General features: G+C 71.7%; 43 protein-coding genes. 18 read left to right on the forward strand and 25 right to left on the reverse strand.

The window, feature by feature from the left end; translation table 11 throughout:
* Positions 1-502: 502 nt before the first annotated feature.
* Complete coding sequence (locus N4P33_RS05905) at positions 503-814, reverse strand: hypothetical protein (protein ID WP_260825203.1); 312 nt, start codon at positions 812-814, stop codon at positions 503-505.
* A 62-nt stretch (positions 815-876) separates the two neighbouring features.
* Positions 877-2,166, reverse strand: coding sequence for an ROK family transcriptional regulator (locus N4P33_RS05910; protein ID WP_260825204.1), 1,290 nt, complete (start codon positions 2,164-2,166; stop codon positions 877-879).
* Positions 2,167-2,375: 209 nt separating this feature from the next.
* Here N4P33_RS05910 and N4P33_RS05915 point away from each other — a divergent pair, with 209 nt between their 5' ends.
* From N4P33_RS05915 to N4P33_RS05925, 3 genes are all read left to right on the forward strand, one after another.
* Positions 2,376-2,864 (forward strand): FBP domain-containing protein, encoded by a 489-nt coding sequence (locus tag N4P33_RS05915; protein WP_260825206.1) that lies wholly within the window; start codon positions 2,376-2,378, stop codon positions 2,862-2,864.
* A gap of 102 nt (positions 2,865-2,966) precedes the next feature.
* Complete coding sequence (locus tag N4P33_RS05920) at positions 2,967-4,214, forward strand: aromatic acid exporter family protein (protein ID WP_260825207.1); 1,248 nt, start codon at positions 2,967-2,969, stop codon at positions 4,212-4,214.
* A gap of 292 nt (positions 4,215-4,506) precedes the next feature.
* Positions 4,507-5,706, forward strand: a complete 1,200-nt coding sequence (locus N4P33_RS05925) for a lactonase family protein (protein ID WP_260825208.1) — start codon at positions 4,507-4,509, stop codon at positions 5,704-5,706.
* Here N4P33_RS05925 and N4P33_RS05930 read toward each other — a convergent pair.
* Positions 5,674-6,402, reverse strand: a complete 729-nt coding sequence (locus N4P33_RS05930; RefSeq protein WP_260825209.1) for a DUF2470 domain-containing protein — start codon at positions 6,400-6,402, stop codon at positions 5,674-5,676. The genes N4P33_RS05925 and N4P33_RS05930 overlap by 33 nt on opposite strands.
* Positions 6,403-6,490: 88 nt before the next feature.
* Entirely contained in the window at positions 6,491-7,099 is a 609-nt protein-coding gene (locus N4P33_RS05935; RefSeq protein ID WP_260825210.1) for a TetR/AcrR family transcriptional regulator, read from the reverse strand.
* 110 nt (positions 7,100-7,209) lie between these two features.
* Here N4P33_RS05935 and N4P33_RS05940 point away from each other — a divergent pair, with 110 nt between their 5' ends.
* Positions 7,210-8,691, forward strand: coding sequence for a cytochrome P450 (locus N4P33_RS05940; protein WP_260825212.1), 1,482 nt, complete (start codon positions 7,210-7,212; stop codon positions 8,689-8,691).
* An 88-nt stretch (positions 8,692-8,779) separates the two neighbouring features.
* Here the strand turns inward: N4P33_RS05940 and N4P33_RS05945 are convergent, their stop codons facing one another.
* From N4P33_RS05945 to N4P33_RS05990, 10 genes are all read right to left on the reverse strand, one after another.
* A complete protein-coding gene (locus N4P33_RS05945) occupies positions 8,780-9,604 on the reverse strand; it encodes a pentapeptide repeat-containing protein (protein WP_260825213.1) in 825 nt (274 codons plus the stop codon).
* Between the two features lie 49 nt (positions 9,605-9,653).
* Complete coding sequence (gene sigJ, locus N4P33_RS05950) at positions 9,654-10,547, reverse strand: RNA polymerase sigma factor SigJ (protein WP_260825215.1); 894 nt, start codon at positions 10,545-10,547, stop codon at positions 9,654-9,656.
* Complete coding sequence (locus N4P33_RS05955; RefSeq protein WP_260825216.1) at positions 10,544-11,296, reverse strand: PIG-L deacetylase family protein; 753 nt, start codon at positions 11,294-11,296, stop codon at positions 10,544-10,546. Before N4P33_RS05955 ends, sigJ begins: the two co-directional genes overlap by 4 nt.
* A gap of 47 nt (positions 11,297-11,343) precedes the next feature.
* Positions 11,344-12,645, reverse strand: coding sequence for an alpha/beta hydrolase (locus tag N4P33_RS05960; RefSeq protein WP_260825217.1), 1,302 nt, complete (start codon positions 12,643-12,645; stop codon positions 11,344-11,346).
* Positions 12,646-12,746: 101 nt separating this feature from the next.
* Positions 12,747-13,772: a LacI family DNA-binding transcriptional regulator gene (locus N4P33_RS05965; protein ID WP_260825218.1), complete on the reverse strand. Its 1,026-nt coding sequence runs from the start codon at positions 13,770-13,772 to the stop codon at positions 12,747-12,749.
* A 96-nt stretch (positions 13,773-13,868) separates the two neighbouring features.
* Positions 13,869-14,189 (reverse strand): L-rhamnose mutarotase, encoded by a 321-nt coding sequence (locus N4P33_RS05970; RefSeq protein WP_260825219.1) that lies wholly within the window; start codon positions 14,187-14,189, stop codon positions 13,869-13,871.
* Between the two features lie 39 nt (positions 14,190-14,228).
* A complete protein-coding gene (rhaS, locus tag N4P33_RS05975; protein ID WP_260825220.1) occupies positions 14,229-15,302 on the reverse strand; it encodes a rhamnose ABC transporter substrate-binding protein in 1,074 nt (357 codons plus the stop codon).
* A gap of 81 nt (positions 15,303-15,383) precedes the next feature.
* On the reverse strand, positions 15,384-16,355 hold the full coding sequence (locus N4P33_RS05980; RefSeq protein WP_260825221.1) for an ABC transporter permease: 972 nt from the start codon (positions 16,353-16,355) through the stop codon (positions 15,384-15,386).
* Positions 16,348-17,388, reverse strand: a complete 1,041-nt coding sequence (locus N4P33_RS05985) for an ABC transporter permease (protein WP_260825222.1) — start codon at positions 17,386-17,388, stop codon at positions 16,348-16,350. Before N4P33_RS05985 ends, N4P33_RS05980 begins: the two co-directional genes overlap by 8 nt.
* Entirely contained in the window at positions 17,385-18,902 is a 1,518-nt protein-coding gene (locus N4P33_RS05990) for a sugar ABC transporter ATP-binding protein (protein ID WP_260825223.1), read from the reverse strand. Before N4P33_RS05990 ends, N4P33_RS05985 begins: the two co-directional genes overlap by 4 nt.
* Before the next feature lie 261 nt (positions 18,903-19,163).
* Between N4P33_RS05990 and rhaI the strand changes: the two genes are divergently transcribed.
* From rhaI to N4P33_RS06020, 6 genes are all read left to right on the forward strand, one after another.
* A complete protein-coding gene (rhaI, locus tag N4P33_RS05995) occupies positions 19,164-20,324 on the forward strand; it encodes an L-rhamnose isomerase (RefSeq protein WP_260825225.1) in 1,161 nt (386 codons plus the stop codon).
* Between the two features lie 116 nt (positions 20,325-20,440).
* Positions 20,441-22,480 carry a bifunctional aldolase/short-chain dehydrogenase gene (locus N4P33_RS06000; RefSeq protein ID WP_260825226.1) on the forward strand — a complete coding sequence of 680 codons (2,040 nt, stop codon included), beginning with the start codon at positions 20,441-20,443 and terminating at the stop codon, positions 22,478-22,480.
* Positions 22,477-23,925: a rhamnulokinase family protein gene (locus tag N4P33_RS06005; protein WP_260825227.1), complete on the forward strand. Its 1,449-nt coding sequence runs from the start codon at positions 22,477-22,479 to the stop codon at positions 23,923-23,925. The genes N4P33_RS06000 and N4P33_RS06005 overlap by 4 nt, the downstream gene beginning before the upstream one ends.
* A gap of 73 nt (positions 23,926-23,998) precedes the next feature.
* Positions 23,999-24,754, forward strand: coding sequence for a (Fe-S)-binding protein (locus tag N4P33_RS06010; protein ID WP_260825229.1), 756 nt, complete (start codon positions 23,999-24,001; stop codon positions 24,752-24,754).
* Positions 24,751-26,238 (forward strand): LutB/LldF family L-lactate oxidation iron-sulfur protein, encoded by a 1,488-nt coding sequence (locus N4P33_RS06015; protein WP_260825230.1) that lies wholly within the window; start codon positions 24,751-24,753, stop codon positions 26,236-26,238. Before N4P33_RS06010 ends, N4P33_RS06015 begins: the two co-directional genes overlap by 4 nt.
* Positions 26,235-26,903 (forward strand): LUD domain-containing protein, encoded by a 669-nt coding sequence (locus N4P33_RS06020; RefSeq protein WP_260825231.1) that lies wholly within the window; start codon positions 26,235-26,237, stop codon positions 26,901-26,903. Before N4P33_RS06015 ends, N4P33_RS06020 begins: the two co-directional genes overlap by 4 nt.
* Here N4P33_RS06020 and N4P33_RS06025 read toward each other — a convergent pair.
* A complete protein-coding gene (locus N4P33_RS06025) occupies positions 26,876-29,896 on the reverse strand; it encodes an alpha-L-rhamnosidase (RefSeq protein ID WP_260825253.1) in 3,021 nt (1,006 codons plus the stop codon). The two genes, N4P33_RS06020 and N4P33_RS06025, sit on opposite strands and share 28 nt — an antisense overlap.
* 267 nt (positions 29,897-30,163) lie before the next feature.
* Here N4P33_RS06025 and N4P33_RS06030 point away from each other — a divergent pair, with 267 nt between their 5' ends.
* Positions 30,164-31,021, forward strand: a complete 858-nt coding sequence (locus N4P33_RS06030; protein WP_260825232.1) for a MoxR family ATPase — start codon at positions 30,164-30,166, stop codon at positions 31,019-31,021.
* Positions 31,018-32,379 (forward strand): VWA domain-containing protein, encoded by a 1,362-nt coding sequence (locus N4P33_RS06035; protein WP_260825233.1) that lies wholly within the window; start codon positions 31,018-31,020, stop codon positions 32,377-32,379. The genes N4P33_RS06030 and N4P33_RS06035 overlap by 4 nt, the downstream gene beginning before the upstream one ends.
* Positions 32,380-32,391: 12 nt before the next feature.
* Here the strand turns inward: N4P33_RS06035 and N4P33_RS06040 are convergent, their stop codons facing one another.
* The 4 genes from N4P33_RS06040 to N4P33_RS06055 all read right to left on the reverse strand — a co-directional run bounded on the left by N4P33_RS06040 (position 32,392) and on the right by N4P33_RS06055 (position 35,526).
* Positions 32,392-33,237, reverse strand: a complete 846-nt coding sequence (locus N4P33_RS06040) for a class I SAM-dependent methyltransferase (protein ID WP_260825234.1) — start codon at positions 33,235-33,237, stop codon at positions 32,392-32,394.
* 90 nt (positions 33,238-33,327) lie between these two features.
* Positions 33,328-33,687 carry a cupin domain-containing protein gene (locus N4P33_RS06045; RefSeq protein WP_260825235.1) on the reverse strand — a complete coding sequence of 120 codons (360 nt, stop codon included), beginning with the start codon at positions 33,685-33,687 and terminating at the stop codon, positions 33,328-33,330.
* Between the two features lie 132 nt (positions 33,688-33,819).
* Entirely contained in the window at positions 33,820-34,797 is a 978-nt protein-coding gene (locus tag N4P33_RS06050) for a threonine/serine dehydratase (protein WP_260825236.1), read from the reverse strand.
* 48 nt (positions 34,798-34,845) lie between these two features.
* Positions 34,846-35,526, reverse strand: a complete 681-nt coding sequence (locus tag N4P33_RS06055) for a transcriptional regulator (RefSeq protein WP_260825237.1) — start codon at positions 35,524-35,526, stop codon at positions 34,846-34,848.
* Positions 35,527-35,719: 193 nt separating this feature from the next.
* Here N4P33_RS06055 and N4P33_RS06060 point away from each other — a divergent pair, with 193 nt between their 5' ends.
* Both N4P33_RS06060 and N4P33_RS06065 read left to right on the forward strand, forming a co-directional pair.
* Complete coding sequence (locus N4P33_RS06060) at positions 35,720-36,493, forward strand: sulfite exporter TauE/SafE family protein (RefSeq protein WP_260825238.1); 774 nt, start codon at positions 35,720-35,722, stop codon at positions 36,491-36,493.
* 43 nt (positions 36,494-36,536) lie between these two features.
* Entirely contained in the window at positions 36,537-37,436 is a 900-nt protein-coding gene (locus N4P33_RS06065) for an MBL fold metallo-hydrolase (protein WP_260825239.1), read from the forward strand.
* 375 nt (positions 37,437-37,811) lie between these two features.
* Here N4P33_RS06065 and N4P33_RS06075 read toward each other — a convergent pair whose 3' ends face one another.
* The gene (locus N4P33_RS06075; protein ID WP_260825240.1) at positions 37,812-38,720 is read right to left on the reverse strand and encodes a LysR substrate-binding domain-containing protein; all 909 of its coding nucleotides are present in this window, start codon (positions 38,718-38,720) and stop codon (positions 37,812-37,814) included.
* An 85-nt stretch (positions 38,721-38,805) separates the two neighbouring features.
* Here N4P33_RS06075 and N4P33_RS06080 point away from each other — a divergent pair, with 85 nt between their 5' ends.
* The 4 genes from N4P33_RS06080 to N4P33_RS06095 all read left to right on the forward strand — a co-directional run bounded on the left by N4P33_RS06080 (position 38,806) and on the right by N4P33_RS06095 (position 42,886).
* Complete coding sequence (locus N4P33_RS06080) at positions 38,806-40,017, forward strand: thiolase family protein (protein ID WP_260825242.1); 1,212 nt, start codon at positions 38,806-38,808, stop codon at positions 40,015-40,017.
* On the forward strand, positions 40,014-40,691 hold the full coding sequence (locus N4P33_RS06085) for a 3-oxoacid CoA-transferase subunit A (RefSeq protein ID WP_260825243.1): 678 nt from the start codon (positions 40,014-40,016) through the stop codon (positions 40,689-40,691). The genes N4P33_RS06080 and N4P33_RS06085 overlap by 4 nt, the downstream gene beginning before the upstream one ends.
* Complete coding sequence (locus N4P33_RS06090; protein WP_260825244.1) at positions 40,688-41,350, forward strand: 3-oxoacid CoA-transferase subunit B; 663 nt, start codon at positions 40,688-40,690, stop codon at positions 41,348-41,350. Before N4P33_RS06085 ends, N4P33_RS06090 begins: the two co-directional genes overlap by 4 nt.
* Before the next feature lie 90 nt (positions 41,351-41,440).
* Positions 41,441-42,886, forward strand: coding sequence for an erythromycin esterase family protein (locus tag N4P33_RS06095; RefSeq protein ID WP_260825246.1), 1,446 nt, complete (start codon positions 41,441-41,443; stop codon positions 42,884-42,886).
* On the opposite strand, the gene N4P33_RS06100 is transcribed toward N4P33_RS06095, so the two are convergent.
* The 5 genes from N4P33_RS06100 to N4P33_RS06120 all read right to left on the reverse strand — a co-directional run.
* Entirely contained in the window at positions 42,824-43,435 is a 612-nt protein-coding gene (locus tag N4P33_RS06100) for a TetR/AcrR family transcriptional regulator (protein WP_260825247.1), read from the reverse strand. The genes N4P33_RS06095 and N4P33_RS06100 overlap by 63 nt on opposite strands.
* Before the next feature lie 47 nt (positions 43,436-43,482).
* Entirely contained in the window at positions 43,483-44,385 is a 903-nt protein-coding gene (locus N4P33_RS06105) for a 3-hydroxybutyryl-CoA dehydrogenase (RefSeq protein ID WP_260825248.1), read from the reverse strand.
* A 46-nt stretch (positions 44,386-44,431) separates the two neighbouring features.
* Complete coding sequence (locus tag N4P33_RS06110) at positions 44,432-45,607, reverse strand: acyl-CoA dehydrogenase family protein (RefSeq protein ID WP_260825250.1); 1,176 nt, start codon at positions 45,605-45,607, stop codon at positions 44,432-44,434.
* 44 nt (positions 45,608-45,651) lie between these two features.
* Positions 45,652-46,824, reverse strand: coding sequence for an acyl-CoA dehydrogenase family protein (locus N4P33_RS06115; RefSeq protein ID WP_260825251.1), 1,173 nt, complete (start codon positions 46,822-46,824; stop codon positions 45,652-45,654).
* Between the two features lie 51 nt (positions 46,825-46,875).
* On the reverse strand, positions 46,876-48,039 hold a 1,164-nt coding region (locus N4P33_RS06120), incomplete at its 5' end, for an acetate--CoA ligase family protein (protein WP_260825252.1).

Here is a 48,039-nt window from a genome sequence, read left to right on the forward strand (position 1 = left end):
TCACTGCGCGGTCGGCCGCGCGCCGAGCCAGCTGAGGTGGGTGCGCCCGCCAGTCCCCCGGCCACCTCCCATCCGGAACAAGAGACCCCGCGCGAACAGGGCGCCTCACTGCGCGGTCGGCCGCGCGCCGAGCCAGCTGAGGTGGGTGCGCCCGCCAGTCCCCCGGCCACCTCCCATCCGGAACAAGAGACCCCGCGCGAACAGGGCGCCTCACTGCGCGGTCGGCCGCGCGGCGAGCCAGCTGAGGTGGGTGCGCCCGCCAGTCCCCCGGCCACCTCCCATCCGGAACAAGAGGCCCCGCGCGAACAGGGCGCCTCACTGCGCGGTCGGCCGCGCGGCGATCCGAGGCGGAGGGTCTGGCTGCGCCGCGTTCGGATCCCGGCATCCGCCGTGCGGCCGACCGGGTGCTGGGGTCCTGTTCTCGCCCCGGCCGGATGCCCGGCGTGGGGTTCACACGGGCACTCGGCGCGAGCGGGTTCCGCAACGGCCGGGTGCAGGTGCGTTACGCGGGTGGCTCGTCCGGGACCGGGTGTTCCGGGTTGGGGGAGGCGGCGTGGGGGGCGCCTCGGCGGCCCGTGCCTGCCTCGTCCGTGTCGGGGACGTCGGGGCCGGGCTCGTCGGTGTCGGACGGTTCCGTGGGTTCTGCCTCTTCCTTCGGGTCCGGTGACTGCTCCGACTCGCGTTCCGCCTTCTCCTGGGCCGCGCCGGGGGCCACCTCCCAGGGGTCCTCGCCGGCGCCGGCCTGCTGGTCGGGCAGGTCGCGGGGGACGGCCGCACCGTTCTCACCCGGTCCTTCGAGGCGGTGGTCGGTCACGGCTCTCTCCCTTCGTTCGTCGGACGGCCTGCGCGAGTACCTCCGCTCCGACCGGCGAAACCTCAGCGCGGCGCCCGTTCCTTCAGCGCCGTACGCCAGGCGGGCGGCGGGGACTCGGGGTCCGGCTCCGGGCGGCGTCCGCCGCGGGCGAAGAAGTCGGCGAGCGGCAGGATCGCCGCGCCGACCGTGACCGCGTCGGGCCCCAGGCTGCCCAGTTCGATCGTCACCTTCCCGGCCGGATGGCGCAGCGCGTACGACAGGGCGTGCTTCCGCACCGCGGGCAGGAAGCGGGTGCCGAGCTGGAGCCCGGCCCAGCCGCCCACGAGGATGCGCTCGGGCTGGAACAGGTTGATCAGGTCGGACAGCCCCGCGCCCAGGTACTCGGCGGTCTCCTCCAGCACGGCGAGCGCCGTCGCGTCGGCTCCGGTCCCGTCTGCCGGGTAGGCGGCGGCGAGCATCGCGGTGAGCGCCGTCTCCTCGTCGGTTCCCTCCGGTACCCGGCCGCCCTCCTCGCGCCACCGGGCGAGCAGCGACTCGGCACCGGCGTACGCCTCCAGGCAGCCGAGCGCACCGCACCGGCACCGGCGCCCCCTGACCCGTACCGTCAGATGGCCCCACTCCACCGCGCGGCCGACCTCCACCTCGGGCGTGACGAGGCAGGCGCCGACACCGGAGCCGAAGAGGACGACGACCGCGTTGCGGGCGCCGCGTCCGCCGCCGAACCACATCTCGGCCTGGCCGAGGGTCTTGGCGCCGTTGTCGATGAAGTACGGGACGGTCGCGGGCAGCGGGGAGCCGGTGCGCAGCAGCGACTCCAGCGGGATGGCGTCCCAGCCGATGGTCTGCCCGTGCACGACGGCGCCCCGGTCGGCGGTGCGTTCCACGATGCCCGGGACGCCGATGCCGACGCCGAGCAGCCGGTCGGGATGTAGGCCCGCCGCCGCCAGCACCTCGGCGATGCCGGAACGGATGTGGTCGACGATGACCTCGACCGCGTAGCGCTGCTGCTCCAGCGGGCGTTCGGCCCGGGCGAGCTCGGTGAGGGTGAGGTCGAACAGCTCGACGCGGACCCGGGTCTCGCCCACGTCGACGCCGATCATGTGGCCGCTGCCCGGCGCGACCCGCAGCAGGGTGCGGGGACGGCCGCCGTCGGAGTCGACGCTGCCGGCCTCCTCGACCAGGCCGTCGGCCACGAGATCGGCGACGACATTGCTCACCGAGCCGGAGCTCAGTCCGGTCGCCGGGCCCAGTTCGAAGCGGCTGAGGGGGCCGTCGAAGTAGAGCCGCTGCAGGACGGCCGTACGGTTGGCCCGCCTGAGATCGCGCACCGTGCGCCCGTTCCGCCCCGCCATGTGGCTCCCTCCGCCCCCCTGCCCGACCTGCAACATACCGCCGGGGACCGGTCCGGCGCGACTTCCCTCCCCACTTATTTCACGCTGTGAACCAACCAAGGACCGTCGAGACCCTGGGAAATTCATTGGCCCGCCCTCTCCCGGCCTCCTTACCCTGGCCCGGAAACCTAGACCCCCTAGGTTTGCTCGACCGCACCTGGAGACCCCTCATGCGACCGCTCACCGAGCAGGACATCCGCGACTCGTTCATCAACTGCTCGAAGGGCGAGGCCAAGCGGCTGTCCGTGCCGCGTGATCTCGGCGAACGCCCCTGGGACGACCTCGACTTCCTGGGCTGGCGGGATCCCGGCGCGCCCGACCGCAGCTATCTGGTCACCGAGCGCGGGGACCGCATGGTCGGGGTCGCTCTGCGCTTCCAGCCCGCCCAGCGCGGTTTTCTGCACCGCAGCATGTGCTCGCTGTGCCTGACCACGCATCCGCGCGGCGGTGTCTCGCTGATGACCGCCCGCAAGGCGGGCCCGGCCGGCCGCGAGGGCAACTCGGTCGGCGCCTACATGTGCACCGACCTCGCCTGCTCCCTCTACCTGCGCGGCAAGAAGGTCCCGGAGACCGGGGCCCGCTTCGAGGAGAGCCTCACCCTGGAGCAGCAGATCGCCCGCACCCTGGACCATCTGCACGCCTTCCTCGACAAGCTGTAGATCCGCCCCGCTTCCCGGTCGCGGAAGAACGCGGTGCGCCAGTGGGGTTTTCCTCAGGTGCGAACGTGTTCGAGGTGATCAGGGAAGGGGAACCGTCGCTAGATGCGAGTGGTACGTGAGTGGACGGCGCCGGCCAAGGAGTTCCTCAGGCGGCACCGGGACCCGGTGACCGTGCAGGCGGTGCGCTCGGCCGCCGCGGCGACGATCGCCTACGTCATCGCCCTGCGGCTGAGCCCCGAGGAGGCCCCGCTCACCGCGCCACTGACCGCGCTGCTCGTCGTGCAGGTCACCCTGTACTCCACGCTCACCACCGGCGTGCGCCGGGTGAACTCCGTGGTGGCGGGCGTGCTCGTCGCGATTCTCTTCAGTCTCCTGGTGGGTCTGACCTGGTGGAGTCTGTGCCTGCTGATCCTGGCGTCGCTGGTCGTCGGTCATCTGGTGCGCGTGGACGAGTTCGTGCCCGAGGTGGCGATCAGCGCGATGCTGGTGCTCGGGGTGACCACCCACGGGGAGTACGCCTGGGCCCGGGTCGTGGAGACGCTGATCGGCGCGGTCGTGGGGCTCGGTTTCAATCTGCTGCTGGCGCCTCCCGTGTGGGTGGAGGAGGCCGGTGAGTCGATCGAGGGGCTGGCGCGGCGGCTGCGGCAGCTGATGCTGAGCATCGGTGAGCAGGCGACCGGACCCACGCCGCCGCATGAGGCGGCGGACCGGCTGCACGAGGCCCGCCGGCTGGACCACGACATCGTGGAGGTGGACGCGGCGCTGCGGCAGGCCGAGGACAGTCTGCGGCTCAATCCGCGAGTCCGGGAGGGGCTGCTGCACCGGGTGGTGCTGCGGACGGGCCTGGACACGCTGGAGATCTGCACGGTGGTGCTGCGGGTGCTGGCGCGCACGCTGACCGACCTGGCGAAGGAGCGCGAGCCCGAGCGGCTGTTCGAGCCGGAGACCGGTTCGACGTTCGAGGAGCTGCTGTCCCAGATCGCCGACGCCGTGGTGAGTTTCGCCGTGCTGGTGACCACCAGTGTGAGCACGAGCGCGGAGTCGGCCGAGGACCGGCTCGCCTCCCAGCTGCGGCAGGCCGCGGCCACCCGGGACAAGCTGGCGCAGCTGCTGCTCGACGAGGTTCAGCGCGACCCGAGCCAGTGGGAGCTGCACGGCGCGGTGCTGACCGAGGTCAACCGCATCCTCGACGAGATGGACACCGAGCACCGCACCCGCCGCCTGTTCGAGGAACTGGACCGCCACACACGCGAGCAACGAGAACGCCTCCCCCGGCTGACCCGCCTACGCGAACGCGTCCCGGCCCGCCTCCGCCGCGAGCCGGGCGGCGCCACCCACCGCGTCAAGTGACACCCCGGCCCGGGAGGTCCGCTGGACCGGACGTGCTTGCCCTGACGGGAGATCAACGCCAGGGTGGCTGAACACCCGCCGCAGCACAGGGCCGGACCGGGCTGCTGTGGCGGGGCTTCCCGACCGACCGAGCCGGGCAGCAGGGGACACGGCCGGGCTGGTCTGGCCCACTTCCCGGCCGGCCGAGCCTGGCCGCACCGGGCGCGGCAAGGTGGTTGGGCCTGCTTCTCGACCTACCGAGTCGGGTGGTGGGTGGGCATGGGCAAGGCCGGCGATGACCGAGGGTGACTTGATGAGCGAGGGGCAGTGGAGCAGGCGGCGGTTCGTCGGTGCGCTTACGGGGGCCGCTGCGGGCCTGACCGTCGCGGGGTGCGATGGCGACGGGGCGCCCGCGGGGGACTCGGCGTCGTCGAAGGCACCCGCACCCACCAGCGGCTCTCCGAGCCAGAGCACCCCGCCCTCCGGCCCACGTCCGCTCTACCTCGGCACCTACACCTCCACCGACGGCGGCGGCAAGGGCATCGGACTCGCCACGTACGACCCGGCGACAGGCCGCATCACCGGCACCGGGACGATCACCGGCGTGGCGGATCCGTCGTATCTCGCCGTGCATCCGGACGGCGGCACCCTCTACACCGTGAACGAACGTGACCCCGGCACCGTGACCGCCGTACGCCTCTCCGACCGGAAGGTCCTCGGCAGCCGCAGCACCGGCGGCGCGGCCCCCTGCCATCTGTCGGTGCATCCGAGCGGACGCCGGCTGCTCAGCGCCAACTACGGTTCCGGCAGTGTCGCGGTGCACCCGATCGACGCCTCGGGGTCGCTCGGCGAGCGCAGCGCCCTGGTCACGCACTCCGCTCCCCCGCCGGGCCCGGGTCAGCGGGGCCCGCACGCGCACCAGTTCCTCACCAGCCCGGACGGAGGCCATGTCCTCGCCGTCGACCTGGGCACGGACACCGTGTACACCTACCGGCTCGACGAGAGCTCCGGCACCCTCACCGAGGCGGCCCGTGCGAGCACCCGGCCAGGCGCCGGTCCCCGGCATCTGACCTTCCACCCCGGGGGCCGGTACGCCTATCTCGCCCACGAGGTCGACAACACGGTGGCGGTGTGCGCGTACGATCCCGGCTCGGGCCGATTGCGGATCGGCGCGCCTCAGTCCACCGGAACGGGCCCCGGCACGAACTACCCGGCACAGATCGCGGTGACGGCGAACGGCGCCTTCGCCTATCTCGCCAACCGCGGCGACAACAGCCTCACGCGCTATGCGATCGAGGCGGACGGCGCCCGGCTGCGCCTGCTCGACACCGTGCCGGTCGGCGGTGACTTCCCCCGCCAGATCGCCCTCTCCCCCGACGGCACGCTGCTGTTCGCGGCGAACCAGAAGTCCGGCACCGTCACCGTCTTCCACGTGGACGAGGACAGCGGTGAGCTGCGCCCGGCGGGCGAGCCGTACACCTCACCCGTCGCCGTCTGTGCGCTGCCGCTGTAGCGCGCGGGGGCAGGACGCCGCGCTCGCCTGGGAGAGCAGGACGTGCATGCGTTCGGTGAGCTGGGCGACGTCGTCGGCGGGCGCGTGGAACGGCAGCCGTACGTCGCCGTCGGCGCGGACGCGTTCGATACGCAGGGTCAGCCCGTGCCGGTCGACGGCGAGCGGCTGGACACGCACCGCGCCGTGCAGGCTCTCGGTGTCGACGAGGCGGGTCAGGCGTTCGACCGCGTCGCCGTGGCAGTCGGCGAGATGGGTCAGCAGCCGGGCCTCGGCGAGGGCCAGCGGGTCGGGCGCGGCGGTGGCGAACTCGTCCAGGTCGACGACGACCGCGCCGGAGAGCCTGCGCAGGACGACGCGGGTGGGCTGGAAGGCGAGATGGCCGTCCTCGACGGAGAACCAGCCCGCGAGCCACAGCCGGGCACGAATCCTGCCGCGCACGGGGACGGGTGCGACATCGGCGAACTCCAGCACGGCGGACGGCTCGCCGCGCGGCGCGCAGATCGCGGCGGCGAGCAGCACACTGTCCTCGGGCACGTGCAGCAGGACACGTCCGTCGTCGGTCACGGTGTGCGCGCCGACGAGCTCCTCCCGGGTGCCCTCCGCGGTCACCGCGCAGGACCACGCGGCGGCCAGCACCGAGCGCGCCCGTTCCGCCGCGCTGGGAGCGGCCGTCCAGCCGTGCGTGTCGTCACCCATCCCCGAACCTCCTCTTAGGTAAGCCTTGCCTAACCTACCGAAGATCGGGGTGCGCGCCAACCAGGACGCGTGATCTTCAAGAGATCTTTCAGCCCGTGAGCACACCCAGCAGGGCGCGCGCGCACAGCTCGCGCACCTGCTCCCGGCTCAGCTCCGAGCCGCGCAGCCACTCCAGACAGACGGCGGTGGTGAAGGCCAGCCAGCCGCGCACGGCGAGACGGACGTCCGGCCGCTCCTCGAACGCCGTCCCGAACTCGGGATCCGCGGCGAGCGCCGCCAGGATCTGTTCCTCCTGCGCCGCGAGGGCCCGCTGATACACCCGGCGCACCGCCTGGTCCCCCGCAGCGTCGGCGCGATGGAAGGCGCGGTAGCCGTGGGCGTGCGCCTCCACGTACGCGAGATACGCCTCGAGACCCGAGGCGAGCTGCTCGCGCACCGGGACGCCGGGGACTGCGGCCGTCATCCGCAGCATCCGCTCGCTCTCGCGCTCCACGACCGCCGCGAAGAACTCCCGCTTGGTCGGGAAGTAGTGGTACAGCAGCCCCCGCGAGACCCCGGCGATCTCGGCGACCTGCTCGATCCACACGTCGTCGTACGGGCTCTCGGAGAACAGCCGCGCCCCGACGGACAGCAGCTGCTCGCGGCGCTCCTCGGTACTGAGCCGGCGGCGGGTGCGCTCGCCCTGGTTGGGGGCCATTCCCGCACTGTACTTGACGCCGGTTCAGCGGCAGGACCAGACTGGAACGCGTTATTGAACCCACGTACAACACGTGTCGCGCAGGCCGCCGGACCGAAGGGGGTCGCCTCATGCCGGAGACGACGACAGGGGCAGCCGGGCTGCCGAAGGGTTTCCGCAGCGCCGAGCTCGGCTGGCCCGAGCTGCACCGCATCCCGCATCCGCCGTACCGGCTCCCGCTGCTCGGCGACGTGATCGGCGCGAGCAGGCGCACCCCGCTGCAGGACTCGCTGAAGTACGCCGCGCTGGGGCCGGTCTTCCGGCGGAACGCCTTCGGCAAGGAGTTCGTGTTCGTGTGGGGCGCCGATCTGGTGGCCGACCTCGCCGACGAATCGCGCTTCGCCAAGCACGTCGGGCTGGGTGTCGCCAATCTCCGGCCGGTCGCGGGCGACGGCCTGTTCACCGCGTACAACCACGAGCCCAACTGGCAGCTGGCGCACGACGTGCTCGCCCCCGGGTTCAGCCGCGACGCCATGGCGGGCTACCACACGATGATGCTGGCCGTGGCGGAGCGCCTCACGGACCACTGGGACCGGGCCGCGGCGGCCGGACGGACGGTCGACGTGCCCGGCGACATGACCAAGCTGACGCTGGAGACCATCGCACGCACCGGCTTCGGGTACGACTTCGGTTCCTTCGAGCGGTCCCGGCCGCATCCCTTCGTGACGGCGATGGTGGGCACGCTGTCCTACGCGCAGCGGCTGAATTCCGTGCCGGGGCCGCTGGCGCCGCTGCTGCTGTGGCGGGCGAGCCGGCGCAACTCCGCGGACATCGAGCGGCTGAACCACATCGTGGACGAGGTGGTGCGGGCGCGGCGCGCCGACGGCGGCGGGGACGGTGACCTGCTGGACCGGATGCTGGACACCGCGCATCCCGAGACCGGGGAGCGGCTGTCGGCCGAGAACGTCCGCCGCCAGGTGATCACCTTCCTGGTCGCGGGACACGAGACCACCTCGGGCGCCCTGTCCTTCGCCCTGCACTACCTGGCGCGCCACCCCGAGGTCGCGGCCCGGGCGCGGGCCGAGGCGGACCGGGTGTGGGGGGACGCCGAGGCGCCCGGGTACGAGCAGGTGGCCAAGCTGCGGTATGTCCGGCGCGTGCTGGACGAGTCGCTGAGGTTGTGGCCGACGGCACCGGCGTTCGCCCGGGAGGCCCGGGAGGACACGCTGCTGGGAGGTGACCATCCGATGCGGCGGGGTGCGTGGGCGCTGGTGCTGACGCCGCTGCTGCACCGGGATCCCGAGGTGTGGGGGGCGGATACGGAACGCTTTGATCCGGACCGGTTCGAGGCGCGGGCGGTGCGGGCTCGTCCGCCGCATGTGTTCAAGCCGTTCGGGACGGGGGCGCGGGCCTGTATCGGGCGGCAGTTCGCTCTGCATGAGGCGACGCTGGTGCTGGGGTTGCTGCTGCGGCGGTACGAATTGCGGGCGGATCCGGGGTATCGGCTGCGGGTGACGGAGCGGCTGACGTTGATGCCGGAGGGGCTGCGGCTGGGGGTGGAGCGGCGGACGCTGCGGGGTGCGCGGGAAGCGGACCCGGTAGGGGCTTCCTGATGTCTCGCGGCTTCGGGTGGTGTGGGGCTGGGCGCGCCCGCGCGGCGGAGCCGCACATCGATACAGACCCGCGCCCCTTGGGTGTGTCTCACGCGTCCCAGTGAACAGGGCGCGTCAGTGAATTCGGCACTTTCGTACCCGCGTTGCCCTTCGCCGCGTTCAGCTGCGGCTGGGTGAGGAAGAGCGCGTCGGTCAGGTCGGCGTCGGCCAGGTCGGTGTCGCGGAGGTCGGCGCCGATCAGGTCGGTGTTGCGCAGGTCCGCGCCCGTGAGGTCGGCGGCGATCAAATAGGCGCCGCGCAGGCTGATTCCGCGCAGGTCGGCGCCCTTGAGGCGGGCGCCCACCAGGTCGGCGCCGCGGCGGTCCTTCCGGCGACCCCGGAAACCCGCTCGCGCCAGATCGCTTGCTTTCAGCAGCAGCGCGTTGACCTCCTGGCGGTGTGCGCCCACGTCCAGCGTCCGCAGTTCAGCCGGGGTCTGCAGGGTGAGCCGCTCCGTCTTCTCCAGGGCTTCGCGCAGGTCCTGGTGGATCGGGCGGGCGGCGGGGAGCTGTGCGGCCTCGGTCAGGTACCAGAGCAACTCGTGCAGCTGGCGTACCACCGGGAACACCTCGAACATGCGCCGCGCGTGCTCCGGCGGGCCGGTGCGCCAGTCCCGGCCGCCGAACGTGATCTGTGAGACCTTCTGGCCCGCGCCGAAGCAGTCGTAGACCGTGCAGCCGGTGAAGCCCTGCTGCCGCAGCCGGGCGTGGATGCCGCAGCGGTGGTCCTCGCGCAGGTTGGCGCAGGGCTTCCCGGCCGGCTTGTCCACAGCGAAGTCGGCCGACCTGGCGAACGGCAGGGCGACGCAGCACAGTCCGAAGCACTGCTCGCAGTCGCCGCGCAGTTCCGCCTGGTCGGCCGGGGTGTCTCGCATGCTGTTCAGCATACGGAACAGCTGGTCGGCACGGTGGGCCGGGCTGCGCTCATCCGTCCAGGCCGGACACGTCCAGCCGGTCGAGCCGCTCGGGGTCGGCCAGGATGTACATGCCGGTGATCCGGCCGTCGGTGATGGTGACGGACATGACCGAGTGCGGACGGCCGTCGACCACGCTGACCAGCCCGAGGGAGTCGTTGACCCACGCCACCGTCGCCGCGGCGGTGTAGCGGGCGAACATCATCGCCGACTCGGCGACGGTCTTCGCGCCCTGGAGCCTCTTCGACGCGCTGGCCCCGCGGACCAGCGCACCGGCGTCGGCCCTCAGCACCACGTCCGGGTGGAGCACCGCGACCAGCGCCTCGAAGTCACCGCCGCGCGCGGCCGCCATGAAGGCGTCGAGGACCTGCTTCTGGCGGCCGGCGTCGGGCTCGGAGGAGGGCGTGGCGTCCTTCACCCGGCGGCGGGCACGGCTGGCCAGCTGCCGGGTGGCGGCAGCGCTGCGCTCCACCACCGGCGCAATGTCGTCGAAGGGCACCGCGAACATGTCGTGCAGCACGAACGCGAGCCGCTCGTCCGGCTCCAGCGTCTCCAGGACCACCAGGAGGGCCACGCCCACCGAGTCGGTGTGCAGCGCCTGCTGTTCCGGGTCGATGTGGGTGAGGGGTCTGATCACCGGGTCGGGGACGAAGGTCTCGTCCATCGGCTGCTCACGGCGCGCGGTGCGTGAGCGCAGCATGTCGAGGCAGACGCGGCCGGTGACGGTGGTGAGCCAGCCGCCGAGGTTGTCGATGTCGTCGGCGTCGGTGCGGCCCAGCTTCAGCCACGCCTCCTGGACGGCGTCCTCCGCCTCGGCCGACGAGCCGAGCATGCGGTAGGCCACCGACTTGAGCCGGGGCCGGTGCTCCTCGAAGCGCTGGGCGAGGAGGTTCTCGTCGCTCATGCCCCCATCCTCGGGAACAGCTCGAAGGTGACCGCGGGACGGCCGCCGAAGCGTTTGCCCGCCTCCTGCGCGAAGCCGGTCAGGAAGCCCCGCACGTACTCCTCGGGGTCCTGGTCGGTCAACGCCTCGATGTAGGCCCGGTGTTCGAGCAGGGACGCCACCGCGCGCTCCATGCCGTCCGTGGCGTCCACGGCGTGGGTCGGGGTGCTCGATCCCGCGACGGCCACCCAGCGGACCCCGTCCCAGGGTTCGAGGCCCCGCTCGGTCAGCTCCGGGAAGATCCAGCGGTTGCCGGCGTCACCGGCGGCGTCGAGCGTGGCCCGGCCGACGGCCACGTGGTCCGGAGTGTTCCAGTAGGTGCCGCCCCAGGTGTCCCGGTGATTGAGGGTGATGACCAGTTCAGGACGGTGCCGGCGGATGGCGGCGGCGATGTCCCGGCGAAGGGCCGGGCCGTACTCGATGACACCGTCCTTGTGGTCCAGGAACTCCAAGGCCGACACGCCGACGACCGCCGCGCTCGCCCGTTGCTCCCGCTCCCGGAGCGCGGCGCATTCCGCGGGGGCGAGGGTGTCGATACCGGCCTCGCCGCGGGTGGCCAGGACGTAGGTGATCTCGCGGCCGGCGTCGGTCCAGGTCGCGATCGCGGCGGAGCAGCCGTATTCGAGGTCGTCGGGGTGGGCCACCACCGCGAGGGCGCGGTGCCAATCGGTGGGCATGGGGGTGAGTTGACTGGTCGTCGGCTCGGTCATGTGAGCAGACTATGTGTTTCCGCCGTGGGTGCCGCGAACCCTCCGCCTCACTCTTCGCCCCGCGCCAGCGCCAGCAAGCGGTCCAGGACCCGGGGGCCGCCCGCCCTCACCCCGTCGTGTTCGTACTCGTTCGTCACCCAGGTGCGCAGGCCCCGGATCGTGCCGGCCGTGTGCAGGGAATGGGTCGTGTCGACGTACATGTCGTCGTGGTAGACGGCCGCCGCGACCGGGACCTCGTTGGTGGTGAGGCGGGCGGGGTCGTAGAGGGGGGTCCAGTCGGTGCGGGCGGCGAGGAGGTCGGCCGTTTCGCGCAGGGGGCGCAGGGCCGGGTCGCAGTCGAAGGTCCAGGGGTGGATGGTCTCGCCGGTGAACAGCAGGGGTTCGTCACCGGCGAGCGCCTTGGCCGCGTCGAACCGGGGGAACTCCGCGCGTACCCGTTCGGCCGCCCAGGCGGTGGGGCGGGCGTCCTGGGCGTAGCAGGCCTCGTGGACGAGGGCGTACAGCGGGTGGCCGGCGAAGGAGAGGAGGCTCTGGACCTGCTCCTGGAAGGCGTCCGAGAGGGCGGGGCCGGACGGGGTGCGGACGAAGGCGTCCTCCAGAAGGTAATGGAGGCGGTGGCTGCCGTCGCCGCTGCCGAGGACGATGCCGAGGGACTGGAACGCCTCCACCGTGAGGCGGTAGCCGTTGGGGAGGGTCACCTCGTGGGTGAGGAGGTGGTCGGCGATGCGGCGGGCCCGCTCGATGTCCTGCGGGTAGCGGTCGTAGTGGGCGGTGACCTTGCGCTCGATGCGCGGGTAGGCGGCCCGGTAGACGTCGTCGGCGTGGGCGTCGAGCGAGGGCAGGCCGCCGGTGATGAGCGCGGTGCGCAGGCCCTCGGGGGCGATCGACAGATAGGTGACGGTGCAGAAGCCGCCGAAGCTCTGCCCGAGGACGGTCCAGGGGGCGCCGCCGGTGACCTCGGGGCGGATCGCCTCGCAGTCGCGGACGATGGAGTCGGCGCGGAAGCGGGTGAGGTAGTCGGCCTGTTCGGCGGGGCCGCCGCGCAGCGGGAGGGTCTGCCGGTTGGCCGGGGTGGAGTGGCCGGTGCCGCGCTGGTCGAGGAGCAGCACGCGGTGGTCCTTCAGGGCCCGGCCGAGCCAGGCCTGCTTTCCGATGAAACGGTTCGCCCCGAATCCGGGCCCGCCCTGGAGGTACAGCAGCCACGGCAGGTCCTGGCCCGCCTTGTCGGCGGCGACGACCTCGCGCGCGTACAGCTCGATGGTCTCCCCCGAGGGGTCGTCGTGGTCGAGCGGAACGGTGAAGCGGCGGTCGGTGAGGACGACTCCGGGCTGGCGGTAGCTGAGGGTCAACGGGGCTCCCGGGACGGACGGACGGTCGGACCGCGACCCAGTTCAGCACATGTTTCTGCGGTCAACGAGCCCGGATCGCGGAATTCCTGCTGAACGGCCGGTCAGCGGGCGGAGAGACTGGAGCGGCGCACCACCAGCTCGGGGCTCAGCACGACCCGGCGGTGCTCGTGCGTCCGCGCCGCGGTATCGGCCTCCGTCTCCTCCAGCAGCAGCTCCGCGGCGAGCGCGCCCATGGTGACGGCGGGCTGCCGCACCGAGGTGAGCGGAACGGCCGCGGCGGCGGCGAACTCGATGTCGTCGTAGCCGACGATCGCCAGGTCGTCGGGGACGCCGACCCCGGCCGCGTACATGGCCTGGAGCACGCCGAGGGCGAGCAGGTCGTTGGCGCAGAACACGGCGGTGGGCCGGTCGGCCAGGCCGAGCAGGCGGGCGCCCGCGTCCCGGCCGGCGGCGACGTCGAGCCGCTCGGTGGGCAGCTCCCGCAGGCTGTCGGGGCCGAGGCCGGCCTCGGCGAGCGCGTTGAGGGCGCCGGTGCGGCGGTCGCGGACCTGGTTGAGTCCGGGCGGTCCGCTGACGTACGCGATGGAGCGGTGTCCGGCGTCCACCAGGTGGCGTACGGCGAGGGCGCCGCCGGCCACGTCGTCGACGGAGACGGAGCACTCGGTGGCGCCCTCGGCGACGCGGTCGACCAGGACGAAGGGGATGCCGTGCCGGCGGAACGCCTCGATGTTGCGGCCGGTGGCGTCGGCCGGGGTGAGCAGCACGCCCCGCACCCGCTGCTCGGCGAACAGGGAGAGGTACTCGGCCTCCTCGCCCGGGTTCTGGGCGCTGTTGCAGACCATCACGCCGAGCCCGGCCTGCCGGGCGGCGCGCTCGGCACCGCGCGCCACGTCGACGAAGAAGGGGTTGCCCATGTCGAGGACGAGCAGGCCCATGATCCGGCTGCGGCCGGCGCGCAGCTGGCGGGCCGACTCGCTGCGGACGTAGCCGAGCCGGTCGATGGCGGACAGCACGCGCGCCCGGGTCTCGGCGGCGACCGTGTCCGGGCGGTTGATCACGTTCGACACCGTGCCGACGGAGACTCCGGCGACGCGGGCGACGTCCTTGATACCCACCGACTGGGCCATCGGGCAGGGACCTCCAAGGAGACGGGGCGGCCGGGGTCTCTTCACATTACCGGCACGGCCGCCCGGCGGGCGGTGCCGGACGGGACGGCTTCCGCGTCAGGCGAGGTGGAAGACCTCGGTCAGCGGCTTCATCGCCTCGTCCGGGCGGGCTCCGTCGAGGGCCTCGAAGAAGGGAGCCATCTCGGCCTGCCAGCGGGCGTTGACCTCGGTGGCCTCCATGCCGGCCTGGGCGGCCTCGAAGTCCTCGGTCTCCAGGTAGCCGACGAGGAGGCCGTCGTCGCGCAGGAACAGGGAGTAGTTGTGCCAGCCGGTGGCCGAGAGCGCCTCGCGCATCTCCGGCCACACGGCGGCATGGCGCTCGCGGTACTCGGCGATCCGGTCCTGGCGGACCTTGAGCAGGAAACAGACACGCTGCATGAAGTACCGCTCCTTCTGCGGAAGCTGTGGGCGCTGGAATCAGAAGGTGAACTGGTCGATGTTCTCGGCGTTGAAGACGGTGGGCTTGCCGAGGTTGATCACGCCGTCCTTGCCGATGGTGTACTCGCCCATGGCACCGGCCGTGAAGGTCTCGCCCTCCTTGCCGGTGATCTGCCCGGAGGCCAGGGCGACGGCGGTACGCGCGGCCAGCTCGCCGAGCTTGGCCGGGTCCCACAGCTCGAACGCCTCGACGGTGCCGTTCTTGACGTACTTGCGCATGTCGTTGGGGGTGCCGAGGCCGGTCAGCTTGACCTTGCCCTTGTACTTGGAGCCGGACAGGTACTGGGCGGCGGCCTTGATGCCCACGGTGGTCGGGGAGATGATCCCCTTCAGGTTGGGGTGTTCCTGGAGCAGGCCCTGGGTCTGCTGGAAGGACTGCTGGGCGTCGTCGTTGCCGTAGGCGACCTTGACCAGCTTCATGTCCTTGTACTTGGGATCCTTGAGCTCGTCCTTCATGAACTCGATCCAGGTGTTCTGGTTGGTCGCGGTCTGCGCGGCGGACAGGATCGCGATCTCGCCCTTGTACCCGATCTGCTCGGCGAGCAGCTGCACCTCGGTCCGCCCGAGATCCTCGGCGCTGGCCTGCGAGACGAAGGCGTTGCGGCAGCCGGGGGTGGTGTCGGAGTCGTAGGTGACGACCTTGATGCCGTTCTTCATGGCCTGCTTGAGCGCGGTGCACAGCGCACCGGGGTCCTGCGCGGAGACGGCCATGGCGTCGACCTGCTGCTGGGTCAGCGTGTTGACGTAACTGACCTGCCCGGCGGTGTCGGTGGCACTGGAGGGCCCGACCTCCTTGTACGTGGATCCCAGCTCCTTGAGCGCCTTCTCCCCGCCCTTGTCGGCGGTGGTGAAGTAGGGGTTGTTCACCTGCTTGGGCAGGAACCCGACGGTGAGCCCCTTCTTCAGCTCGGCATTCGGATCGGCCTTGCCGGCGGTAGCAGCACCCCCGCCTTCGTTCTTGACGTCCTCCTTGGTGGTACCGCCACAGGCGGCAAGGGCGAGGGCGAGAGAGGTGACGGCTGCGACAGAGGCGAGTGAACGTCGGATGTGCATGATCGGGTCCTTTGAACGAGGGTGAGGGAGACGCGCCCCACAGGGGCGCGGGGAACTGCGCGACCAGCCACAGACAACCTGCTAGCCGGACGATTGAGCACGCACAACGGCGATCTGCCGAGCCACCCGCGGCCCGAGCACAGACAGAACGAGCAACACACCAGTCACGACAATCTGCGACTGCGCCGAAACATCCTGCAGACTCATCACGTTCTGCAGCGCACCCAGCAGAAAGACTCCGGCAATCGCACCACCCAACGTGCCCTTGCCCCCGTCGAAGTCGATCCCGCCGAGCAACACCGCAGCCACAACCGACAGTTCAAGCCCCGTAGCGTTGTCATACCGCGCGCTCGCGTAATGCAGCGCCCAGAACACCCCCGTCAGCGACGCCATCACCCCCGTCAGCACAAACAGGATCAGCTTCTGCCGCTTGACCCGGATCCCGGCGAACCGCGCCGCCTCCTCGCTCGCCCCGATCGCGAACAACGACCGCCCGAACGGCGTGGCATGCAGCGCCACCACGGCGATCGCGAGCAGCACCACGAACGGCAGGAACGCATACGGAATGAACGTGTCCCCGATCCGTCCGGCCGCGAAGTCCAGGTACTGCGCCGGGAAATCGGTCACCGCGTCGGACCCCAGCACGATCTGCGCGATCCCCCGGTACGCAGCCAGCGTCCCGATGGTCACCGCCAGCGAGGGAAGCCCGAGCCGCGTCACCAGCAGTCCGTTGATCAGCCCGCACACCACACCCAGCAGCAGGCAGATCGGAATGATCGTCTCGATGGCCAGGCCCTGATTCCACAGCGCCCCCATCACCGCGCCGGACAACCCGGCGGTCGAGGCCACCGACAGATCGATCTCCCCGGACACGACCAGCAACGTCATCGGCAGGGCGATCAGCGCGATCGGAAGGGTGTTGCCGATCAGGAAGGACACGTTGAGCGCGTTCCCGAAGCCGTCCACGAAGCCGAAGGACAGCAGGAGCACGACGATGAGCAGCGCGCCGACCACCGTGTCCCAACGGACCGCGCGCATCAGGGAGTCAGGCATGACGGGCGTTCCTCTTCTTCAGGGCGGAGCCCACTCGCAGCGCGACGATCCGGTCGACGGCGATGGCGAGGATGAGCAGGATGCCGTTGATGGCGAGCACCCAGACGGAGCTGACGCCGAGGGCGGGCAGCACGCTGTTGATGGAGGTCAGCAGCAGCGCGCCGAGAGCCGCCCCGTACACACTGCCCGAGCCGCCGGTGAAGACGACGCCACCGACCACGACCGCGCTGACGACGGTGAGTTCGTAGCCGTTGCCGGTGCCGGAGTCGACGTTGCCGAACCGGGCCAGGTACTGGGCGCCCGCGAGACCGGCCAGGGCGCCGCAGAACGTGTACGCGGCGAGGATCCGCTTGCGTACGGGGATGCCGGCGAGCCGCGCGGCCTCGGGGTTGGAGCCGAGCGCGTACAGCTCGCGCCCGCTGCCGGAGTGCTTGAGGTAGTACGCCGTGGCCACGAGGACGGCCAGCGCGATCAGCGCCAGATAGGGCACCGCCGAGATGCCGCCCGAGCCGAAGTCGACGAATCCGCCGGGGAGATCGGCCGCGGTGATCTGCCGGGAGCCGACCCAGATGGAGTCGATGCCGCGGATGATGTAGAGCGTGCCGAGGGTGACGACGAGGGCGGGCACCTGGCCGAGGCTGACGAGCAGCCCGTTGAGCAGCCCGAAGCCGATGCCGAGCAGCACGGCCAGCGCGACACCGACGACGGGGTTCCCGCCGCCCTGGAGATACGTACCGGCGGCGAACGCGCTGATGCCGAGCGTGGAGCCGACGGACAGGTCGACGTTCCTGGTGATCACCACCAGGGACTGGCCGGTGGCGACCAGCACCAGGATCGTCGCGTTCAGCAGCAGGTCCTTGATGCCCTGTTCGGAGAGGAACTCGCTGTTGCCGGCCTGGGTGACGGCGATCATCGCCAGGAACACGACGAGGATGGCGAGTTCGCGCATCTTGAACACGCGGTCGACCAGCCGGGTGGCGCCCGCCTGGGGCACCTCGGCGGCGGGGGCTTCCTTGGGGGTGGTCACGGTCATGCGGCGACCCTCCCCGTGGCTGCGGCCATCACGGTTTCCTCGGTGGCTTCGGAGCGGGGGATCTCGGCGGTGAGCCGGCCCTCGTGCATCACCAGCACGCGGTCGGCCATGCCGAGGATCTCGGGCAGGTCGGACGAGATCATCAGGACGGCCACGCCGTCGGCGGCCAGCTGGGACAGCAGCCGGTGCACCTCGGCCTTGGTGCCGACGTCGATGCCGCGCGTGGGCTCGTCGACGATCAGCACCTTGGGGCCCGTGGCGAGCCACTTGGCGAGGACGACCTTCTGCTGGTTGCCGCCGGACAGGGTGGAGACGGTGTCGGCGATCCGCGCGTACTTGACCTGGAGCCTGACCGCCCAGTCGAGGGAGCGGCTGCGTTCGGCGCCGCGGTCCATCAGGCCGGCCCTCACGGTCGTCCGCAGACCGGTGAGGCCGATGTTGCGCTCGATGGACATGTTCATCACGAGGCCCTGGGCGCGCCGGTCCTCGGGGACGAGGGCGAGTCCGGCGGCCATCGCGGTGGACGGGGCGCCGTTGACGAGCGGTTTGCCGTCGACCTCGACCTCCCCTGCGTCCCAGCGGTCGATGCCGAACACGGCCCGGGCGACCTCGGTGCGTCCGGCGCCGACGAGTCCGGCGAGGCCGACGATCTCACCGCGCCGCACGTCGAAGGAGACGTCGGTGAAGACGCCCTCGCGGGTCAGCCGGCGCACGCTGAGGGCGATCTCGCCGGGCTGGACGTCCTGCTTGGGGTAGAGCTCCTCGAGGTCGCGGCCGACCATGCGGCGCACCAGGTCGTCCTCGGTCATGCCGTCGAGGGGTTCGCTGCCGACCCGGGCGCCGTCGCGCAGGGTGGTGACCCGTCGGCAGATCTCGAAGATCTCCTCCAGGCGGTGGGAGATGAACAGCACGGCGGCGCCCTGCTCGCGCAGGGCGCGCACGACGCCGAAGAGGCGGGCGACCTCGCTGCCGGTGAGGGCGGCGGTCGGCTCGTCCATGATCAGGACGCGGGCGTCGAAGGAGAGCGCCTTGGCGATCTCGACGATCTGCTGGTCGGCGATGGACAGTCCGCGCGCCGGGCGGTCGGGGTCGAGTTCGACGCCGAGCCGCTTCATCAGCGCCGCCGTGGCGGCGTGGGTGGCCTTGTGGTCGATGCGGCCGAGGGCGCGCCGGGGCTGGCGGCCCATGTAGATGTTCTCGGCGATCGACAGGTCGGGGAAGAGCGTGGGCTCCTGGTAGATCACGGCGATTCCGGCGTCGCGGGCGTCGCCGGGGCCGTGGAAGACGACGGGCCTGCCGTCGAGCAGCACCTGGCCGGCGTCGGGCCGGTGCACTCCGGCGAGCGTCTTGATCAGGGTGGACTTGCCGGCTCCGTTCTCGCCGGCGAGGGCGTGCACCTCCCCGGGGAACAGCTCCAGGGAGACGTCCCGCAGTGCGCGGACCGCGCCGAAGGACTTGGAGACGTCCCTCAGCGCGAGGACCGGGGCCGGACCCGTGTCGGACGGGTGGGTCATGAGGGCTCCTCGACGACGCGGGCGGGAGGCCCTCCCGGCGTCGTGAAAGGTTTCAACTGGATTGCCGGGACGTTAGGCAGGTCACGCAGCACCCGTCAATGGGTTCCGGTCGAAAAACTTTCGAGAGCTTTAGATCACGCACTGGTCACGGCGGGCAGGCCGGGCCGGAGGGGTTGACACCCCTGCGTACTCGCCATAGCTTCCCTGTCTGAATCGTTTCACTCAGTGGTCGTTACGACCCGATGTCACAGGAGCCCTGACGTGACCGAGCTCGCCGCGGCGAAGGCCGCTCTCAAGACACAGGCCGTCGAGACGCCGTCGTGGGCGTACGGGAACTCCGGGACCCGCTTCAAGGTGTTCGCGCAGGCGGGGGTGCCGCGCACGCCGTTCGAGAAGCTGGACGACGCGGCGAAGGTGCACGAGTTCACGGGGGTCGCGCCGACGGTGGCGCTGCACATTCCCTGGGACCGGGTCGACGACTACGCCGCGCTGGCGAAGTACGCCGAGGAGCGGGGTGTGCGGGTGGGGGCGATCAACTCGAACACCTTCCAGGACGACGACTACAAGCTGGGCAGCATCTGTCATCCGGACGCGGCGGTGCGGCGGAAGGCGGTGGATCATCTGCTGGAGTGCGTCGACATCATGGACGCGACCGGGTCGAGGGATCTGAAGCTGTGGTTCGCCGACGGGACGAACTATCCCGGGCAGGACGATGTGCGCGCGCGGCAGGACCGGCTGGCCGAGGGGCTGGCGGAGGTGTATGCGCGGCTCGGTGAGGGGCAGCGGATGCTGCTGGAGTACAAGTTCTTCGAGCCGGCGTTCTACACGACGGATGTGCCGGACTGGGGGACGGCGTATGCGCATTGTCTGAAGCTGGGGCCGAAGGCGCAGGTTGTTGTCGACACAGGGCATCATGCGCCGGGGACGAACATCGAGTTCATCGTGGCGACGCTGCTGCGGGAAGGGAAGCTCGGGGGGTTCGACTTCAATTCCCGGTTCTACGCCGATGACGATCTGATGGTGGGGGCGGCGGATCCGTTCCAGTTGTTCCGGATCATGTATGAGGTGATTCGGGGTGGGGGATTCACGCCGGACGTCGCATTCATGCTGGATCAGTGCCACAACATCGAGGCGAAGATTCCGGCGATCATCCGGTCGGTGATGAATGTTCAGGAGGCGACCGCCAAGGCGTTGTTGGTGGACCGGGGGGCGTTGGCTGCGGCGCAGGCTGCGGGGGATGTGCTGGGGGCCAATGCCGTGCTGATGGATGCATACAACACCGATGTGCGGCCGTTGCTTCGTGAGGTGCGGGAGGAGATGGGGCTGGACCCCGAGCCCATGCAGGCGTACGAGGCGTGCGGGTGGGCCGAGAAGATCGTTGCTGAGCGGGTTGGTGGGGAGCAGGCGGGTTGGGGGGCGTGATGCCTCTGCCGGGTTCTGTTCGTTGCGGGCTGCGGGTTGTCTGTGGTTGATCGCGCAGTTCCCCGCGCCCCTTCAGGTAGGTCCAATTGCCCCTCGTTTCAAAAGGAACCGGAAACATGGCTGTTCATCCCGAAGCTGCTGCTCTGCTCGCTCGGTCTCATCGGCTTGGTGGCGATCCGCGCAATACGAACTACGCCGGGGGAAACACCTCCGCCAAAGGGACCGATGTCGATCCCGTCACCGGCGGTGATGTGGAGCTGATGTGGGTCAAAGGGTCCGGCGGGGATCTCGGGACGTTGACCGAGGCAGGGCTGGCCGTGTTGCGGCTGGATCGGCTGCGGGCGCTCAAAGAGGTCTATCCAGGCGTCGAGCGCGAGGACGAGATGGTCGCCGCGTTCGACTACTGCCTGCACGGCAAGGGGGGTGCCGCGCCTTCGATCGACACGGCGATGCACGGGCTCGTCGACGCCGCGCACGTGGATCATCTGCACCCCGATTCCGGGATCGCGCTCGCCTGTGCCGCCGACGGGGAGAAGCTGACCGCCGAGTGTTTCGGGGACCGTGTGGTGTGGGTGCCGTGGCGGCGGCCCGGGTTCCAGCTGGGGCTGGACATCGCCGCGGTGAAGGCCGCCAACCCGCAGGCCGTCGGGTGCATTCTCGGCGGGCATGGGATCACCGCCTGGGGGGACACGTCCGAGGAATGCGAGCGGAACTCGCTGTACATCATCCGTACCGCGGAGAAGTTCCTGGAGGAGCGAGGCACAGCCGAGCCGTTCGGGCCGGTGATCGACGGATACGAGCCGCTGGACGAGGGTGCGCGGCGGGAGCGGGCGGCGGCTCTGGCGCCGTTCGTGCGCGCGGTCGCCTCGCAGGACCGGGCGCAGGTCGGGCACTTCGACGACAGTGACGTGGTGCTGGACTTCCTGGCCCGTGCCGAGCATCCGCGGCTGGCCGCGCTGGGGACCTCGTGCCCGGATCACTTCCTGCGCACCAAGGTCCGTCCGCTGGTGCTGGATCTGCCGCCGACCGCGCCGCTGGACGAGGCCGTCGCCCGGCTGAAGGAGCTGCACGCCGCCTACCGGGAGGAGTACGCCGCCTACTATCAGCGGCATGCCGAGCCGGACTCCCCCGCCATGCGCGGTGCCGACCCCGCGATCGTGCTCGTGCCCGGGGTGGGCATGTTCAGCTTCGGCAAGGACAAGCAGACCGCACGGGTGGCCGGCGAGTTCTACGTCAACGCGATCAATGTGATGCGGGGGGCCGAGGCGGTCTCCACGTATGCGCCGATCGAGGAGTCGGAGAAGTTCCGCATCGAGTACTGGGCGCTGGAGGAGGCCAAGCTCCGGCGGATGCCGAAGCCGAAGGCGCTGGCCACGCGGGTGGCGCTGGTGACCGGGGCAGGGAGCGGGATCGGCAAGGCGATCGCCGAGCGGCTGGCCGGCGAGGGCGCCTGTGTCGTCGTGGCCGATCTGAACGGGGAGAACGCGGCCGCCGTCGCCGATGAGCTGGGCGGGCCGGACAAGGCTGTCGCCGTGACCGTGGACGTGACGAGCGAGGAGCAGATCGCCGAGGCGTTCCGGGAGGCCGTGCTCGCCTTCGGCGGGGTGGATCTGGTGGTCAACAACGCCGGGATCTCGGTGTCCAAGCCGCTGCTGGAGACGACCGCGAAGGACTGGGACCTCCAGCACGACATCATGGCCCGCGGGTCCTTCCTGGTGTCGCGGGAGGCCGCGCGCATCATGATCGCCCAGGGGCTGGGCGGTGACATCGTCTACATCGCGTCGAAGAACGCCGTCTTCGCCGGGCCGAACAACATCGCCTATTCCGCCACGAAGGCCGATCAGGCCCATCAAGTGCGACTGCTGGCAGCCGAGTTGGGTGAGCACGGGATCCGGGTCAACGGGGTCAACCCGGACGGTGTGGTGCGCGGTTCCGGGATCTTCGCGGGCGGCTGGGGCGCTCAGCGCGCGGCCGTGTACGGGGTGCCGGAGGAGAAGCTGGGCGAGTTCTACGCGCAGCGGACGCTGCTGAAGCGGGAGGTGCTGCCCGAGCATGTGGCGAACGCCGTGTTCGCGCTGACCGGCGGGGAGCTCACGCACACCACCGGCCTGCACGTCCCGGTCGACGCCGGCGTCGCCGCGGCCTTCCTGCGATGAGCGTGAGCACGAAGGCGTACGCCGCGGTCGACCTCGGCGCGTCCAGCGGGCGTGTCATGGTCGGCCGCGTCGGCCCCCACAGCCTGGAGCTGGCGGAGGTGCACCGTTTTCCCAACCGCCCGGTGCGGGTTCCGGAGGGGCTGCGGTGGGACATCCTCGGACTGTACGCGGGGGTGCTGGACGGGCTGCGCGCGGCCGGGGCGGTCGATTCCGTGGGGATCGACAGCTGGGCGGTGGACTACGGGCTGCTGGACGCGGACGGGGCGCTGCTCGGCAACCCCGTGCACTACCGCGACGCGCGCACCGAGGGCGTCGCGGAGAAGGTGTGGGCGAGTGTGCCGGCCGAGGAGCTGTACGCCGCGACCGGGTTGCAGTACGCGCCGTTCAACACGCTGTACCAGCTGACGGCCGCTCAGGGTTCGGCTCAACTGGCTTCGGCAGAGCGGCTGTTGCTGATTCCGGATCTGCTGACGTACTGGCTGACGGGTGAGCAGGGCACGGAGCTGACGAATGCCTCGACCACGCAGTTGATCGACCCGCGCGCCCGGGACTGGGCGCGCGGTGTCGCCGAGCGGCTGGGTATCGATCTCGGCCTGTTCGCGCCCTTGCGGCAGCCGGGGGACCGGGCCGGAGTGCTGCGGCCCGAGGTGCTGGAGGAGACGGGGCTCGCCGGGCCGGTGCCGGTGACGGCGGTCGGGTCGCACGACACCGCCTCGGCCGTGGCGGCGGTACCCGCGGGCGGTGAGCGGTTCGCGTACATCTGCACCGGCACCTGGTCGCTGGCGGGTCTGGAGCTGGACGCGCCGGTGCTGACGGAGGAGAGCCGGGCCGCCAACTTCACCAACGAGCTCGGGCTGGACGGCACGGTCCGCTATCTGCGGAACATCATGGGGCTGTGGCTGCTCCAGGAGTGCGTACGGGCCTGGGGTGAGCCGGATCTGGGCGAGCTGCTGCGGGAGGCGGCGAAGGTGCCGGCGCTGCGGTCGGTGGTGGACGCCGGGGACGCGGCGTTTCTCACGCCGGGGCGGATGCCCGAGCGGATCGCCGCCGCGTGCCGGGATTCCGCGCAGCCGGTGCCCCACTCCCCCGCCGAGATCACCCGGTGCATCCTCGACTCGCTGGCGCTGGCCCATCGCAGGGCCGTGCTGGACGCCCAGCGGCTCGCCGGGCATCCGGTGGACGTGGTGCATGTCGTCGGCGGCGGCACCCGCAACGCCCTGCTGTGCCAGCTGACCGCAGACGCCTGCGGGCTGCCGGTGGTCGCCGGGCCGACGGAGGCGGCGGCGCTGGGCAATGTGCTGGTGCAGGCACGCGCGCACGGACTGGTGGGCGACCTGGCCGGCATGCGGCGCCTGCTCACCCGTACGCAGCTGCTGACCCGGTACGAGCCGCGCGGCGGCACCCAGCGCTGGGAGGCCGCTCAGGCCCGGCTCGCCCGGCCCTGAGCGGGGTCTCCCCCGGCGCGGGACCGCGCACTAACCTGCAGTGACCCGATGATCGATTCCCCTAGGAGCCGCGATGCGTGTCGCCCTGTTCCTGACCTGTGTCAACGACACGCTGTATCCGGACACCGGGCGCGCCGTGGTGAGGCTGCTGACCAGGCTGGGCGTGGAGGTCGACTTCCCGATGGCCCAGACCTGTTGCGGGCAGGCCCACTACAACACGGGGTACCGGCACGAGGCGGAGCCGCTGGCCGAGCGGTTCGCCGAGGTCTTCCGGGACTACGAGGCGATCGTGACGCCGTCCGGTTCGTGCGGGGCGATGGTGCGGGAGCTGTATCCGCGGATGGGTGAGCGGGCGCGGGCGGAGGGGCGCGGCGGCACGCTGGCCGCGACGCTGGCGCCCGTGGTGCCGAAGACGTACGAGCTGACCGAGTTCCTGGTGGACGTGCTGGGGGTGACGGACGTCGGGGCGTACTACCCGCACACGGTGACCTATCACCCGACCTGTCACGGGCTGCGGAGTCTCGGTCTCGGTGACCGGCCGCTGCGGCTGCTGAGGGCCGTGAAGGGGCTGGAACTGGTCGAGTTGCCGGGGGCGGAGGAGTGCTGCGGCTTCGGCGGCACGTTCGCGGTGAAGAACGCCGACGTCTCCGCCGCGATGGGCGCCGACAAGGTGCGCAACGCGGCGTCGACCGGCGCGGAGGTGCTGTGCGCGGCGGACAACTCCTGTCTGATGCACATCGGGGGCACGATGAGCAGGCTGAGGACCGGGATGCGGCCGGTGCACATCGCGGAGATCCTGGCGAGCACGGAGGAGGAGCCGGCCGTATGAGCGGGACGTTCGTCGGGATGCCCGCGTTTCCGCGGGCCGCGCACGACGCCGTGCGGGACACCACCCTGCGCGGCAATCTACGGCATGCCACGCACACGATCCGCGGCAAGCGGGAGAAGGCGGTCGCGGAGGTGGCCGACTGGGCGCAGCTGCGGGAGGCCGGGAAGCGGATCAAGGACCATACGCTGCGTCATCTGGACCGCTATCTGGTGCAGTTGGAGGAGTCGGTCACGGCCGCGGGCGGCATCGTGCACTGGGCGGCGGACGCCGAGGAGGCCAACCGGATCGTGGCCCGGCTCGTGAAGGAGACCGGCGAGTCGGAGGTCGTCAAGGTCAAGTCGATGGCCACGCAGGAGATCGGGCTCAACGAGGCCCTGGAGGCGGAGGGCATCCGCGCCTACGAGACCGATCTGGCCGAGCTGATCGTGCAGTTGGGCCAGGACCGGCCCTCGCACATCCTGGTCCCGGCGATCCACCGCAACCGCGGGGAGATCAGGGAGATCTTCGCCCGCGAGATGAGCGAGTGGGGCCGCCCCGCCCCGGAGGGTCTCACCGACTCCCCCGCCGAGCTCGCCGAGGCGGCCCGGCTGCATCTGCGGGAGAAGTTCCTGCGCGCCAAGGTCGGGATCTCCGGCGCCAACTTCATGGTCGCCGAGACGGGCACGCTGGTGGTGGTGGAGTCCGAGGGCAACGGGCGGATGTGCCTGACGCTGCCCGAGACGCTGATCTCGGTCGTCGGCATCGAGAAGATCGTGCCGACCTGGCGGGACCTGGAGGTGTTCCTGCAGTCCCTGCCCCGCTCCTCGACGGCCGAGCGCATGAACCCGTACACGTCGACCTGGACCGGCACGACCGATGCCGAGGCGGCCGACGGTCCGCGGACCTTCCATCTGGTGCTGCTCGACAACGGCCGCACCGACACCCTCGCCGACGAGGTGGGCCGGCAGGCCCTGCGCTGCATCCGCTGCTCGGCGTGCCTGAACGTCTGCCCGGTGTACGAGCGGGCCGGCGGACACGCCTACGGCTCGGTCTACCCCGGTCCGATCGGAGCCATCCTCAGCCCTCAACTCCGGGGCACGGCGAGCGAGATCGACGCCTCGCTGCCGTACGCGTCGAGTCTGTGCGGGGCCTGCTACGAGGTGTGCCCGGTCGCCATCGACATCCCCGAGGTGCTGGTGCATCTGCGGGAACGGGTCGTGGAGGGCGGGCCGGTGACGCGTGAGGGCAACAAGGTGGTGCTGCGGCCCGCGAAGGGGCATGCCGCCGAGCGCGCGGCGATGCGCGCCGCCCGCTGGGCGTTCAGCCGGCCCGGGGCGCTGCGCTCCGGTCAGCGGCTCGCCTCCCGCACCCGCCGTCTGCACCCGCGCACCCTGCCGGGTCCGGGCAGGGCGTGGAGCGGGACGCGGGATCTGCCGCCGGTGCCGGCGGAGCCGTTCCGTGACTGGTGGCAGCGTACGCGCGGCGGAAAGGACGAGACGAAGTGAGCGGCAGGGAACGGATCCTGGGCCGCGTACGGCGCGCCCTCGCCGACGTACCACGGGACGACACGCCCTACGAGCAGGCGGTCGCCCGCGACTATCTGCGCGAGCACGGTGAGCGGACCGCCGAGGAGACGGTCGAGCTCCTCGCCGAGAACCTGGCCGACTACCGCGCGATCGTGCACCGCACCGGCGCCGACGCGCTGGCCGGGACGATCGCGGGGCTGCTGCGGGCCCGTGGCGCCACGTCGGTGGTGGTCCCGCCGGGGCTGGACGAGGGCTGGCTGGCGGAGACGGACGTGGCCCGAGTGGCGGACCGGGCGGAGAACACCGCGCACGAACTGGACCGGGTGGACAGCGTGGTGACCGCCTGCGCGGTCGCGATCGCCGAGACCGGCACCATCGTCCTGGACGGCTCCCCCGACCAGGGCCGCCGCCGCATCACGCTGGTCCCCGACCACCACATCTGTGTCGTCCGGGTGCCGGACCAGGTCGTCTCGTCCGTCCCCCGGGCACTCGAACGCCTCGACCCGGCCCGCCCGTTGACATGGATCTCCGGTCCTTCGGCGACCAGCGACATCGAGCTGGACCGGGTCGAGGGGGTGCACGGTCCGCGCACCCTGGAGGTGGTGCTGGTGGAGGGTCAGCCGAGGGACACGGTCAGTTCGTAGCGGCCCGAGGGGAGCTTGTACGACGCGGTGCCGTCCTCGAAGCCCAGGGGCTTCACCTGGTCGACGCGGTCCAGCGGGGTGCGGCCCGCGCGGACGGCGGACGGCTCGGCGGCCGGGATGCGCAGGGTCGCGATGGTGTTGGCCGGGACCCGCGCCCGGTAGGACAGGGTGCGGCCGCTCAGCCTCCACTCGCTGCGGATCTCGCCGTACGGCGAGAGATGGCTGCCGGTGACGTGCTTGATGCGGCCGGTCGGGTCGGTGTGCGGGCGCAGGAAGAAGTGCCGGAAGCCCGGGTGGTCGGGGTCGCGGGCGATGCCGGCCATGGACTCGTACATCCACTCCATGACGGCTCCGTAGGCGTAGTGGTTGAACGAGTTCATCTCGACCGGCCCGAAACCGTCCTCCTTCGAGTACGAGTTCCAGCGCTCCCAGATGGTGGTGGCGCCGTTGTCGACGGAGTACAGCCAGGACGGCATGGCGTTCTGGTGGAGCAGCTGGTAGGCGAGGTCGGCGCGGCCCTCGTCGGTGAGGACGGGGGCGAGGACGTTCACGCCGAGGAAGCCGACGGACAGGGTGTTCTCGGCGTACTGCACGCGGGTGCTGTCCGGGTGGGCCTCCTTGTAGGCGGCGTCGTTGCTGATGTTCCGGGCCAGCAGCTCGACCAGGCGGCGGCGCTGCGCCTCGGTGTCGTAGAGGCCGAGCTTGAGGACCCACAGCAGGGCGGTCTGGCTGTCGTCCTCGGGATCGGGGCCGTTGATGGGTTTGCCGCCGAGGCTGGAGCGGACGGTGACCGTGCCGTCGTCGGTTTTGAGGTAGGTGCTCATGAACGTCCGCTTGATGCCCGCGAAGAGCTTGTCGTACGTCTCCGCCTCGGCCGTACGTCCGGTCGCGCGGGCCATGTGGGCCATCAGGCGCACGCTGTAGCCGTAGTAGACGTCGCTCATGAGCTGGGTGCCGGTGCTCTGCGGGGCCAGCCAGTCGGCGAACAGGGCGCCCTGGCCGGTGTACCCGTCGGCGCTGCGGCGGCGGATCCAGTCGATGTACGTGGTCATGGCCTCCCAGCTGCGGTCGACGACGGTCCGGTCGCCGGTCATCTGCCACAGCGTCCAGGGGACGACGACTCCGCAGTCGGCCCAACCGCTCACCGGGGCGGCGGCGTTGTAGCGGTTGCCCGGTGACACCGCCGTGAACTGGGCGCCGTCGACGCCGTAGATGCGCTGGGAGTCGATCAGGTTCTCCTGGAAGTGGCTCAGGAACCCGGTCGCGTCGGTGTTGTACAGGCCGGTGGCGCAGAAGACCTGGGTGTCGCCGGTCCAGCCGAGGCGTTCGTCGCGCTGGGGGCAGTCGGTCGGGACCCACAGGTAGTTGCCGCGCTGTCCCCAACGGACGTTGCTGATGAGCTGGTTGACCTTGTCGTCGTCCGTCGTGACGGTGCCGATGTCGCGCAGGGCGGAGGTGGCGACGCGTCCGGTGAAGCCGGTGAGGGTGATCTCCCGGCTGGTGGTGACGGAGACGTAGCGGAAGCCGTAGAAGGTCAGAGAGTCCTGGTGGGTCTCGCCCTTCGGGTCGCCCCTGAGGACGTAGGTGCTGGTCGCCTTGGCGGAGCGCAGGTTGGCGCGGTAGACGGATCCCACGGGGCCGTCGGCGCCGGCGCTGTCGTCGTTGAGCATCTCGCCGAAGCGGAAGGTGACTTCGGCGCCGGCGGAGCCGCGCAGGCTGTAGCGGGGGACGCCGACCATGTTCTGGCCGAGGTCGAGGACGGCGGTCTCGCCGGGGCGGAGGGTCACCCGTGCGGTGGCGGCGCGGCGGGGATCGGTGACGGTGCGGCCGGGGTCCACGACGACGCGTCCCTTGCCGTTGGGGCTGCCGGACTCGCCGGTGACGCCGGTGTGGACGGTGACGGAGCGGGGGCGCAGGTCCCAGCCGGGCACGATGCGGGCGCTCTCGCCCGGGTAGGCGACGGTTTTCACGTCGGGGAAGCGGGCGGCGAGGTCGTGTTCGGTGACGTCGGCCCAGCCCGAGGTGTCGTAGCCGTTCGCCGACCAGCCGGGCATCTCCTCGCGGGCGTCGTAGGTCTCGCCGTCGTAGATGTCGTCGGCGCGGTGGGGGCCGGTGTCGGTGGCCTTCCAGCCGGCGTCGGGCGCGGTGACGACGGTCTGGGTGGCGCCATCGGTGTAGCGGATCAGCAGCTTGGCCTTGAGGGCGAGCGGGTTGCCGTCCTTCGAGTAGTACGTACTCCCTTCCGAAACACGGCAGTTGTACCAGCCGTTGCCGAGCACCGCGCCCAGGGTGACGTGCGAGCGTGCGGCCGCCACCAGGTCGGTGACGTCGTAGGTGAGGTAGCTGATCCGGGCGTCGTAGTTGGTCCAGCCCGGGGTGAGCAGTTCGACGGTGGGTTCGCCGTCGTGCGGGACGGTGACGCGGCGTCCGTTGATGTAGGCGTCGTACACCCCGAGGGCCGAGACGTACAGCCGGGCCTCGCGCACCCGGCCGCGGCGCAGCGGCTCCTCGCGGCGCAGGTACGGGGCGCCGGCGCTGTTCGGCTTCTTGCCGGCCATGCCGATCCAGCGGGCGCCGTCCCAGTGGGTGACGCCGTCGGTGCTGAGCAGTCCGGTCTCGAAGTGGGCGGTGTCGCGGGGCGTGCGGGGGCGGCCGTGTTCGTCCCAGACCGTCACCGTCCAGTGGTAGCGGGTGCTCGGGCGCAGCCCGGGGCCGTCGTAGGGCACCGCGACGGAGTCCGGGGAGGTGACGCGTCCGCTGTCCCAGACGTCCGCGCGGCCGGGGGTGAGCCGGCTCGGCGTGGTGGCCACCAGGACGCGGTACGCACTCTGGCGGCGGCCGCGGACCGTGGAGTCGGTGCGCCAGCCGAAGCGGGGGCGGGTCGCGTCGATGCCGAGCGGGTCGGTGCGGTGCTCCACGGTCAGACCGGTCACCGAGGTGCCGTCACCGGCCGCGGCGGCGGCCGGAGTGGCGCGGCCGGCCTGGTACGTCATGATCGCGGGCAGTGCGCCGAGTGTGGTGGCCAGGACCGTTCTGCGTCGTACCGGGGTGCGCTTGTCGTGCTCTCCGTTCTTCACGCCCTCATCCCTTTCGGCCGTGGAGTTGTATCGATTCAGTCCGATCGCCGGTGAAGGTAGTGAGACTTGTGACTGGTGTCCATGGATTGAGCGAAAGTATTTCGACAGCTTTTGAAACGGTGATTGAATCATTTCAAAAGCGGGCCATTGATTAAGACGGTGAGCAAGCGCTTAGATAGCGTCATGTTCACTTCCGTCGACGACGTCTCCGCGCGCCTCGCCGAGACCGGCTATCTGGCCTCCCCCGCGGTCGCCACCACCGTCTTCCTGGCCGACCGGCTCGGCAAGCCGCTGCTGGTGGAGGGGCCCGCCGGGGTCGGCAAGACCGAACTCGCCAAGGCCGTCGCCCGGGTCGCCGGCGCTCGCCTGGTCCGGCTCCAGTGCTACGAGGGCGTCGACGAGTCCCGGGCCCTGTACGAGTGGAATCACGCCAAGCAGTTGCTGCGCATCAGCGCCGGCCGGGACGAGAGCTGGGACGAGACGCGCACGGACATCTTCAGCGAGGAGTTCCTGCTGCCCCGTCCGCTGCTGACCGCCATCCGCGGCGACGAGGCGAAGGTCCTGCTGATCGACGAGATGGACAAGGCCGACGTCGAGGTCGAGGGCCTGCTGCTCGAGGTGCTCAGCGACTTCCAGGTGACGGTGCCCGAGCTGGGCACGGTGACGGCGACCCGCCGCCCCTTCGTCGTTCTCACCTCCAACGCCACCCGCGAGCTGTCCGAAGCGCTGCGCCGCCGCTGTCTGTTCCTGCATCTCGGGTTCCCCGACGCCGAGTTGGAGCGGCGGATCGTCCGGCTGAAGGTGCCGGGGATCGACGCGGCGCTCGCCGAGTCCGTCGTCCGGGTGGTCGGCGCGCTGCGGGCGATGGATCTGCGGAAGGTGCCGTCCGTCGCCGAGACCATCGACTGGGCCCGCACCCTGCTGGCCCTCGGCGCCGGCACGCTCGACGAGACGGTCGTGCACGACACCCTGGGTGTGATCCTCAAGCACCAGGACGACGTCCTGAAGGCGGGGGCCAAGCTCGACCTGGACGCGGTGTGAGCACCACCGCTCCGGATCTCGCCGCCCGTCTGACCGGCCTGGTCGACGCGCTGCGCGCGCATGGGCTGCGCATCGGCACCGGCGAGACCGTGGACGCGGCGCGGGCGGTGGAGGCGCTCGGCCTCGCCGACCGGGAGCTGCTGCGGGAGGGCCTGGCGGCCACCCTGCTGCACACGACCGGCGGGCGGTCCGTGTTCGACGCGGTCTTCGACCTGTACTTCCCGCGCGGGGCCGGCGCGCCGGACGGCGAGCCCGCCGACCGGGACGATCTGCGTGACCGGCTGGCGGTCGCGCTCGCCGACAACGACGCCGCGCTGATGGGCCGGTTGGCGGTCGAGGCCGTCGACGGCTTCGGCGGCTACGGCAGTTCACCCGCCTCGGACGGCTGGTCGTCGTACCAGACCCTGGACCGGCTGCGCCCGCAGACGCTGCTCGCGCGCATCCGGGACGAGGTGCGGGCGCGGGACGGGACCACCGGGTTCGCCGACCGGCTGCTGGAGGACGAGATCCGGCGGCGTATCGAGGAGTTCCGGCGGATGGTTGCCGCGGAGGCCAGGCGCCGGGTGGCCGAGCGGCGGGGCCGGGACGAGATCGCCCGGCGCGCGGTGGCGCCCACCGCCGACCGGGTGGACTTCCTGTTCGCGGGGAAGGACCGGCTGGCCGAACTGCGCAGGACGGTACAGCCGTTGGCGCGGAAGCTGGCGACCCGGCTGGCCGCCCGCCGCCGCAGGGCCGCGCGCGGCAGCATCGATCTCAGGCGCACGCTGCGCGGGTCGCTGTCGACGGGCGGGGTGCCGATGCGTCCGGTGCTGCGCCGGCGCAGGCCCGCCCGGCCGGAACTGGTGCTGCTGTGCGATGTGTCCGGCTCGGTGTCGGGGTTCTCGGACTTCACGATGCTGCTGGTGCAGGCGCTGCACGACCAGTTCAGCAAGGTGCGGGTGTTCGCCTTCGTCAACCGCGTCGACGAGGTGACGGGTCTGCTGGTGCACGGCGCCGCCGACCCGGAGGGACTCGGTGCCCGTATCCGGGGCGAGGCGACGCTCACCAGCTGGCACGGCAGCAGCGACTACGGCGCCGCGCTGGGCGAGTTCACCGAGCGCTACGCCGACGCCGTGGGCCCGCGCACCACAGTGTTCGTGCTCGGCGACGCCCGCAACAACATGGGCGATCCCAACCTCCCTGCGGTGCGCGAGCTGGCGGGCCGGGCCCGGCGCGTGTACTGGCTCAATCCGGAGGGGCGCTCGCGCTGGGGCACTGGCGACTCGGCCGCGCCCGAGTATGCCGAGCTGGTGGAGATGCACGAGTGTCGCAACGTACGCCAGTTGAGCACCCTGGTCGGACGGCTGCTCCCGGTGTGAGGCGCCGGGCGGTCAGCTCGCGCGGCGGGCGGTGAACAGCAGGTACTCCCAGTCCATGACCGTGCCGCCCGCGCCGGAACCCCGGTCGTGGCGGCGGGCCAGGTCCGCCAGCTCCCGGTCCAGCGCGGCGATACGGTCGGGGTCCTCGCCGATCGCCTTGTAGACGCTGATCGTCGGCCCGTAGCGCTGCTTGAAGTAGTCCCGGAACTCCTCCGGGGAGGAGAAACGGTCGACCACCACTGTGCGGCGCTCGGCCGTGATGCCGGTGATCCGGTCGCCGAAGAGCTGCCGCACGTGGTTCTCGTCCCCCCACAGCGGAGGCGGCTGCGCGCCCGGCGGGGGCGGGGGTGCGTACGGCTTCATGGTCGCCAGCATCCGGCCGAGGAAGCCCTCCGGGGTCCAGCTGAGCACGGCGAGGGTGCCGCCCGGGCGGCAGACCCGGAGCAGTTCGCCGGCGGCTTCCTGGTGGTGCGGGGCGAACATGACGCCGACGCAGGACAGGACGACGTCGAAGGAGGCGTCGTCGAAGGGCAGCGCCTCGGCGTCGGCCTCCCGCCACTGGAGCTTCGCGCCCCGCTCCTCGGCCAGCCGCCGCCCCGTCTCCAGCAGTTCGGGCGTCAGATCGGACGCCACCACCTCCGCCCCGGCCAGGGCCGCGGGAATCGCGGCGTTTCCCGTGCCCGCCGCCACGTCCAGCACCCTGTCCCCCGGGCTCACCCCGGCCGCCCGGACCAGGGCCTCGCCCAGCCCGGGGATGATGTCGGCGGCTACGGACGGATAGTCGCCCTGGGCCCACATCGCGCGATGCTTGTCCTTGAGGGCACGGTCGGCGTCCGCCGTGTCACTCACGTCGGCCATGAGCGCTCCTTGATCGGTTCACGGCACGGCCTCGGCGGCCGGCGGTCCAGCCTTGTGTCCTGTCGTCGTACTCCCTGCCGGGTCCGCGCGCTAGTCCTTCTTCGCGTACGACGTGGCCATGGCGCCCGCGAAGTCGTACACGACGACCTGCTCGTCACCGACGACCCACGCGTCGTGGCCCGGCGGGCAGACGAAGACGTCGCCGGGGCCGACTTCGCCCTCGGAGCCGTCGTTCATGCGGATGCGCATGCGGCCCTGGACCACATAGCCGTTGTGGTGGATCTCGCAGCTGTCCGTCCCCGCGAGGGGTGCGACGGACTCCGACCAGCGCCATCCCGGTTCGAAGGTGGCCACGGCGAAGTCCAGCCCCGTCATGTGGACCGCTTCGAGGTGTCCCCTCGGGAAGTCGCGCCGCTCGTCCGGCTTGTCCAGCGTCTTGACCTCCAGCATGGCCTCTCTCCCTTCCGGCGGACCCTTCTGGCAGGCCCTCCGGCCGCGCCCGGTCGGGGGCGGGCCCACCACTCCATCGTCCGTCCGGCCACTCGGGGGCGCCATTCGGGTGACGGGCGGGCGAGGGGTGCGTCAGGCGCCGGTGCCGCAGAGGTGCGCGAAGCGTCCGGCGTCGATGTTTCCGCCGGAGAGGATCGCCCCGACCCGGCCCCGGAGCGGGCCCGCTCGGCCGGTGAGCAGGGCGGCCAGCGGGGTGGCACCGCTCGGCTCGAGGACGATCTTCAGGCGCTCGAAGGCGAACCGCATCGCGTCCCGGATCTCGTCGTCGCCGACCAGCACGACCCCGTCCAGCAGCCTCCGGTTGACGGAGAAGGTCAGTTCGCCCGGGGTGTGCAGGGCCTGCCCGTCGGCGATGGTGCGCGGCACGGGGATGCTCACCCGGTGTCCGGCCTCCAGCGACCGCTTGGTGTCGTCACCGGCCTCCGGCTCGACCCCGATCACCCGGGCCGCGGGGTGCAGCCCCTTGACGGCGGTGGCGCATCCGGCGATCAGTCCCCCGCCACCGACCGGCGCCAGCAGGGCGTCCAACTCCCCTGTGTCTTCGAGGAGTTCCAGGGCCGCCGTGCCCTGGCCGGCGATGACATGCGGATGCTCGTAGGGCGGGACGAGGGTCAGGCCCCGTTCGGCGGCGAGGGCCTCGGCGATGGCCACGCGGTCGCCGCTGTAGCGGTCGTAGGTGACGATCTCGGCGCCGTAGCCCTCGGTGGCCGCCCGCTTCGACGGCGGGGCGTCCTCGGGCATGACGATGACGGCGGTGGTGCCGAGCTCGCGGGCGGCGAGCGCGACGGCCTGGGCGTGATTGCCGGACGAGTAGGCGGCGATGCCGCGGGACAGCTGCTCGGGGGTGAGCCGGGAGGCCGCGTGGTACGCGCCGCGGAACTTGAAGGCGCCGACCCGCTGGAAGTTCTCGCACTTGAGGTGGATCTCGGCGCCGGCGAGCGCGTCCAGGGTGCGCGAGCGCAGCACCGGCGTGCGGTGGGCGACGCCCTTGAGACGCTCGGCGGCTGCGCGGACGTCGTCGAGCGTGACCGGTGGGGTGGTGGTCGTCACGGGGGCCTCCGGGTTGTCGGGATGGTGTTGCGCGTTTCGGGTCCGGCGCTACGGCTCCGTCGCTGTCTCCGCCTCGTTCCTGGCCTGGGAGAGATAGCTGTAGGCGGACGCGCGGGAGATGCCGAGGCGGGCCGCGACCTGCTCGACCGAGCGCCGGACGGCGAAGACACCGCCGGCGTCCAGGTCGCGGAACAGCCGCAGCCGTTCGGCGCGGTCGAGCTGCGCCCAGCCGCGGTGCCGGCGCAGCTCGTGGGCGTCGATGACAGCGTCGACCACCGAACCGATGTCGTTGCCGAACGTCGTCGTCGGCGGTTCGGCCGGGCCGGCGTCGAGTCCGGCGAGGGCGCCGAGCAGGGTGTGCACCTGGCCGACGGCGGTGACGTCGACGTTCACGCACAGCGCGCCGAAGACCGCGCCCGTCGAATCGCGCAACGGCATCGTGGAGGACTTCACGAGCATGCCGGTGCGGGTGCGGGTGAGCTGATTGAGCTCGTCGGCCGCTTCGTCGCCGCGGGCGAGCATCCGCATCCCGATCTCGCTCATCGCCCCGCCCACCGCCCGCCCGGTGACCGATCCGGCCACGGCGATCACGGACGCCTCCGGGCGGCGGTAGTCATGCAGCACCACCTCGCAGACCGGCCCGAAGGTGGCCGCGATGCCGTCGACCAGCGGCTTCAGCGCCCCGAGGATCGCGTCCCGCTCCGCGCCGAGCGCCTCGTCGGCCGCCATGGGTACTCCCTCCGTGAGGACATCTCCTTGGACTATACGTCCAAGCTCTGGATGATGAGTACAGAATCCGCACCGGGAAGCACTCCGGACGTCCGACCGACCCCCCGGCGCCCGGCACGCGGGGCGCTCGTGCATGATCGGTGCAGCCCCTCGACCTGCAGGGCGGGGAGGCGTACCACGCGACGCAAAGGAGATGGCGTTGTCCATCTGGGAGGCACTGGCGGTCTTCGCTGCCGGAATCGGCGCCGGCACCATCAACACGATCGTCGGCTCGGGGACGCTGATCACGTTCCCGGTCCTGCTCGCCACCGGACTGCCCCCGGTGACCGCGACGGTGTCCAACGCCCTCGGGCTGATCCCCGGCTCGGTCAGCGGTGCCATCGGGTACCGCAAGGAGCTGAGGGGCCAGCGCCGCCTCGTGCTGCGGCTCGGCGTGGCCGCCGCCATCGGGGGACTCGCCGGCGCGGTGCTGCTGCTGATGCTTCCCGAGACCGCCTTCGAGACGATCGTCCCCGTACTGGTCGCACTGGCCCTGGTGCTCGTGATCTTCCAGCCCCGCATCTCCGCGGCCGTCCAGCGCCGCCGCACGCGCGAGGGCACGCACGCCAGGAGCGACGGCGGCCCCGTCCTGTTCGGGTCCCTCCTGCTGGCCAGCGTCTACGGCGGCTACTTCACGGCAGCGCAGGGGATCATCTATCTGTCCCTCATGGGCATGCTGCTCGACGACACGCTGCAACGCCTCAACGCGGTCAAGAACGTCCTCGCCGCCGTCGTGAACACCATCGCGGCGCTGTTCTTCCTGTTCGTCGCCGACTTCGACTGGACCGCCGTCCTCCTCATCGCCGTCGGCTCGGCGATCGGCGGCCAGCTCGGCGCGAAGGTGGGCCGACGGCTCCCCGCGCCCGCCCTGCGCGCGTTCATCGTGGCCGTCGGCACCGTCGCCATCGTGCAGCTCGTCCTGCGCTGATCCCCGGCGGCCCGTGGGGAGCCGGCCGGTAGGGTCGGGAGGCGTGGACGTACGCGGGGAGAACTGCACGGTGGTGCCGTACGGCGAGGTGCGTGTGCTGGTCGGGGCTCGGCAGGGGGCCTATCCGTACGCCAACTCCCTGCTCGTGCATGGGTCGGAGGCGTCGCTGGTCGTCGATCCGTCGCTGTCGCTCGTCGACGGGGCGCCGCCGGCGGACCTGGTGCTCGTCAGCCACGCGCACGAGGATCACATCGCCGGTCTGGGCAGCTACGACGTGCCCGTGCACGTCCATGACGGCGACCTGGCCGCGCTGCGCTCGCGCGAGGTGCTGGTCGCCGGGTACGGGCTCCCGCCCGACGCGGTCGAAGCGTTCGACGCGTCGTTGCGCGAGGACTTCCACGTGCGCGGACGTCCGGACGCGGCCGGGTTCGAGGACGGGGCCGTGTTCGACCTGGGCGGGCGCACCGCGACCGTCGTGCACCTTCCCGGGCACACTCCGGGCCACTGCGGCTTTCTGATCGAGCCGGAGGGCTTCCTGTTCGTCGGCGACATCGATCTGACGTCGTTCGGGCCCTACTACGGTGATCTGTCCAGCAGTCTCGAGGACTTCGAGGCGTCGATGCGCCGGTGCCGGGAGATCGACGCGCGGTGGTACAGCACGTCGCATCAGAAGGGTGTGATCGAGGGCGGCGCGGAGTTCCGGCGCCGGCTCGACGTGTTCGCCGCCGTGGTGGAGCGGCGGGACGCGGTGCTGCTGGAGCTGCTGGGCGAGCCGCGGACCGTGGAGGAGATCGTCGATCACCGGCTGGTCTACCGGCCTCATGTGGAGGGGGCGCATGTGCGGCCGGTGGAGCGCAGGACCGCGGTGCAGCATCTGGAGCGGCTGCTGAGCGAAGGGCGGCGGGTCGTGGAGGTGGCGGAGGGGCTCTTCCGGGCCGCGTAGCCGCCTCTCCAGTGGCGCGGCCGAGAGTTGCCTGCGCCATCGTGTGGACTGCCGTGGGCGGTTCGTCCCGAGCGCGGCGGCGGGGTGTCCGGCGCGCCGGTGGACGGCCAGGACGTCGCGGTCCTGCGGGGTGCCTTCCTCGATGTGGCGCTGTCCGCGCCCGCCGCGTGGCCTGCGACCTGGATCATGACGCCGTACTGGCCGGACCAGAAGTGCGGCGGCCGGGGCACACGCGGCTGCGCCGCACCCGCGGACAGCGGCGGCCACGGCCACGTCGGGTCGCTCCCGCGCACCGGTCCAGCACTCGACGCGGTGGTGTGCTCCCGTACGCGGGTCGTACCAGGCGGAGGAGCCGCAATACCCGGTAACAGCCCTCTACTTGGGCGGCACCACGTCGGCCGCCCCCTGCACGCACTCCTCGATGACCGAGGCGACCTGCTCGGCGGCAGGCGACGTGCGCTGGGTGCGGCGGCCCAGGACCAGGTCGACGGTCTCCGTCTCGGCGAGCGGCACATAGGTCACGCCGTCGAGCCGCAGGCTCTGCACCGACTCCGGGACGAGCGCCACGCCGTGCCCCGCGGCGACGAGGACGACGAGGGTGGCGGTCTCACCGACCTCGACCAGGGACGCGGGCTGGAACCCGGCCCGCCCGCAGGCGGCCAGGACCCGGTCGTACATGGCTGACCGTGGCTGCGCGGGATGGATGACGAACGGCTCGCCCGCCAGCGATCCCAGCGGTATCCGCCTAGCACCGGCCAGCGGATGGGCGGCCGGCAGCACCGCGACCAGGGGCTCGGTGCGCAGTGGCGTGACACGGACCCCCTCGGCCGGGGCGCCCGAGCGGAAGACGGCCAGATTGTAGGCGCCGGTGACCAGGCCCTCCCCCAGCTGCGGGGTGAGCAGCTCGCCGCGCAGCTCCAGGGTGATCTGCGGCAGCCGGGCCCGCACGGTGCGGGCGACGCGGGGCAGCACGTCGTAGGTGGCGGTGCCGATGAAGCCGACGGAGACATGGCCGGCGTGGCCCGTGGCGAGCTCGGTCATGTGGACGCGGGCGCGTTCGGCCTCGGCGAGCAGCGTACGGGCGTAGCCGGTCAGCTGGTGGCCGGCCTCGGTGAGTTCGACGTGCCGGGTGGAGCGGTGGAACAGCTCGATCCCCAGCTCGCGTTCCAGCTGCTTGATCTGCTGGGACAGCGCGGGCTGGGCGACATGGAGCCGGGCCGCCGCACGCCCGAAGTGGCACTCTTCCGCGAGCGCGAGGAAGTAGCGGACCTGGCGGAGCTCCATGCACCCCATTCTATAAAGGTCGCTTATCAATCATGCGGAACTAGGTCTTGGACGTGATGAAGCGCCCGACCCTAGCGTGAGGGCCATGACGACCGGCAGCTATGTGTACGCGGCGGCCCGCACCCCGTTCGGACGGTTCTCCGGCGCTCTCGCCGCCGTCCGCCCCGACGACCTCGCGGCGCTCGCGGTGAACGGGGTCCTGGCCAAGGTGCCGGCGCTCGACCCGGCCGGGATCGAGGATGTCGTCTGGGGCAACGCCAACGGCGCCGGCGAGGACAACCGCAATGTCGGCCGCATGGCCGTGCTGCTCGCCCAACTGCCCACCTCGGTGCCCGCCACGACCGTCAACCGGCTGTGCGGATCCTCGCTGGACGCGGCGATCATCGCCTCGCGCGCGATCGAGTGCGGCGACGCGGACATCGTCCTGACCGGCGGTGTGGAGTCGATGTCCCGGGCGCCCTGGGTGCTGCCCAAGCCTGAACGGGCCTATCCCGCCGGGGACATGACCGCCGTGTCCACCACGCTGGGCTGGCGGCTGGTCAACCGGCGGATGCCGAAGGAGTGGACGGTCTCCCTGGGCGAGGCCAACGAGCAGCTCGCCGACCGGTTCTCCGTCCCCCGGGAGCGGCAGGACGAGTTCGCCGTCCGCTCCCACACCCTCGCCGACGCCGCCTGGACGTCCGGCTTCTACGACGACCTGGTGGTGCCGGTCACCGTGGACGGCGAGGACGGCATGCTCACCCGGGACGAGGGCATCAGGCCCGGGTCCACGGTCGACAAACTCGCCGGGCTCAAGCCGTCGTTCCGCCCGGACGGCGTGATCACCGCGGGCAACGCCTCGCCGCTGAGCGACGGCGCCTCGGCCGTGCTCCTCGGCTCGGGGGCCGCCGCGGCCCGCATCGGCTCCGATCCGCTGGCCCGCGTCGCGGGACGCGGGGTGTTCGCGCTGGATCCGCAGGACTTCGGGTTCGCGCCGGTCGAGGCGGCGAACCGGGCGCTGAAGAGCGCGGGCATCACCTGGTCCGACGTGTCGGCGGTGGAGCTCAACGAGGCGTTCGCGGTGCAGTCGCTGGCCTGCGTGGACGCCTGGAGGATCGACCCGGAGATCGTCAACACCAAGGGTGGCGCCATCGCGCTAGGCCACCCGCTGGGCGCCTCCGGCGGCAGGCTGCTGGGCACGCTGGCGCACCGGCTGAAGGAGTCCGGCGAGCGCTGGGGTGTGGCCGCCATCTGCATCGGGGTCGGCCAGGCGCTCGCCGTGGTCCTGGAGAACGTCACGGAGGCGACGGCCCGATGACGACACGGCTGTGCGCCGACGCGGACGAGGCGGTGGCCGGGATCGAGGACGGTTCGACCGTGCTGGTCGGCGGATTCGGCATGGCCGGCATGCCGGTCGGCCTCATCGACGCGCTGATCCGGCAGGGCGCGACCGACCTCACCGTCGTGTCCAACAACGCCGGCAACGGCGACACGGGCCTCGCCGCGCTGCTGGCGAAGGGCCGGGTCCGCAAGGTGGTGTGCTCCTTCCCCCGGCAGGCCGACTCGTACGTCTTCGACGAGCTGTACCGGGCGGGGAGGATCGAGCTGGAGGTCGTGCCGCAGGGCAGCCTCGCCGAGCGGATCCGGGCGGCCGGCGCCGGCATCGGCGCCTTCTACTGCCCCACCGGGGCCGGGACCCTGCTGGCCGAGGGCAAGGAGACCCGCGTCATCGACGGCCGTACCTACGTCCTGGAGTACCCGATCAAGGGCGATGTGGCGCTGATCGGCGCCCACCGCGCCGACCGCATGGGCAACCTCGTCTACCGCAGGACCGCCCGCAACTTCGGCCCTGTCATGGCCACCGCCGCGACCACCGTGATCGCCCAGGTGCGGGAGATCGTCGACACCGGCGCGATCGATCCCGAGACCGTGGTGACGCCGAGCATCTATGTCGACCGCGTCGTGCGGGAGACACAGGAGGCAGCTGTATGACCCGTACGACTCCCACGGACCGGGCCCTGGGCAAGCACGAGATCGCCGCCCTCGTCGCCCGCGACATCCCGCAGGGCGCCTTCGTCAATCTCGGCATCGGTCAGCCGACCCTCGTCGCCGACCATCTGCCGGCCGACTCCGGCGTCGTGCTGCACACCGAGAACGGCATGCTCAACATGGGCCCGGCCGCCCGGGGCGACGCGATCGACCCCGATCTCACCAACGCCGGCAAGGTCCCGGTGACCGAGCTGCCGGGGGCGGCGTACTTCCACCACGCCGACTCCTTCGCCATGATGCGCGGCGGCCACCTGGACATCTGCGTCCTGGGCGGCTTCCAGGTCTCCACGGCGGGCGACCTCGCCAACTGGCAGACGGGAGCGCCGGACGCGATTCCCGCGGTCGGCGGCGCGATGGACCTGGCGATCGGGGCGAGGAAGGTCTTCGTGATGATGACGCTGTTCACCAAGTCCGGAGAGCCGAAGCTGGTGCCCCGGTGCACCTACCCGCTCACCGGACTCGCCTGCGTCGACCGCGTCTACACCGATCTCGCCGTCTTCGACATCACCCCGCAGGGCGTCACGGTCCGGGAGACCTTCGGCACGACGATCGACGCCCTCGCGTCCCGCCTGGACCTGCCGCTGCGGCCGTCGCGGGCCTGACACGCCTGCCCTGCCCCGGGCTGCTCCGAGCTGCTCCGGTCGGGTGACGCACGGAGCGCGGCCCGTCGCCCGCACAGGGAAGCTGGCGTCATGCCACCCTCCTTGACACGGCGGCTCGCCGTCGCAGTGCTCGTCTGGCTCGCCGTCGTCCCCGGGACGATCGCGGTGTCTTCGGCCGGAGGGGGCTCCCGGGTGTCGGGCGGGCCCGTCCCGGCCACCGACGACCCGGTTGCGGCGCTGGAGAGGGCCGCGCGTCCCCTGCGCACCGTCGAGCCCTCGGGTCCCTTCGAGGACCTGCGTCCCTTCGGGCAGGCGATCGAGGACGCCGTGATCGTCGGCATCGGCGAGGCCGCCCACGGCTCCCGCGACTTCGTCACCTTCAGGCACCGGGCCCTGCGGTACCTGGTCGAGCGCAAGGGGTTCCGCTCCTTCGTCCTCGAGGCCAACTGGAGCGCCGGGGTCCGCCTCGACCACTATCTGCTCACCGGACGCGGGAATCCCGCGCGGATCATGTCCGAGGAGTTCCAGAACGCCTACCTGCTGCTGCACAGCCGGGAGTACCTGGACATGATCCGCTGGATGCGGGCGTACAACGTCGCTCATCCCGGTGACCCGCTCAGATTCGCCGGCAACGACAGCGCCTACGCCGGACCTGAGCTGTACGACCGGGTCGTCGACCACGTCCGGCGGGCTCACCCCGGCCTGCTGGCCGAAGTCACCGACCTGTACCGGGGTCTGCGGCCCACCGTGCCCGCCGGCGAGTGGATCCGGGACATCACGACCGCGCCCCTGGACGAGCGCCGCGCACGGGCCGAGCGCACCGGCCGCGTCCTCACGCTGCTGCGCGCCCGCGAACCCGCCCGGCCGGACGACGATCACGCCTGGGCGGTGCGGCACGCCACCGCCGTCGACCAGGTGGCGCGCCTGCACGCCTTCGATCTCGCCGATCCCGAGGCCGTGCCGGCGGCGATGGCCTACCGCGACACCGTCATGGCGGAGAACACCCTGTGGTGGCAGCGCCACCTCGGCCACCGGCTGGTGCTCGGCGGGCACAACAGCCACCTGTACACCGCCAGTTCCACCCCCAACCTGCCCGTCACCCAGGGCGCGGTGCTCCGGGAGCGGCTGGGCGAGGGCTATCTGGCGGTGGGCCTCTCCTTCGACCGGGGCGCCGTGCACGCCACCGAACAGGGCTTGCAGAACCCGGTCGACGCCGACGTCAGGCGCTACGAGGTGGCGCCCGCCGCTCCCGGCTCGGTCGAGCACACCCTGGACCGGGTGCGTCACCGCGACTGGTACCTCGACCTGCGCAGCGCACCGCCCGCCGCCCGCACCTGGCTGGACACCGCCCGGCCCAAACGGGAGATCGGCACGGACTTCCCGCCACCCGGCGACCAGGTCAACCTGCTGCGGTCGGCCGACCTGGTGGTGCACCTGCACGCGATCCAGCCGAGCCGACCGCTCGACCGGCACTCAGCCGGTCGGGACGGTATCCGGCAGGCCGAGGGCGGCGGCGATGTGCCGCCAGATGGATGAGAGGGCCGTGTCCGCCGTGACGGTGGGGTCGCGGAGCATCACACGGATGCCGTAGCCGTCGCTCAGCGACAGCACCAGCGTGCTCAGCTCGTCCACGTCGGTCTCGGCGAACTCGCCGGACGCGATGCCGCGGCGTACGGCGCCCGCCACCCAGGCGTGCAGCTGCCCGTACAGGTCCACGGCGAACGCCCGGGTCGTCTCGTCCCGCAGGGACCGCACCCACAGTTCCTGCCACAGCCGCCAGTCCTGCTGGAGCTCGGGATCGGTCGGCAGCAGGTTGCGCAGGATGCGGGCCAGGACGACCGCCGCCGGGGCGGTCTCCGCGTCGCGTTCCACGTCCACCGCGGTGTTGGCGAAGGAGTGCGTCATCGCCTCGGTGAACAGCTTCTCGCGCGTGTCGAAGTGGTAGTGCAGCAGCGCCGTCGACACGCCGGCCCGTTCGGCGACCATGCGCATGCGGATCTTCTCGAAGCCGATCTCCGCGATGGCCTCGCACGCCGCGCTCAGGATGCGCTCGCGCGTATCCGCCGTGCGCACCTTGGTGGACACCCTGCGGCTCCCCTCGTTCGGTGGTCGTACGCGGTCTCCATCTTCCCTCACGGCCGTCCGGCGGATGCCGTGGGTTCCGGTCCGGGCAGCTCGTCGTAGGTGTGGAAACCGCGCCCCGACTTCCGTCCCAGCAGGCCGGCCTCGACCATGCGCGACAGCAGCGGCGGCGGCGAGTACAGCGGCTCGCGGAACTCGGCGTACAGCGACTCGGCGATGGCCCGCGTGGTGTCCAGGCCGATCAGGTCCGTCAGCGCCAGCGGGCCGAGCGGGTGCGCGCAGCCGAGGACCATGCCGCGGTCGATGTCCTCGACGCTCGCGCCGCCCGACTCGACCATGCGGATCGCGGCCAGCAGATACGGCACGAGCAGCGCGTTGACGACGAATCCGGCCCGGTCCCGGGTGCGTACGACCTCCTTGCCCAGCGTGCCGGTCACGAAGGTCTCGGCGCGTGCCACCGTGCCCGGCGAGGTGAGCAGCGAGGGCACGAGCTCGACGAGCCGCAGGACCGGTACTGGGTTGAAGAAGTGCACTCCGACGACGCGGTCGGGGCGGGAGGTGGCGGCGGCCAGCCGGATGACGGGGATGGAGGAGGTGTTGGTGGCCAGGAGGGCGTGCTCGCCCTGGAGTACGGCGTCGAGGCGGGCGAAGACGTCGAGTTTGAGGCGCTCGTCCTCGGCGACGGCCTCGATGACCAGGTCGCGGTCGTGCAGGGCCTCGATCTGGTCGGTCACGGTGATCAGGGCCGCCGCGGTGTCACGGTGGTCGTCGGTGAGTCTGCCGTGTGCGGCGGCCCGGTCGAGCGACCGGGTGATGCGCAGGCGGCCCGACCGGGCCGCCCGGCCGTCCCGCTCCACGACCGTCACCGGCACGCCGGCTCGCGCACAGACCTCGGCGATGCCCGCGCCCATGAGGCCGCAGCCGACGACGCCCACGCGCTCGATGTCGGTCATTCGGGTTCTTCCTCTCTGCTCCGCCTGATCGGCGCGGTGCCGCCCGTCACCCGGCGACGGGCAGGTCCAGGACGCCCGTGCCCCGCTTGACGAGTTCGCCTGCGATGATCAGGCGCTGGATCTCGGAGGTGCCCTCCCAGATGCGGTCCACGCGCAGCTCGCGGTAGAGCCGTTCGACGGCGTAGGCGCGGTCGTAGCCCCGGCCGCCGTGGATCTGCAGGCACCGGTCGATCACCCGGCCCGAGGCCTCGCTCGCCGAGAGCTTGGCGATGGCCGCCTTGGCGTGCAGGGTCTTGCGGTCCCGGGGGGTGGCGCGGTCGGCCTCCCAGGCGACCTGGTGGGTGTAGGCGCGGTTGACGGCGATGTCGACCGCGCAGTCGGCGAGCATCCCCTGGATCAGCTGGTAGGAGGCGATCGGGGCCCCGAACTGCTCGCGCTCCACCGCCCAGTCCCGGGACAGCTCCAGGGCCCGTTCGGCGGCGCCGGTGGTACGGGCCGCGATCATCAGGCGCTCCTCGGTGAACCAGGAGCGGGTGATGTCGTAGCCCTCTCCGATGCCGCCGAGCACGGCGTCCTCGCCGACCTGGACGTCGGTGAAGGTGAACTCGGGGTGCTCGTAGACGAAGGTGTGCATGAAGCGCGGCACGCGGGTCATCTCGATGCCGGGGGTGTCCTTGTCGACGAGGAAGAGGGTCGGGGCGCGCTCCGGTCCCGCGGCCGCCAGCACGATCATGAAGTCGGCGTGGTCGCCGACGGTCACGAACCACTTCTCGCCGTTGAGCACCCAGCCCCGGTCGTTCCTGGTGGCGGTGGTGGCCAGGTTCTGCGGGTCGGATCCCGCGCCGGGCTCGGTGACGGCGTAGCAGTCGCGCCGCTCGCCCTTGATCACCGGGATGAGGAAGCGCTCGCGCTGTTCGGGGGTGCAGAAGCGGAGGGCGTTGGCGGGGCGCCACACCATGTCCCACAGGGCGCCGGTGAGTCGGCCCAACTCCTCCTGCACGGTGACCTGTTCGGCGATGGTGAGGCCGGCGCCGCCCCATTCGGCCGGCATGTTGACGGCCTGGAGGCCGGCGTCGAGGACGGCGTCGCGGATCTTGGCGTGCGCGCTCTCGGGCAGGCCGTTGTTCTCCTCGCACTGGGTCTCGTAGCCGGCGATGAAGTCGGTGAGGGCGCGGGCGTCGGCCTTGAGCTGTGCCTGGCGCGGGGTGAGGCGGAAGTCCATGGAAGTCCTCGCTGTCGGGGTGTGGCGGGTGTCGGGGAGGTGGGTCAGTGGGTGGGCAGGGCGAGGGCGCGGGTGCCGCGTTTGATCAGCTCGCCTGCGATGATCAGGCGCTGGATCTCGGAGGTGCCCTCCCAGATGCGGTCCACGCGCAGCTCGCGGTACATGCGCTCGACGGGGTAGGTGCGGTCGTAGCCGCGTCCGCCGAAGATCTGCAGGCACCGGTCGGCGACCCGGCCGGCGGCCTCGCTGGCGGCGAGCTTGGCGGTGGAGGCCTTGGCGTGCAGGGTCTTGCGGTCGGTGCCCGGCTGGTCGGCCTCCCAGGCGACCTGGTGGGTGTAGGCGCGGTTGACGGCGATGTCGACCGCGCAGTCGGCGAGCATCCCCTGGATCAGCTGGTAGGAGGCGATCGGGGCGCCGAACTGCTCGCGCTCCACCGCCCAGTCGCGGGCGAGCCGCAGGCAGCGCTCGGCGGCGCCGACGGTGCGGGCCGCGATCATCATCCGTTCGTCGGTGAACCACTCCTTGGTCAGTTCGTAGCCGTTGCCGACCCCGCCGAGCACGTCCTCGTCGGGTACGAAGACATCGGTGAAGGTGAACTCGGGGTGGCCGTTGACGGCGGAGTGCATGAAGCGGGGCACGCGGGTCATCTCGACGCCGGGCGCGGCCTTGTCCACGAAGAACAGCGTGGGCAGCCGGTCGGGTCCCGCGTCCGCCTGCACCAGCAGGAAGTCGGCGATGTCGCCGCAGGTGACGAACCACTTCTCGCCGTTGAGCAGCCAGCCGCCGTCGGTGCGGTCGGCGGTCGAGGTGCCGGAGGACGGGTCGGAGCCCGCGCCCGGCTCGGTGACGGCGAACGCGTCGAACTTCTCCGCGCGGATCACGGGCAGCAGGTACTTCTCGCGTTGCCGCTCGTCGCCGTAGGCCAGGACGTTGGCGGGCCGCCAGGGGATGTCCCACAGGCAGTTGGTGACCTTGCCGAACTCCTCCTCGACGATGACCTGGTCGAGCAGGCTGAGTCCGGCGCCGCCCCACTCGGCGGGCATGTTGATGGCGTACACACCGGCGTCCATGGCGGCCCGGGTCAGTTCGGCGACGAGCTCCTGCGGCAGGGGGCCGCCGGCCTGCTCGGACTGGTCCTCGTACCGCATCAGCAGCCGGGCGTAGTCGGCGGCGCGCCGCTTCAGGTCGGCCTGTTCGGGGGTGTAGCGCATGTCCATGGGTGCCTCTTGGGTCGCGGGAGGGAACGGCGGGGGTGACGGAAGGGGTGGTCAGGCGGGTACGGCCCGGGAGTCGAGGGCGATGACCCCGTCCGGGCGGACGAGCAGGGGGTTGACCTCGATCTCGGCGAGCTCGGGGTGGGCCGCGGCGAACGTGGTGATCGTCTCCACGGCCGCCGCGGCGGCGGCGACGTCGACGGCGGGCCTGCCGCGCACGCCGTCGAGCAGGGCGGCGGTGCGCAGGCCGCGCAGCAGCATCACGGCGTGCTCGGCGGTGACCGGGGCGAGGGCGAAGGCGATGTCGCGCAGTGCCTCGGCCAGGACGCCGCCCAGTCCGACCATGACGACGGGTCCGAAACGCGGGTCGTGGTTCACACCGACGATCAGCTCGATGCCGTCGGTCAGGTCCGCCATGGCCTCCACGGAGTAGGCGGGGGCGCCGAGCCGGGCACGCATGTCCCGGAAGGCGGCGCGCAGTTCGGCGGGTCCGGCCAGGTTCAGCGCGACTCCGCCCGCGTCGGACTTGTGCAGCAGGTGCAGCGCCTTGAGGACGTACGGGCCGGGGAACTCGGCGGTGGCGGCGAGCAGTTCGGTCTCGTCGTGGATCTCGCGGGCGGCGGGGAAGGTGAGTCCGGCCGCTTCGAGCGCCCTGCGCGTGCCGAGGTAGCCGGTGTCGCGCAGGGGTGCGGCGGGCGGCGGGAGGGGTGCGACGCCGGTGCCGGGTGTGCCGGGTGCCGTGGCGGCGAGGGCGCGGGCGGCGTCCTCGGTGGCGGCGAAGACGGGGATGCCGGCGGCCGTGAGGGTACGGCAGCTGGGGGACTGCGGATACATGGACTGCACGACCAGGGGCTTCGCGCCGGCCCGGTGCCGCTCGGCGATGAGACGCGCGGCCCGCTGTTCTCCGTCGGCGAGCGCCGTACCGCCGCCGCCGAGCCCGCCGTCGGTCGCCGCGTAGCCGCCGAAGTAGCCGGTCATCAGGACGGCGTCGGTCTCCTCGGCCGCCAGCAGCGCGGCGACGGTCTCGGCGTAGGAGCCGGGGTCCTGCTCGCCCATGCCCGCCAGGTCCACGGGGTTGGCGACCGCCGACTGCTCCCACAGCAGGCCGCGCAGCCGCTGCCGTGTCGGCGGGAGGAGTTCGGGCACGGTCAGTCCGGCCGCCTCGGTGGCGTCGGCGGCCACGACCCCGTGACCGCCGCCGTCCGTGAGGACGGCGAC

It is taken from the genome of Streptomyces sp. 15-116A, assembly GCF_025290915.1.
In the GTDB taxonomy this organism is placed as follows: Bacteria; Actinomycetota; Actinomycetes; order Streptomycetales; family Streptomycetaceae; genus Streptomyces.

Coding starts and splice junctions, on each gene's coding strand:
- N4P33_RS05910 (WP_260825204.1), bottom strand. CDS start 2,166: ATGGCGGGGCGGAACGGGCGCACGGTGCGCGATCTCAGGCGGGCCAAC.
- N4P33_RS05915 (WP_260825206.1), top strand. CDS start 2,376: ATGCGACCGCTCACCGAGCAGGACATCCGCGACTCGTTCATCAACTGC.
- N4P33_RS05920 (WP_260825207.1), top strand. CDS start 2,967: ATGCGAGTGGTACGTGAGTGGACGGCGCCGGCCAAGGAGTTCCTCAGG.
- N4P33_RS05925 (WP_260825208.1), top strand. CDS start 4,507: ATGAGCGAGGGGCAGTGGAGCAGGCGGCGGTTCGTCGGTGCGCTTACG.
- N4P33_RS05930 (WP_260825209.1), bottom strand. CDS start 6,402: ATGGGTGACGACACGCACGGCTGGACGGCCGCTCCCAGCGCGGCGGAA.
- N4P33_RS05935 (WP_260825210.1), bottom strand. CDS start 7,099: ATGGCCCCCAACCAGGGCGAGCGCACCCGCCGCCGGCTCAGTACCGAG.
- N4P33_RS05940 (WP_260825212.1), top strand. CDS start 7,210: ATGCCGGAGACGACGACAGGGGCAGCCGGGCTGCCGAAGGGTTTCCGC.
- N4P33_RS05945 (WP_260825213.1), bottom strand. CDS start 9,604: ATGCGAGACACCCCGGCCGACCAGGCGGAACTGCGCGGCGACTGCGAG.
- sigJ (WP_260825215.1), bottom strand. CDS start 10,547: ATGAGCGACGAGAACCTCCTCGCCCAGCGCTTCGAGGAGCACCGGCCC.
- N4P33_RS05955 (WP_260825216.1), bottom strand. CDS start 11,296: ATGACCGAGCCGACGACCAGTCAACTCACCCCCATGCCCACCGATTGG.
- N4P33_RS05965 (WP_260825218.1), bottom strand. CDS start 13,772: ATGGCCCAGTCGGTGGGTATCAAGGACGTCGCCCGCGTCGCCGGAGTC.
- N4P33_RS05970 (WP_260825219.1), bottom strand. CDS start 14,189: ATGCAGCGTGTCTGTTTCCTGCTCAAGGTCCGCCAGGACCGGATCGCC.
- rhaS (WP_260825220.1), bottom strand. CDS start 15,302: ATGCACATCCGACGTTCACTCGCCTCTGTCGCAGCCGTCACCTCTCTC.
- N4P33_RS05980 (WP_260825221.1), bottom strand. CDS start 16,355: ATGCCTGACTCCCTGATGCGCGCGGTCCGTTGGGACACGGTGGTCGGC.
- N4P33_RS05985 (WP_260825222.1), bottom strand. CDS start 17,388: ATGACCGTGACCACCCCCAAGGAAGCCCCCGCCGCCGAGGTGCCCCAG.
- N4P33_RS05990 (WP_260825223.1), bottom strand. CDS start 18,902: ATGACCCACCCGTCCGACACGGGTCCGGCCCCGGTCCTCGCGCTGAGG.
- N4P33_RS06000 (WP_260825226.1), top strand. CDS start 20,441: ATGGCTGTTCATCCCGAAGCTGCTGCTCTGCTCGCTCGGTCTCATCGG.
- N4P33_RS06005 (WP_260825227.1), top strand. CDS start 22,477: ATGAGCGTGAGCACGAAGGCGTACGCCGCGGTCGACCTCGGCGCGTCC.
- N4P33_RS06010 (WP_260825229.1), top strand. CDS start 23,999: ATGCGTGTCGCCCTGTTCCTGACCTGTGTCAACGACACGCTGTATCCG.
- N4P33_RS06015 (WP_260825230.1), top strand. CDS start 24,751: ATGAGCGGGACGTTCGTCGGGATGCCCGCGTTTCCGCGGGCCGCGCAC.
- N4P33_RS06025 (WP_260825253.1), bottom strand. CDS start 29,896: ATGACGTACCAGGCCGGCCGCGCCACTCCGGCCGCCGCCGCGGCCGGT.
- N4P33_RS06030 (WP_260825232.1), top strand. CDS start 30,164: ATGTTCACTTCCGTCGACGACGTCTCCGCGCGCCTCGCCGAGACCGGC.
- N4P33_RS06040 (WP_260825234.1), bottom strand. CDS start 33,237: ATGGCCGACGTGAGTGACACGGCGGACGCCGACCGTGCCCTCAAGGAC.
- N4P33_RS06045 (WP_260825235.1), bottom strand. CDS start 33,687: ATGCTGGAGGTCAAGACGCTGGACAAGCCGGACGAGCGGCGCGACTTC.
- N4P33_RS06055 (WP_260825237.1), bottom strand. CDS start 35,526: ATGGCGGCCGACGAGGCGCTCGGCGCGGAGCGGGACGCGATCCTCGGG.
- N4P33_RS06060 (WP_260825238.1), top strand. CDS start 35,720: ATGGCGTTGTCCATCTGGGAGGCACTGGCGGTCTTCGCTGCCGGAATC.
- N4P33_RS06075 (WP_260825240.1), bottom strand. CDS start 38,720: ATGGAGCTCCGCCAGGTCCGCTACTTCCTCGCGCTCGCGGAAGAGTGC.
- N4P33_RS06080 (WP_260825242.1), top strand. CDS start 38,806: ATGACGACCGGCAGCTATGTGTACGCGGCGGCCCGCACCCCGTTCGGA.
- N4P33_RS06085 (WP_260825243.1), top strand. CDS start 40,014: ATGACGACACGGCTGTGCGCCGACGCGGACGAGGCGGTGGCCGGGATC.
- N4P33_RS06090 (WP_260825244.1), top strand. CDS start 40,688: ATGACCCGTACGACTCCCACGGACCGGGCCCTGGGCAAGCACGAGATC.
- N4P33_RS06095 (WP_260825246.1), top strand. CDS start 41,441: ATGCCACCCTCCTTGACACGGCGGCTCGCCGTCGCAGTGCTCGTCTGG.
- N4P33_RS06105 (WP_260825248.1), bottom strand. CDS start 44,385: ATGACCGACATCGAGCGCGTGGGCGTCGTCGGCTGCGGCCTCATGGGC.
- N4P33_RS06110 (WP_260825250.1), bottom strand. CDS start 45,607: ATGGACTTCCGCCTCACCCCGCGCCAGGCACAGCTCAAGGCCGACGCC.
- N4P33_RS06115 (WP_260825251.1), bottom strand. CDS start 46,824: ATGGACATGCGCTACACCCCCGAACAGGCCGACCTGAAGCGGCGCGCC.